Raw genomic sequence first — 56387 nt, 5'->3', positions numbered from 1 at the left:
GAGATCCCCCGCGATGATCGCCTGCCGCACGTAGGCGGTGCAGCGCTGACGGAGAGTCCGCTTGTCGAAGGCGACCGGTGCGGCCATGATGTATCTCCCCACGCGGGACAGACTGAATGTCGACATTCTTTCATGGTCATCACGTCAGACCTCTGAGATCGCGTCGAAGAAGCTGCGCTTGATCTCCGAGCTGATCCCCCAGTTCACCGGCACGGCCTGATAGCCGTCGCGATAGTTGCCCAGCGTGGGCTGGGGCGGGAAGACGGTGATCGAGCCGGGGTCGAAGTATCCCCATGACGCGCCCGCGCGGAGCGCTTCAACCATGTGGTTGTGGGGCTGGTCGAAGTCGAAGTGGTCGTCTTCGTTGAACATGATCGGCTTGGGCGTGAACTCGGGCATCGCCTTGACCTGAGCGACCATCTCCGACAGCCGCTCCGGTCGCTCCGTGCCATTGCCGTGCAGCAGCACCCAGTCCGCCTGGCGGAGCACTTCAGCGGTCATGATCGGCTCGATCGCGGCGAAGCTCGTGCTCACGTACAGTCGCCGGCCATCGCGCTCGACGGATTGGGCGAGGGCGATCAGCTCGTGCACGCGATCCCAGCGCATGTTCCGGCTGTGCGTGTACTCCCAGTCGAAGTTGCACTCGTTCGCGATCTCGACCATGACGTTGCGCCAGCCGCCCTCGAGCAGGAACTCTGTTGCCTCCACAGTCGCGCGACGCACGGCATCCTCATCCACCAGGCGCATCTCCTGCCCCTGATAGAAGTAATCCACGATCACGACGAAGCCGAGGCGGTCGGCCTCGTCGAGGATGCGGCGGAGCCGCTCTGCAAAGGCGGGGCGCAGTGCGCCGTCCGAATCGAACCCGCCGCTGTCCCATGGCTGGGTCTCGCTGTAGCCCTGGGGGCTGCCACCCTGGATGCCGATCGTGAAGGCGTCCAGCCCCTTCGCGCGCCACTCCCCCATGGCCGCGAGGAACTCGGCGACGTTGCGCTCGGCATCCCACACCCCCGAATCGGGATACGCCCACTGGGCACGCGTCTCGGGGTTCACGTCGTCGAAGATGCCGTTGATCATCCGGCTGTTGAGCAGGAGGCCGTCAACCGGGATGCCTCGCACCGTGCGTCCCGCGTTCGCGATGACTCCGTCGACCAGGAACGCCTCGCCCGAGATCTCGACCGTCGTCATCAGGCGAACCCTTCCATCGCGTGCGGCCCATAGTGCTCGGTCAGGCTGCGCAGCTCGTCGTCGCTCAGCTCGAGGTCGACGGCGGCGACGGCATCGTCGAGATGCTTGAGCTTCGTCGCACCGACGATCGGCGAGGCGACGACGGGCTGGTGCATCACCCAGGCGAGCGCGACCTGGGCCGGTGCGACACCTCGCTCCTCGGCGATGGCGAAGACGGTCTCGACGATCTTCCGGTCGCCCGCCTCATTCTGGTGATACAGGCTCGGTGCGAGCGGGTCGCTGTCGAACCGGGCGGACTTCTCATCCCACGGGCGCGTGAGCTTGCCGCGCGCGAGAGGGCTCCACGGCAGCGCACCGACGCCCTGGTCGAGGCAGAACGGATACATCTCGCGCTCGTCCTCGCGGGTGAGCAGGTTGTACTGCGCCTGCATGGAGATGAAGGGCGCCCAGCCGTGCATCTTCGCGGTGAACTGCGCCTTCGCGAACTGCCAGGCCCACATCGACGAGGCGCCGAGGTAGCGCACCTTGCCGGCGCGCACGAGGTCGTTCAGCGTCTCGAGGGTCTCCTCCAGCGGCACCGTGTCGTCCCACCGGTGGATCTGGTACAGGTCGATGTAGTCCGTGCCGAGGCGGCGCAGGCTCGCGTCCACCTGCTCGAGGATGTGCCCACGCGACAGGCCGCCGCCGTTCGGGCCGGGGCGCATCGGGAAGTAGACCTTCGTCGCGAGGACGACTTCCTCACGGCGGCAGAAATCCCTGATCGCCTTGCCGACGATCTCCTCGCTGCGCCCGAGCGAGTAGCTATTCGCCGTGTCGAACGAGGTGATCCCCAGCTCGAGCGCCTGGCGGATGAACGCACGGCTCTCCTCCTCGGGCAGGGTCCACCCGTGCGAACCGACATCCGGGTCGCCGTAACTCATGCACCCGAGCGTGACTTTCGAGACCTGCAGCCCGCTCGAGCCGATCGACGTGTACTTCATCGGACGATCTCCCTCTCCTTCTGTTCGATGGCACCGAGGTACAGGGCCGCGGCCATCACTTCGTCTTCCTTGGATGCGTAGGGGCTGTTCTGCGTCTCCAGCTCGAGCACGACGTCTCCCGAGAAGTCGCTCGCGCGCACCTGGTGCAGAAACGCGGCGAAATCGACGCGGCCCGCGCCGATCACGCGGCGGACGTCGCCCGACGCCGCATCGCGCAGATGCACGATGCCGATGCGGTCGGCGAATCGATCCCAGCCCGCGACGACCGATTCGTCGGCCGCCTCGACATGCGACACGTCGTAAGCGAGCTCGATCGCCGGGTCGAGCGCGGCCAGGAGCTGCTCGGCGCGCTCCAGGCTGTGGATCGGCCGGCCGAAGTACGGCGCCTCGACCGCGAGCCTCACGCCGGCGGCGCGCGCGCTCGCAGCCACGCCGTTCAACGCATCCGCCATCCGCGAGATCTGCGGATCCGCCGGCGGCGCGGCGGTCTTCTCGCCGCACGGCAGCACCAGCAGCGGCAGCTCGGCCTCGCCGAGGAACCCCAGCAGACCGTCGATCCGGCGCCGCACGTCCTCAGCATCATCGAAGCCGTCGAACGAGCCCGGGTCGGCGTTCACACTCGCGCCGCGCAGTCCGGACCGCCGGAAGACCTCCGCCGCCGCGCGGAGGTCAGCGGTGCTCCCGTTCACGGGCACATGCTCGCAGAGCCCCCGCAGGCCAACGAGATCGAGGGAGTCGAATCCGAGCCGCTTCGCGACCTCGAGTGCCTGCGCGAAGTCGTAGCCCCTCAGGCAGACCGACGAGATCGTGTACTCCGAGACCCGGGGACCGGCGACGGAGGACCCCCGGTCGACCAGGTGTGCGTTGTGTGTCATGCGCTTCTTCCGTGAACCGATCCCGCTCGGTCGTCGAGCGGGATATGTCCATGGTACCGGAAGAATGTTGACAAAAAAATACCGACATACGCCGAGTCGACCACACGCGCCGGTGGGACCGGCGCGCATCATCGCGCCCGAGCCGAGTGGCCGTCGGCCTCAGGCGCGCTCGACGGGCAGCCAGAGCTCGCAGGTGGCAGTGCTGAAGTCGGCGGCGCGGTCGAGGATCGCGACGATCGAGGGACCGGGGCGCAGCCGCCACGGGTTGGACGGGAACCAGTCGGTCGCGGTGGCGGCCCAGGTCGACTGCAGCACGGCGGGGTACGCGCCTTCGCTGCGGAACACCGCCCATGCGCCCGCGTGGACCTCGATGAGGTCCAGGTCCTCCGGCACCGGTGTCGTCGGGTTGACGGCGACACCGTGCAAGTAGGTCAGCTCGGTGCCCTCGACATAGTCGGGGTCGACGTCGGCGCTCACCTGGAGGAGCCCGGCCGGCTCCGTGTCGCTGAGCCCTTTGAGCCGCTGATGCTCGGATGCCGGGATGCCGGCGATGTGCGCCTGGATGTGCGGATTGACGCCCTCGTGGATGAGCGGCACGCGCGCGGCGTAGCCGACGAGCCGGAAGGCCGGGCGATCGGTGAGGCGAGTGTCCATCGTGATGTTCCCTTCTACGGTCAGGCGGAACCTGAGCCGTGGCTGCATGCGAAGGGGACCACCGTCTCGGCGTGCATCGCCCAGTGCGATGCCGTGGACCGATCGGAAGGCGCGACCGAACGCTTCGGTCGAGCCGTAGCCGTACCGCACTGCGATCTCGAGCAGCTCCGCCTGCGCGAGCACGTCGGCTGCGGCGACGGTCATCCGCCGCCGTCGGATGTACTCGGACAGGGGCATGCCGGCCAGCGACGAGAACATGCGGCGGAGGTGGTACTCCGTCGTGCCGAGCTCGACCGCGAGCGCGGCGACATCGATCTCGTCGTCGAGGTGGGCGTCGATGTAGTCCGTCAGCCGGTTGAGCGAGGCGATCACGGGTTCTCCCTTCGACACCAAGCCTGCAGGCCGTGACCGATTCGCACCCGACTTTCGCGGTTCGATTCGGTCACGGCCTGCTGGTCATGCGCGGCCGGTCTGATCAGCTGTATCGCAGGCCGTGTCCGAACCGGAACGCCGGGTCCTCGGTGTCGAACGGCGTGTCCTCTCGGCTCGCCTCGACGGCGGCCATTGATGACGGCAGATCGAACGGGAGCTTGCCCAGGGGGCGGGTGCGCCCGGTCAGGACGTCGAGCACGGCCTGGTCGCTCGCACCGTAGTCGGCGACGATCGCGGCCGCACTGTCGACGAGCTCGCCGAGCACCGCGGCTCGGTCGAGCGAGATCACGACGACGGTCGGCACCGCTCGGCAGATGCCGGTGAGCCGCGCCATCGTCTCATCGTCGAACGCGAGCGATCCGGCGTGGAAGAACAGCTCGAAGCCCGGGCCGCGGGGCTCGAACGGCGCCTTGATGCGGAGGATCGCGACCTCCGCCTGCTCGGGCGTCTCGACGGGCGTCCAGCTCTGCTCGCGGGAGACGTCGAGATTCTCGGCGTAGACCTTGAGGTCACCGCCGAGAGGCAGCGTGCCCGCGTTGGTCAGGAGTGTCATCGCCTCGCGCTGCGCCTTGTCGCCGAGTGCCCGGAACTCGGCGTTTCCGGCGACCGCGACCGCCGCATCCTCGTCGATGAGCGGCCGATCGAACAGGCCGAGCTCGAACTTGTGGGCGAGCAGGCGCTCGACGGAGGTGTCGAGGCGATCCTCGTCCACACGACCGTTGCGGACGACGGTGACGAGCTCCTCCGTGCAGAGCTCGCCGCCGAACTGGTCGACGCCCGCTTCGAGCAGGCGCACGATCCGATCGTGGCGCGTCGTGTTCTCGAGACCCCAGGCGCGTGCGGGCATCGGCGCACCGAGGATGTCGGCGTCCGTCAGCAGGCCGAAGTCGGTGCAGACGACGCCGTCGAATCCGAGCTGCTCGCGCAGGAGCGACGTCACGATGGCCTTGTTGAACGCGAAGCCGACCTCGTCGTACTCCGTGCCCACCGGCATCCCGTAGTACGGCATCATCTGCCCGACCCCCGCCTCGATCGCCGCGATGAACGGCTCGAGGTGGTAGCGGAACTGTCCACCGGGGTAGACCTGCTCCTTGCCGTAGGTGAAGTGCGGGTCCTCGCCGTCTTTCTGCGGACCGCCGCCCGGGAAGTGCTTGGCCATCGCGATGACCGAGTCCGGTCCGAGGCGGTCGCCCTGGAGCCCCCGGATGTACGCGGCACCGAGCTTCGCCGTGAGCGTGGCGTCCTCGCCGAAGGTCGCGCCGGCACGCGCCCAGCGGGGCTCGGTCGCGACGTCGATCTGCGGATGCAGCGCCGAGCGGAGCCCCACCGAGACGTACTCCTGCCGCATGACGTCGGCGAAGCGCTCGACGAGCTCCTCCGACCGCAGGGCCGCGAGGCCGATCGCCTCGGGCCACTGCGAGAACATGCTCGACGTCGATGAGGCAGCCGGGTTCTCGACGAACCCGTGGCGCGGATCCGTCGAGAAGGTGATCGGGATGCCGAGCCCCGACCCGAGCGCGAGCGACTGAGCCGCGTTCGCCCACTGCACGAACCCGCGTGCGTCCGCCGCGTCGCCCACGACGTAGAGGTACGTGATGCGGTGGTTGATCACCAGCGACGCGAGCGAGGGCAGTCCGAACAGCGGCTCGGGCTTGTCGACCGGCCCGACCGACACGATGGACTGGAACATCGTCCCGGCCTTGTCCTCGAGCGTCATGCGCGATACGAGGTCCTGGGCCCGCCGGCGCGGGTCGAGGGTCTGGTCCTGGTACGGGAATCGCACGGAAGTCATCTCCTGCATGATCCCTCCTTTCGGTGAAGTGGCGACGACGCTCAGCGGACGCCGCGGATGCGGTACACGAGGATGCCGCCGATGATGGCGACGAGGCCGCCGATGATGAACCACGTCGTGTAGCCGTTGCCGAACAGCGCCTTACCCATCGGGATGACCACGACTCCCGCGAGGAACGGCGCGATCATCGCAGGCAGCGTGTTGGCGATGTTGAGCACGCCGAGGTCCTTCGCAGTGTCGTCCGGGTTGGGCAGCACCTCGACGCACAGCGCCTGGTCGACGGCGAAGAACAGCCCGGCGCCGATGCCCATGATGGCTTCCGCGACGAGGATGATCGTCAGGCCGGCCTCACCGAACGACGACGAGACGCCCAGTATGATGACGCCCACGCCGACGAGGATGCCGCCGAGCGAGACGAAGATGCGGCGACGGCGCAGCTTGTCGGAGAGCTTGCCGCCTACGACGCTCGTGATCACGAGGAAGACGACCGACACGAGCGTCGCGGTCAGGTTGAACTGCAGCTGGTGCGGGATGTCCATGCCGTAGGAGTCGGCGAGGAAGAGCGTGAGGTACGCGGCGGTCGCGCCGTAGCCGAACATGATGAGGCACTTCGTGAGCCACGCCCACCCGAGGTCGGGGTACTTGCGGGGGTTGAAGACGAACGTGAGCAGCAGGCTCAGAACGGTGAAGCGCTCTTCGCGGCGCTCGGTGCGCACCTTGTCCTTGAGCACGAACGCGAAGAGAAGGCCGAAGAGGAGGCCCACGGCGCCCGGGACGACGGCGCGCAGGAAGTCATTGGGGAGGAAGTTGAGCGTGATCGCGCCGACGAGCAGGGCGATCGGCGTACCGGCGCCCGCGAGGCCCGAGACGAATCCGCGACGGTGCTCGGGCACCTGGTCGGCGATCGTCGCGGTCTCGGCGGCCTGCGCGAAGTTGCTCATGAGCTGCGCGATGCACCAGCCGACGAGCAGGAGCGGGATGCTGGGCGCGATGCCGACGATCAGGAGGCCGATGAAGGTGCCCACGACGCCCGCGATGATCCAGGGGCGGCGCATGCCGAGCCTCGACATCGTCGCGTCGGACAGGCGACCGGCGATCGGCTGCGAGACGAGGGCGAAGAGCGAGCCGATGCCCATGACGAGGCCGAGCTGCACCGCGGCGTCCTCGAGGCCGACGAGCCCCTGCACCTTGACGGACAGGCCGCCCATGATCGGGGTCAGGATCGCGAAGAACAGGCCGAACGTCGCGAGCGCGTACGTGGGCGTGTAGCCCCGCGGTTCACGACCCGGTGTGTCGACCGCGAACGGGGCGGGGGTTGCTGTGGGTTGAGACACTCTGACTCCTTCGTCGAGATGGTGCGGCGCGCCCCGGGATCCGGCGTGCGGAAGAGACGCTAACATGAAAACCGGCACCTGTGCCGGTTTTCTTCAGGAGGGGTTGTGGCGGACGGTCATTATCAGAAAGGCATCCTGCGTCGACAGGCGATCGTCGAGGCCGCCGCCGAGGCCTTCGCCCGCGCCGGCTTCGAGGGCACATCCGTGCTCGAGATCGCCGCGGACGTGGGCATCTCGCGCGCGGGCCTGTTCCACCATTTCGAGACCAAGGAAGACCTCCTGATGGCAGTGCTCGATCATCGCGAGCAGCTCGACCGCGAGGTGTTCGTCTCTAGCGGTTCGCGCCGCGCCGGCGGACTCGGGGTGCTGCGGGGCATGGTCCTCCTCGCCCGCCGCAACGAGGAGCGCCCGGGACTGGTGCGGCTCTATGTCGTCCTCGGCGCCGAGGCGACCGCCCCGGATCATCCCGCCCATGCCTACTTCGCGCAGCACTACGCGCGCATCCTCGACGGAACGACGCGGGCGCTCGAGAGCGCGCGCGACCGCGGTGTTCTGCGCGCCGGCGTCGATCCGGCCGGCTTCGCCTCCGATCTGATCGCACTGCAGGACGGACTGCAGCTGCAGTGGCTGCTCCGCCCCGACCAGACCGGGATCGCGACCCGGCTCGAAGCGCAGATCCAGTCCGCCCTCACTCACGACCTGTGGACGGACCCGAGCCCGGCCTGAGGCGGCGGGTCAGTGCATGCGCTGGACGATGTCGCCCGGCAGCCGCACGTCGGTGACCGGCCCAGCGACGGACGAGGCGAACTTCGTGAAGACGACGGGCTCGTCGGGGACCGCGAGCGCATCGCGCACCGCAACGCCGAAGCCCTCCTGCGCCTCTGAGCCGCCGCGCGGTGGAATGCCATCGTCCGTTCCGCCTCCTGGTGCGGCGGACTTCGTCGGGGGCTATCCTGGCGGCGTCGAAGGAGGCGCCGTGGCTGTAGACATCGAAGTCGTGCCGCTCGAGAAGCCTGAGGACGTCAACGTCATCGTCGGCCAATCCCACTTCATCAAGACCGTCGAAGACCTGCACGAGGCGCTCGCCGGGATCGGCGGCACCTTGAAGTTCGGCGTCGCGTTCTGCGAGGCATCCGGTGCCCGGCTGGTCAGACGCACGGGAAACGACGAGGCGCTCGTCGACCTCGCGGTCGCGGCGGCGCTGGCCGTCAGCGCCGGGCACTGCTTCGTGGTGATGCTGCGCGACGGGTTCCCCGTCAACGTGCTCAACCAGATCAAAGCCGTCCCCGAGGTCTGCTCGATCTACTGCGCCACCGCCAACCCGGTGCAGGTGCTCGTCGCGGTCGCAGGCGGCGGCCGGGGCGTCGCGGGGGTCATCGACGGCGAGCCGCCTGTCGGCGTCGAGACCGAACAGGACGTCGCCGACCGCAGGGATCTGCTGCGGGCGATCGGCTACAAGCTCTGACGGCCCTCAGCAGGTCCCAGCGTGCCCATGCCCGTGCGGCCGGTAGCGCGCGTCGACCGGAACCGCCGTCCGCGAGCTAGCGTGTGAGGGTGCGAGAACTGACGCCTGCCGGATTCGAGTTCGTCCGCGAACGCCATCTTGCGACTCTCTCGACCCTCGCGCCGTGGGGTGGGATACACACCGTGCCCGTGGGGTTCACCTTCCACGGCGGCATCCTGCGCATCATCACCTCGGGCGATTCCCAGAAGGTGCGCAACGTCGAGCGGAACGGGACGGCGACGATCAGCCAGCTCGACGGAGCCCACTGGGTCACCTTCCAGGGTGCCGCGACCATCCATCGCGACGCGGAGGCCGTGGCTGAAGCCGTCGCGCTCTACGCCGTGCGCTATCGCCAGCCGCGCGAGAACCCCCGCCGCGTCGCGATCCACCTCACTCCCGAGCGGCTGATGGGCAGCGCGCGCATGGTCGAAGCCGCAACGGATAGCTGACGCCCACCCCAAGGCGCTCGCGACCCGTCGACACCTCAGGGGCAGACGCGGACCCTGCGCCCCTCGAAGCCGACGATGTCGCCGAGCTGCAGCTGCCGTCCGCGGCGGCGATCGACCTCGCCGTTCACGGTCACGTAGCCGTCGATGATGGCCTCTTTCACGTCTCCACCGGAGTCGAGGAGTCCCGCGAACTTCATGAACTGGCCGAGGCGAATTCCCTCGCCCCCGATCGGGACGTCGACGATCGGCGCGGGGTTCGGCATCCCCGAATGCTAACCGATCGGGCGCGGCCCCGAGAGCACCGGTGAGCGGGCAGGCGCTCGCTCAGCCGTCCGCGACGGCGGTCTTCAGCCAGTCCTGGGCGCGGCCGATGAGCGCCTGCGCGACGGGCGTGTCGCCGGCCCAGTTCTCGAATCCATGGGGTGCGCCCGGCACGATGTCGGTCACGACGTCCACGCCGGCCCGCCGCAGTGCGTCGGAATAGGCGAGGTCTTCCGCGGCGAACAGCTCGATGTCACCCCAGCCGAGGAAGGCCGGCGGGAGGCCGGCGAGGTCGGCGCGCCGGCCCGGAGCCGCGTAGTCGGGCACGGACCCGGTGTCGCCTCAGCCCAGGAAGGTGTTCGGGTCGAACTCGTCGATCGGGATGACGCGAACGCGTGACAGAGGAGCGTCGAAGACCCGCGCGTCGTACTCCAGGTCGAATTTCTCGAGGCCGGTGAGCGAATTGAATCCGGCGTTGCGGAACTCGGCGAAGGCGACGACCCCGACGCGCCTCGGCGGGCCGATCAAGCTCGAGATGTCCGGGAGGAAGTCGCCGTCATGGCTCACGAGCATGAGATCGGCCGCGCGGCCGTCGAGCGCGCGCAGCGTCCGCTGGATGGCGATGTCGACCACCTTCTCGTCCGGCGCGCCGGACAGCGGGACGACGACGTACTCCATCGCCTTCAGCGCCTGCACGAACGGCATCGGGATGCCGGTCGACGCATTGAGGTAGAACACGCCCCGCGCAGGCTGCCCCCACACCCTCTCCGCGAACGCGACCAGGCGGTCCCAGCGCGGTCGCTCGTCCGGTTGTGGCCGCCTGTTGAGAATCGAGGTGCCCAGGGTCGCGTCGATGTTCTCGCCATCCACGAGCACCCAGGTCACTCGAGAGCCTGCCTCCGCCAATCGATCTCCTTCGCTCGCGCCTCAGCCGAATCCTATTCAGGATGCTCGTCTGCCGGCGTTGCGTGGCTGCGGAGGCTACGGAGTGGGCGCGATGAGTCCCAGGACGACCGGTGACGAGAAGTCGTCCGACTCGAAGTCCACCCAGACACCGGTTCCGACCGCGGGGAGCTGCAGATCGATGACACCCAGCGGAATCAGGGTCGGCGCCCACATGGACTCCGTGCTCACGTCGGGTACCTCGACGCGCAGACGACCCGACCCAGCCGGGTCTGCGGTGTCGATCACGATCCCGCGGTGCAGCGACATCGGAGGTGCGCTTACTCCGGGGCGTACTTGAACGAGAGCTGGATCCGGGCCCGGAACAGCAGCGTCCCATCCTCGCCGACGACGACGTCCTGCTTCGTCACTTCGGCGACGCGGAGGTCGTGCAACGACCCCGCGGCAGTGGTGATGGCCTCTCGGGCCGCTTCCTCCCAGGACGACGCACTCGTGCCGATGACGTCGATCACTCGGTAAACGCTCATCATGACCCCTAACCGCTCGATGCCGACAAGGCCATATTGATCGCGCCGGCACCGGGATGGAAGAGCATCCGCTTTGAGAAGCCGCGCGAGGATCGGCTTGCCGACGTCGCGATCGACGACCACTGCACCGACTGTCTGCGCTCACGGACGGATGCCCCGACCGAGCCGGCTGGCCGGTCGGGGCATCCCTCACCTTGGATCAGCCGCGCTCCGACCCCATTGCGGTCTTGAGGGCGACGTCGTGGAGGCGTTCGAGTGCATCCGCGCCGTCCAGCCGGCTCCACGCATTCGCCGACGCCTCCAGGGCGACGGCAAGCCCGAGCGCGTAGTCGACGTCGAACTCGTCGTCGGCGGTGCGCCACGGGTACGGGTCGGGCTCGGGCGGCCACGGGAACGGGATCGGCGGCCAGTGGCGCGGCGGCGGGCAGATGTCGTCGCCGGGCTCGTACGCGACCTTCAGCGCGTGAGCCGTCGCGGCGGTCTGCACGACCTGGTGGGCCACGGCCGCACCGTACCGGAACGCTGGCGGGAGCGGCTGGGGGTTGAGTGCCACCGCGTCGATGCGGGTGCGGATGCCGCCGCCAGGGCCGCCGCCGACGATCTCCCAGATCTGCGGGTACCTCCGCGCGATGATCGCGATGAGGCTGGTGTTCAGCGCCATGATTCTTCTCCTTCTCGCCGCTGGTGGAGCGGCCCCTGACCCGCATGCAACAGGCCAATGGGGAAGAGGATCGGAGAGGCGCGCTGATACACGACTTCGACTGTCGCCGCGCTCCGGCTGCGGCGCTACCGCCGGCCAATCACCTCACGTCGTTCCTCGGAGGGGCCGGTACCGCATGGCGGCTGCTCCCGACCGGAACTCCTGACGATCGACCAGCTCGAGCTGGATGCGCTCGCGCAGACCGGCCAGCAGCGTGGGCCCGTGTCCGGCAAGGACCGGCTGCACGACGAACGCGTACTCGTCGATCAGTCCGAGATCGGCCAACGCGAGAGGAAGCGTCACGCCGCCCACGAACAGGCCCTCTCCCGGCTCTTCCTTCAGCCTCTGAACCGCACGTCCGATGTCGCCTCGCACGAGCTCGGCATTCCAATCGACACTGCTGAGCGTGCTCGACACGACGTACTTCTTGGCCTGGTCGATGGCCTCCGCGAACGGGATCTGCCACGCGTCCATCCAGTCCGGCCACCCGCCCGAGGTCGGCCGCCGCCACGCGGACTCCATCATCTCGTAGGTCACGCGGCCGAACAGCAGCGCATCAGCGCGTGCCATCTCCTCAGTCCAGTAGCGCATCGACTCATCGTCGGGCGGAAGCCCCGCCTCGTGATGGCAGCAGCCGTCAAGAGTGACGTTGATCGAGTATCGAAGTGTTCTCATCTGGCTGCTCTCCCTCGATGCGCCAACGTGCTTCGCCGGATGGTGCCCAGGCTACTGACAGGTCACCGCACACCGACGTGCGATCTCACCCGCGCGACGAGATCCTCGATGTCCGAGCGATCAGTGCGCGGCGTCCCGGGCCTCCGGTGCCGACGGCTCATACCCGGTCACAGGTCGGCCGACCTACCAGACGGTGCCGCCGCCGATCGAGATGCCACCCCACGTGAGGGCGATGAAGATGGCGGCGAACACGACGGGAGCGATGCCCTTGCCGCCGCGCGCGAGTCCCTTGAGGAGGCCGATCACTGCGAGAACTGCGGCGACGACGGAAAGGGCGCCACCGAGGATCAGTCCGATGAACAGCGGGATCGGCATGAGCACGAGGCCGGCCAGCCCGAACCAGAACGCGGCCCAGGCCGTCGGGTTCGAGCGGCGCTCAGCGGAGGAGGACATGAGTCCATTATCTTGACCTCCCGAGTCGGCGGCCGGAACGTCATGCTCGAGCGCCCTGTCGTCAGGCGATGCGGATGAACCGTGGGCCCTCGTAGCCGTCGCGGCTGACGGACTCGAGGAACATGTCGAGCGGGCGCACCCAGAAGCTGTAGTCGTCATAGAGCTTGCGGTAGAAGACGAGGTGCTCCTCGGTCTCGCTGTGCCGCCCCGTGCCGATCACTTCGTAACGGGCGCCCTTGAAATGCTCGTAGATGCCGGGCTCGACGACGGCGGGGTTCGGTGACGTCACTCCGCGATCGTATGGCGATCATGACGACTCCGTGGGTGATGCCGACGATCCGCCCCTTGCCAGATTTCGACCATCTCGATGATGATCGGTGTGGCGTTGGTGGAACTGGTGGGAGTGAACATGAGCGGCGAGTGGCATCGTAAGCACCTCGGAGACGACGTACCGGAGCAGGCTGCCGGAGAAGAGACGCTGCTGGGCGCCGCCGGAGACGAGGTCCCCCCGGGGGGAGTCGTCGCGGGCTCCTTCAGTCAGGAGTTCCCCGGCGCCGACCCGTATGCGGGCATTCCGGCTGACGAGGTCGGCCTCCCGCCGCTGAGCGAGGCCGAGCAGGAGGCCGTAGCCCGCGAAGCGGACCGGCTCGCTGACGACCCGGACGCACAGGCCGACCTCTGAGCTGCTGTGTCGTGGACGTCCACGCGGCGTCCGCGACGAGTGCGTCACGTCTGTGTCGGGAGCGCGTCTTGTGTTCTAGGGCGCCGCGTGGGTGGAGGCATCCGCATTCTCCTGCGCCGTCCTGGTGCGGGTGTCGACGGTGACACACGCCACGTCGCCCGAGTAGGCGTTGCGCCAGACCCAACCCGGGAGGCACTCGTCGACGCCGTAGGGGCGGGTCGGGTCGGGCGGGTTGTACTTGCGCTGCGCCTGCGTGAGCGGGTCGTTGTCGTTGATGACCTGCGCCGCCGACGCGGGCAGCACGCACACGAGGTCATCGGGGCGGGCGAGGCGGTAGACGTAGCCGGTCCGGCACTTGTCGGCCGCAGCCGGCGGCGCGGTCACCTGGCTGTTCGAAGTCGGATCGTCGTGCGGGACGACCAAAGCCCAGATCGCCCACGCGCCGCCACCGAGCACGAGCAGGGCTCCCACGATGACCGCGATGATCCACCACCTGAACGGGGGCTTCTTCTTCGGCTCGGAGACGGTGAAGGCGACCGTCGGTCCCGACGCGAGTTGCTCGGGAGCTTCCTCGAGCGCGGCGTCGAGCCGGACTCCGCGCTTGCCTGCAGGCACGGCGGGCGGGACTGCGATGCGCACCTGTGCGGTCAGCGTCGCTGCGACGGTCATCGGTCGGTCTGTCGGCCCGTCGAGCGTGAACCACGCCACGTCGGCGCCGTCCACCGGTTGCACGAGCAGGCGCGCCGTCACGGGTCGCCCCGTCGTGTTGGCGACGACGAATGAGGTGACACCGCGACGGTCGCCGTCGAGCGTGGCCGCCGCCGGTCCGGTCACCGAGAAGGGTGCCGCCGCCGGGGATGCCGCCTCCGCCGGTCCGAATTCTGAAGTCCTCTGGTCGCCCATGCAACGCACCCCCTGGACCCGGCGGGCCCGCTGCGCGGACCATCGGCGCCAGGCCGATCAGTGTCTGAGAGGACGACGGGGTGCGGCTGATACATCGAACTCGGACGCACGGGCGAGAGCCGAGAACGGCAACCTTGTTCGTCTGACAGCGCCCGCGAGGACGACTGTACGCTGTTCAGCCGGCGGCGAGGTGGGTGAGCTCGCTGGTTTGTTCTTCGGTGAGGAGGAAGTAGCCGAGGAAGACGGCGCCGTCTTCGGTCGCGTCGAATTGGGAGACCACGACGCCGGCGGGTTCGTAGAAGATGTCTCCGGCACGGAGTATGGCAGCGGGCTCGTCGCCGATCCGGAAGATCACAGCGCCGCGCTCGATCGAGCCGAAGACAGGCCCGTTGTGGAGATGTGCACCTGCCGCGGTGTTGGGCGCCATCGTGATCCGGCGGATCTCGACATGGGTTGTCGGAAGCGGTGCCGGCAGGAGCTGGTCGACGAGGACTTCACGGATGACGGGCTGCGCGCTCACAGAGTCGAGCTTAGGGTTGCCCGACAGGGTTCGCTCAGTCTGGATCCCGCGTGCGAGGGCGCTCTCACCACGGCGAAGCGTGTCGCGCTCGATGTGAGGTACGCCCTCTTCTAGCCTCGCGCCATGGACGTCTATGTGACAGCCGACCCGACCGACCTCTGGGGTGTTGCGATTCCTGCGTGGATCGGGGCATCCGCTTCACTGGCGGGAGCGCTGATCGCCGTGGGGGCGCTCGTGGTCTCGATCCTCAGCTATCGAGAGTCCAGAAGTGCGGTTCGGGCGAACGCGATCACGAGCGAGGTGGTCGCGGGCACGATCAAAGTCGTCGAGGACCTGGACGCGCCTGTGCAGCCACGTCTGCGGGCGGATGACGCTGAGGCGATACAAGCCCAGAGGGATCTCGCGCGAGCGAGGCAGGAGCGGCTTCGTGAACTCTCCAAGCAGCTGAATCTCACGCTCCGAAAGGATTAGCGCGTAGGAGCCTCAATGATGCTCTCGATCCGGAGGAGGGACCGGGTCGTCGCATTCCTCCTCATCGGCAGCGAGCACCGCGATCGGCGGGACGCCGAGGAACAGGGCCACAAACCTCCCCCACGGGCCCAGCGGACGCGCAGACTCCGCAGGCATCATCGACCCCTTCCGCGCATCTGGCAAGTTCACGGTACTGCGTCAGTACGGCGGCCACTACCGGCCTCGTTCGAGGCGGGGTTCGGCGCCAGGCACGGAATGCGTGCTGACGCTCAGGGCATGTGTTCGTCGACGGCCTTGAGGTAACCGACGGGGTTGTCGGTCCAGATCCGGATGATCTCGGCCTCTTGCGCGCCGCCTTTGGGCGGTCGCCCGGGTAGCCGCACCGTTGTGGGGCGTTCCAGTCGGATCTCGATGTTGACTTCGTCTTGCATCCGCAGGGAGAGCTGGGTCCGCCCGTCGGTGGTGGTGAATCTGGCCGTCTTGGGCGGATCGACCTGGCGGACGCGGGCGACCGAGGCGATGTCGTCCCAGTTGAGGAAGATGTCGATCTCGAGCCCTTCCCGGATATGGAGGCCACGGGGGCTGACGACATGGGGGCGCATGAAGTATGCGCAGAGAAGTCCGATCATCCAGGTCAGTCCCCAGATCCCGATGATGAGCACCACGATCCGAACCACCGGCCATCGGTGCACGATGAGGTCGAGGATCGGGATCTCGAGCGCCGACAGTGCGATGAAGACGATCAGGATCGTCATGACGGGCCGGTGGTAGGAGAATCCGGAACCACCGGGGTCGATCGCGGGGCGGCGTGCGATCGCCCTGCCGATGCTGCTGTAGATCTTGAGTTCCATGAGCACTGCCCGGGCGAGCAGCGACAACGTCGCCGGGCGGGAGGCGGTGACGCCCGTGGGGTCAAGACGCACGCGCCTTGTCCGCCTTGGCGGCCTCCGAGACCAGCTGGGCGAGGCGGTCAGCGATCGCTGCGATCGCCACCTCGACGCGGTCCCGGTCGGCTGCCCGGACCGAGGCAAGAAGGGTGGCGTTCAGCGCGGCGTGCTCTCGGACGGTGCGCTCCATGAGCTCGTGACCCTGCGGGGTCAACCCGACCAGACGCGCCCTGCGGTCGGTCGGATCCGGGATGCGCTCGACGTAGCCCACCGCCTCCAGCGCATCCACCAGACCGGTGATGTTCCGTGGCGTGACGTTCAGGGCCGCCGCGATGGTGTGCTGTTGCACCGGCCCGGAGTGATGAATCGTCCACAGGACCCCCATGCGCGCAGGGGAGAGCGGGGTGCCGTCGTACTCGCGCGCCATATCCCGCTGGAAAAGGTCCGCGATCTGCAGCAACCGGTCGAGCAGAAGCGGGGAATCCATATCAGTACGCTACTACATGATTACCTTACTTCACGTTATTCCGCTCGGATCCCCCTACCCCGTGGCCGTGGTGCTTGCATCGATCACCACGTGCCGCCCTGACGACTCAGTCGCTTCTCACGCGAGGACGCGAGGAGGCTCGCGACGGTCGCGACGGCCATCGAGATCACGATGATGCCCAGAGACATCCAGGTCGAGATCTCGGGTGCCCACTCGATCGGCTCGCCGCCGTTGATGAACGGCAGCTCGTTGACGTGCATGGCGTGGAAGACGAGCTTCAGACCGATGAAGCCGAGGATGAACGCGATGCCGTAGTGCAGATATCGCAGTCGGTCGAGCAGGTCGCCGAGAAGGAAGTAGAGCTGGCGCAGACCCATCAGCGCGAAGATGTTCGCCGCGAAGACGATGAACGCGCTCTGGGTGATGCCGAAGATCGCGGGGATCGAGTCGATCGCGAACAGCAGGTCGGTCACGCCGATCGCCGCGAAGACGATGATCATGGGCGTCCACATCTTCTTGCCGTCCACGACCGTGCGGATCTTCGCGCCGTCGTACTGGTCGCTTATGGCGATCGTCCGGCGGAGCATCCGCACGACGAAGCTCTCCTCCTTGACTTGGGAGTCGTGCTCGCCGCCGGGGAACGCCTGGCGCCACGCCGTCCACACCAGGAACGCACCGAAGATGTAGAACACCCAGCTGAACTCCTCGATGATCGCCGCGCCCAGGAGAATGAAGATGCCGCGCAGCACGAGCGCGATGATGATGCCCACCATCAGCACCTCCTGCTGGTAGCGGCGCGGCACCACGAACTGGCTCATGATCAGAACGAAGACGAACAGGTTGTCGATCGACAGGCTGTACTCGGTGAGCCAGCCCGCGACGAACTGCCCGGCGTACTCCGGACCGGCGATGATCCACATCAGTCCCGCGAAGATGAGGGCGAGGCATACGTAGAACACGACCCACAGCGTCGACTCCCTGGCGGAGGGGATGTGTGGCCGCTTGAGGATGAGCAGCAGATCCGCGAGCAGGATCAGGGAGAGGATCAGCAGGGATCCGATCTCGAACCACAGCGGGAGTTCGAGGTCCATGGAGGGGCCTTTCGCGACGCGGGACGCTTTGGGGGCCGTGCTTCGGGTGCGCTGGGCAGATCAGTCGGCGGCGTCGGCTTTTTCGAACTGGTCCCTCATCTTGTCCAGATCGAGGGCGTCCGTGACGACCTTCTTCTTGCCGTAGTAGACGTCGCGGTCGATCTCGTTGCTGGCGTTGGCGACCAGCATGGCGACGAAGGTGTCGCCGTTGACGTTGAGGAAGGTGCGGAAGATCCCGGCGAACCAGTCGACCGCGATCAGCAGACCCACGGCCTCGAACGGCAGCCCGAGCGAGGTGGCGAGGAACATCGCGACGACGGGGAAGCCGCCGGGAACCGTGATGGTGCCCATGTTCAAGAGGATCGCGAGGGCCATCGCGAGCACGATCGTGCCGAAGTCGAGGGTGATGTCGCCCGACTGGGCGAGGAACATGACGACGATCATGTAGTTGAGCACCGCACCGTACGAGCCCATCGTGAGCCCCACAGACAGGGTGAAGTTCGCCACCCGCTGGCTCACGCCGACCTTTTCGATCGCGGTCCGCAGCACGGTCGGGAAGGTGACTGCCGAGCTTGTCGTCGTGATGGCGATCACCGTCTGGTCGGTGAGCTTGGCGGGCAGCCGCGCAGGATTGAGGTGCGTGCGCAGCCATACGACGAGCACGAACAGTGCGAGGACGATCAGGACCCCGAGCAGGGTCGAGCCGAGGTACTTCAGAGCGCTGGTGACGACGGCGAATCCGACGGTCCCGGCGAGACTGGCCAGCAGGCAGAACACCCCGATCGGGGCGATCAGCATCACGAAGCGGATCATGGTGAGCACGACCTGCTGGATCTGGTCGAAGAAGTCCAGCACCATCCGGTTCCCGGTCCTCGTGATGTAGGCGTTCAACGCGACACCGAACAGCAGCGAGAAGATGATGATCGGCACCATCGTCGCCGTCGACATGGCGGCGAAGATGTTCGTGGAGACGAAGTTCAGCAAAGTGTCCTGCCAGCCGGCGGCCTCGCCGACCGACTCCTCAAGTGCAGGGTCCACACCCGAGGCGAAGTCGATCCCCGCTCCGGGCTGGACGATCACACTGATCCCCCAGGCGATCACCGCGGCGACGATCGAGAAGCCGATCATCCACTTGAAGGTGCGCAACGCCATCTTGCCCATCCCGGAACCGGTCATCGACCCGGTCGCGACGATCACAGATGACATGACGAGGGGAACGATCGCCATCTGGATGAGCCGGATGAACAGATCGCCGATGAACTTGAGGTTCGCGGCCCACTCTCCGACGATCAGACCGAACACGATGCCGAGGATCGCACCGCCGCCGATCTGCACAGCCGGGTTCTTCAGGATCTTCATACCGATCTCCGCTCAGATGCCGCCGTTCACCTAGCCGGCGCGATTGGAACCCAAGCTAGAAGCCGACGCGCACACCACTGGGCCAATTGGTAGGACCGTAATGCAGTATTTACACGCCAGCGGATCGCGAAACAGGCTGGTCACACGGGGTCGCCAGCCGACATTCGGCTGTCATTCGTGAGGCCCATGGGAGACTTGCAGGGATGGGTCGCCAGGCCCGAGCTCTCGACAAGTAGGAGATGACGCCTGCACGTGCCTGTTAGCGCTGACATGGTCCTGGGTCCGCTGAAACGCACCCACTCCCTCATTGCCGACGACATCTTCGGCTACCTCGAACGCCTCATCGTCACGGGCGCTCTCGCTCCCGGGGTGGCCCTTCCGCCTGAACGGACACTCGCCCGCGACCTCGGCGTCTCACGCAACGCACTCAGGGAGGCCCTGACCCGGCTCGACAGCCTCGGGCTCGTGGAACGGCGACAGGGAAGCGCCAACCGCGTCAGCCTGTCGATTCCACTCACGGCCGCGCTCGCAGCCCGCCTCGAAGGCGTTGCAGCGGAATTCGAGCACTCCGCGGAATTCCGTGCCGAAATAGAGCCCCGGATCGCTCGGCTCGCCGCTCTCCGCATCGGTCGTCAGCAGCTGGCCGCGCTGAGCGATCTCCTGGATCGGTCTGCACGCGAGACCGACTCCGATCAGTCCGCGAGCCTGGACATCGGCTTCCACACCGCGATCGCCCAGGCCACCGCCAATCCACTGTTCGCGACCCTCGGTGAGCTCACCGCCTCCTGGACGGTCGAAGCTCGCGTGTACTCGCATCTCGAAGGCGAGGGCCGGCGCCTCTCCCATGCGGGACACACCCGCATTCTGGCCGCTCTCACCGCCCACGACGCCGAAGCCGCCGACTACGCCATGCGCATCCACCTCGCCGAGATCCGGGACGTCATCGACCGCGTTCGATCCACCGAAATCGGACTTCCTGAGGCCACCTCACCGAACTCAACCGCATAGCGTCCAGTTGTCGCCCGCGCATGACGTCGACCGCGCGGACCCCGCCGACCGGATCATGGTCGGACCAATCCAGGTTGGACTCCCATCCAGCTCTACGCCAGGCGGCCCCTCTCCAAGTGGTCCGACTGAGGGAGGAACGAGGTGCGGGTGCGTGTGGCGCCACGTGTCGCGCGCCCTTCCGACAGAAACACGAAAACCCGCGGAAATCCGCGGGTTTTCGATGATTACTGTCTCAACACAGTGCGCGCCCGAAGGGACTCGAACCCCTAACCTTCTGATCCGTAGTCAGATGCTCTATCCATTGAGCTACGGGCGCACGGCCTCCGCACGAGTCGGCGCGGAGGCACTAGATGAGCTTAGCCGATGCCTCGCCGAGGCGCGAATCGAGGCCAGTTCGGCTGCATCCCGGGCGTGGCGCGCGGCATCCATCACCCGACGTAACACGAGAAAAGAAGGTTGATTCCGACGAAGCGAGCAGGTTAGGTTAGGCAACGCTTACCTCGCGACCGACGATGCTCGCGGCCCCCAGTCCACCGAAAGATGGAGCCGAGCCACGTGCACGAACTGCTGAACGGGTCCTCCGCGGCCGACTACGCCGACCTTCTCGAGACCACGACCGGCATGCTCGCCGCCCGGTTCGCCGGCGTGAGCCAGCCCTTCTCGGGCGCGAGCCGTCAGGAGCTGCAGCGGCTCGTCGACGCGACAGACCTCGACGGCGACGGCATCGGCTCCGAGAAGGCCATCCGCGAGCTCGACGGGCTGTTCCTCGAGCACGCGGTGTGGTTCCACGATCCCGCGTACGTCGCGCACCTGAACTGTCCCGTCGCACTTCCGGCGGTCGCGGCCGAGGCCGTGCTCGCTGCCGTCAACACGTCGGTCGACACGTACGATCAGTCGACCGTCGGCACGCTCATCGAGCGCCGCATCGTGGACTGGACCGCCGCGCGCATCGGCTTCGCCCACGGCGACGGCGTCTTCACGTCGGGTGGCACGCAGTCGAACCTGCACGCGATGCTCCTCGCCCGCGAGTGGACGCTCGCCCGTCACGACGGCGAGCGCGCCGATCTGCTCCCCCGCCTCAACATCCTCGCGACGGCGTCGAGCCACTTCAGCGTCGACAAGGCGGCACTCCTGTTCGGTCTGGCCGATGACGCCGTCGTCACCGTGCCCGATGACGGCGAGGGACGCATGGATGCCACAGCGCTGAGGGCGACCCTGGGCGCGATCAGACGAGCAGGCCGCATCCCGATGGCGATCGTCGCGACGGCGGGCACGACCGACCGCGGAGTCATCGACCCGGTCGCCTCGATCGCCGACGCCGCCGACGCGCACGGGGTGTGGCTGCACGTCGATGCGGCGTACGGCTGCGGGCTGCTCGTCTCGCCGACGCGGCGCGACCTCATCGACGGGATCGAGCGCGCCCGCTCGGTGACCGTCGACTTCCACAAGAGCTTCTTCCAGCCCGTCTCGTCCAGCGCGATCATGGTGCGGGATGCCGTCGATCTCGCCGCCGGCGCGTGGCACGCCGACTACCTCAACCCGGTCGCGAACGCCGAACCGAATCAGGTCGACAAGTCGCTGCAGACGACGCGCCGCTTCGACGCGCTGAAGCTCTGGACGACTCTCCGCGCGCTCGGAGCCGTCCGCGTCGGCGAGCTGTTCGACCGCGTGGTCGACCTCACCGCCGCCGTGCACGACGAGATCGCGCGCGACCCGGAGCTCGAGCTCGTCGGCCGGTCGCAGCTGAGCACCGTCCTGTTCCGCGCCATCCCCGAGGGGACGGATGCCGCGACCCACGACGCCCTCGTGCCGCGCGTACGCCGGGTGCTGTTCGACTCCGGGCGCGCGCTCGTCGCGAAGACCGTGATCGACGGCCGACCCTGCCTCAAGCTCACCCTCCTCAACCCCGAGACGACCCTCGACGACATCCGCGCGGTGCTCGCGCTCGTGAAGGACACCGCCCTGACGCTCGCCGGCATCGGCGACGAGCTCACCACGACGGAGGCCCGCGCATGACCCGCCCATACGACCTGGTCGGCATCGGCATCGGGCCGTTCAACCTGGGCCTGGCCTGCCTTGCCGAACCGCTCGCGCTCGATGCCGTGTTCCTCGACCGCGCCGACGACTTCCGCTGGCACCACGGCATGATGCTCGAGGGCGCGACGATCCAGGTGCCGTTCCTCGCCGACCTCGTCACGATGGCCGATCCGACGTCGCGGTTCTCGTTCCTCAACTGGCTCAAGCAGACGGGCCGGCTCTATCCCTTCTACATCCGCGAGAACGTCTACCCGCTGCGCGTCGAGTACGACGCATACTGCCGTTGGGCGAGCGCGCAGCTGTCGACGCTGCGGTGGGGCCGCGAGGTCGTCGCGATCGAGCACGACGCCGTCGACGACACCTACCTCGTGCGTGCGCTGCGCATCGACGACGGACGGGAGGAGATCATCCGCGCCCGCCACGTCGTGCTCGGCGTCGGAACGCAGCCCGTCGTGCCCGACGCTCTGCGCGACCTCGCCGGCCCCGTCATCCACAGTTCCGAGTACCTTCCGAACCGTGACGAGCTTCGGGGTGCGGCATCCCTCACCGTCGTCGGAAGCGGGCAGTCGGCTGCCGAGATCTATCTCGACCTGCTGCAGGGCATCCGCGAGGGCGGCTATCGCCTCGACTGGGTCACGCGGTCGCCGCGGTTCTTCCCGATGGAGTACACGAAACTGACGCTCGAGATGACGTCGCCCGAGTACACCGACCACTTTCACGTCCTGCCGCTCGGGATGCGCCAGCACCTCGGGCGCGAGCAGCGCAGCCTGCACAAGGGCATCTCGGGCGACCTCGTCGATGAGATCTACGACACGCTGTACCGGCTGAGCGCGTCGGGTCCCGTGCCGACGACGCTCCTCACCGACACCTCCGTCGAGGACGCCGAATGGGACGGCGAGCGCTTCCGACTTCGCCTGCGGCACGGGCAGCTCGACCAGACGTACGAGCGCGAGACTCACGCGATGGTGCTCGCGACCGGCTACGCGGCGCAGACGCCCGCGTTCCTCGGCCCGATCGCCCACAGCCTCGACCATGACCTGCTCGGACGCCTCGACGTCGCGCGCGACTACTCGGTCGACGGCGGCCGCGGGCGGGTGTTCGTGCAGAACGGCGAAGAGCACACGCACGGACTCACCGCCCCCGATCTGGGGTTCGGCGCATGGCGCAACTCGACGATCCTCGCCGCGATCACGGGCCGCGAGGTCTACCCGATCGAGCGGCGCATCGCCTTCCAGGAGTTCGGCCTGCCGCACGATGCGCTCATCCCGGCGGGGGTGGGCGCGTGAGCATCGCGACGGCTTTCGACATCGCGATCGTGGGCACGGATCCGAGACGGGATGCCGCGACCGTGCGGTCATGGCTCGCCGACCCGCACTCCGCGTTCTGGGGCATGGGCCGGCTGAGCGAGGAGGACGTGTGCGACTACCTCACGGCGGTCGTCGTCGACCAACGCCAGGACTCCTGGCTCGGACTCGTCGACGGGCACCCCGCCTTCCTCGCCGAGACCTACGACCCGGCGCACGTCGTGCTCACCGGCATCCACGACGCCCGCGAGGGGGACGTCGGCATGCACATCCTCATCGCGCCGCCCGCTGGGCATCCCCGGCACGGGCTCACGGATGCCGTCTTCGCGGCCGTCATGCGCTGGTGCTTCTCCACGCTGGGCGCCGAGCGCGTCGTCGTCGAACCCGACGTGCGCAACGCGCGCATCGCCGCCAAGAACGCCCGCGCCGGCTTCCGCGTGCTCCGCGAGGTCGACGTGCCCGAGGGCGACGGCGTCAAGCGCGCTGCGCTGTCGGTGTGCACGCGCGACGACTTCGCCGCCTCTGCGCTGGGAGGACTCGCATGAACCCCGCGGCCCACCTCACGCCCGAGCATCTCGCGGCGGCGCAGCGGCACCTCGTCGCGAAAGCGATCGCCGAGTTCACGCACGAGCGCCTGCTGACGCCGGTTCGGGATGCCGCGGCCGGCGCCACGGTTCGGGAGGCGGCCGGCGCCACGGTTCGGGACGCGGCCGCCGACGCGGTTCGGGACGCGGCCGCCGCCGCGGTTCGGGAGGCGGCCGGCGTCGCGGTTCGGGAGGCGGCCGCCGTCGACAGCCCGTGCTGTGACCGAGCGCCCACGCAGTGCACGTGCGGAACACGGGCGCTCGGCGAGAGCACGGGCTATGGGCAGCAAGCCGAGGAGGCCTCGGCCTGGCGCCTGGAGACCTCGGGCTCGGAGTACCGGTTCCGTGCGCGCGTCGGCACGCTGGAGCACTGGGTGATCGAGGAGGACACGCTCGAGCGGCTCGTCGACGGTGCACCGGCGCCGCTCGACGCGCAGGAGCTCGTCATCGAGCTGCAGGCCGTGCTCGGCATCCCGGATCCGCTGCTCTCCACCTACCTCGAGGAGATCGCCTCGACGCTCGCGAGCGCGGCCTTCAAGCTCCACCGCGGCGGCCCGCGCGCCGACGAACTCGCGACGGCCGACTTCCAGACGATCGAAGCCGCCATGACCGAGGGGCATCCGGGGTTCGTCGCGAACAACGGGCGCATCGGCTTCGGTGTGTCGGAGCACGCGGCCTACGCGCCCGAATCGGGTCAGCCCTTCCGGCTCGTGTGGCTCGCGGCGCGGCGCGAGCGCTCGCACCTCGCCCTCGGTGCGGGCCTCGACGAGGGCTCCCTCGTGCGCGGTCAGCTCGACATCGAGGAGCGTTCCGCGTTCGCCGCTCGCCTCGACGATCTCGGCCTCGACCCCGCCGACTACCGCCTGCTGCCCGTCCATCCCTGGCAGTGGGAGCACCGCGTGGCCGTCACGTTCGCGCCCGACCTCGCGCGCCGCGACCTCGTGCTGCTCGGCGAAGGGCGCGATGAGTACCTCGCACAGCAGTCGGTGCGCACGATGTTCAACCGCTCGCGCCCCGAGCGCGACTACGTCAAGACGGCGCTCGCCGTGCAGAACATGGGGTTCCTCCGCGGCCTCTCCCCCGCCTACATGCGGGCGACCCCCGCGATCAACGACTGGGTGCACGATCTCGTGGCGGGAGACGCGACCCTGCGCGATGCGGGCTTCCGGGTGCTGCGCGAGCACGCGTCGATCGGCTACACGGGCGACGCCTACCACCGCACGGCGACGCCGTCGGCGCATCGCAAGATGCTCGCGGCGCTGTGGCGCGAGAGCCCGCTCCCCCTCGTCGCCCCTGGCGAGCGCGTCGCGACGATGGCGTCGCTGCTGCACCGGGATGCCGCAGGCGCATCGGTTGCGACGGCGCTCGTGCGCCGGTCGGGACTCGACGCCGCCGACTGGGTACGCGCGTATCTGCGGGTGTACCTGCGGCCGATCGTGCACTGCCTGCTCGCGCACGACCTCGCGTTCATGCCGCACGGCGAGAACCTCATCCTCGTGTTCGACGGGGCCGTGCCGACGGGGTCCTTCATGAAGGACATCGGCGAGGAGGTCGTGCTGCTCCAAGGCCGCACCGTGCCCGCCGACGTGTCGCGCATCGTCTCGCCCGTCGACGACGCCGAGAAGGCCCTCGCGGTGTTCACCGATGTGTTCGACGGCGTGCTGCGGCACCTCTCCGGCATCCTGCACGCCGACGGGACGCTGCCCGAGCACGTGTTCTGGGCGCTCGTCGCGGAGACCGTCGACGAGCACGCGGCGCAGCATCCCGATCTCGACTCCGCCGTCGACCTGCGTGCCGACACCTTCGCGCACTCCTGCCTCAACCGTCTGCAGCTGCGCAATACTCTCCAGATGGTCGATCTTGCCGATCAGTCCGCGTCGCTCATGTACGCGGGCGAGCTCGCGAACCCCATCGCGCGCGTGCCGGCGCTCGCGCGCTGATGGCGGAGCTGTACCGCGACCCGCTCGGCGTGCCGCACGTGCGCGCCGACAGCGTGCTCGCGCTCGCCGACGCCCAGGGCGAGGTGACGGCGCGCGACCGCGCGTGGCAGATCGAGACCGATCGCCTGCGCGCCGAGGGCCGGCTGTCGGAGCTCATCGGCGAGGCGGGCCTCGCGTGGGACGTCTTCGCGCGTCGCGCGCGGCTCGACGACACGGCACGGGAGGCCTTCCAGCAGGTGGATGCCGAGACCTCGGCGTTCGTCTCGGCCTATGTGGAGGGGGTGCGGCGCGGGCTTCGAGCCGTGTCGCCTGCCGAGTACGCGGCCCTCGAAGAGCGCTTCGGCGACGAGGTCGTGCTCGACGAGTGGCCCGATCACGCCCCGCTCGGCATCCTGCACGTCGCGCATGTACTCTTCACGTCGTACCCGACCGTGCTGTGGCGCGCCCATGTCGCCCGCACGCTCGGCGAAGACTGGATCCCGCTCCTCGAACCGGCCGACAGCGCCCCCGGGTCGGGCTCCAACGCCTGGGCCCTGCACGGATCGCTGACAGACACGGGGATGCCGCTCCTCGCCGGCGACCCGCACCGTATGTTCGAGCTGCCCGGCGTCTACCAGCAGGTGCGGCTCGCGTGCGACGAGTTCGACGTCGTCGGGCTCGCCTTCCCGGGTGTGCCGGGTGTGCCGCATTTCGGCCACACCGGCTACGCCGCGTGGGGCATCACGAACGCCATGGCGCACGGGGTCGACGTGTTCCGTGAGACGCTGCGTCGCACCGACGACGCGTACGAGGCGCTCGGGGTCGACGGGTGGCGCCCGGTCGACGTCGTGCGCTCCACGGTGCGGGTGCGCGGCGGCTCCGACATGGTGGTCGAGGCGCTCGAGACCGAGCGCGGGCCGATCGTGACCGACCTCGTCGACGACGGCGGCGGGCTGGTCGGCTGGTCGGCGCGGATGCCTGCTCGCGTCGATCGCGATCTCGGCTTCGCGTCACTGCTCCCGCTGCTGCGAGCCCGCACCGCCGGCGACGTCGTCACCGCCTTCGGCGCGTGGGTCGACCCCGTCAACCGGCTCCTCACGGCCGACCGGTCGGGTGCGGTGCTGTCGGCGACCGTCGGGCGGGCGCTCGACCGGAAGGGCTTGGAGAGGCGGCTGCCGCACGATGCCTCCGTGGTGGCACCCGGCGCGCGTCGGCGCCTGCCGGCGGCGGCCACGGTCGCCGACGTGCGCGTCGATGCGAACGAGCGGCCGGCGCAGGCTGCCCTCGATCTCGGCGGCGGATACGCTCCGCCGTACCGAGCGCAGCGCATCCGCGCGCTCCTCGACGAGTTGCGGCCGAGGTCGGTCGACGACTTCGCGCCGATCTGGGGCGACACACTGCTCGCGACTGCGCCGCTGCTGCTCGCTTTCCTCCCGACTGATGGACTCTCTCCCCACGAGCAGGCCGTTGTCGAGCTGCTCCGGGCGTGGGACGGGCGGATGGATGCCGCATCCCGCGCTGCGGGAGCCTTCGCCGCGTGGCGGGCCGCCCTCGTGCGCCGAGTCGCGGCGCATCCCGCGCTTGCGCGGCTCCATGAGCCGCACGGGTTCGGCGCGGTCTACGACTCGTGGTTCGGCGTCGCGGGGCACGTCGCGGCAGGACTGCCGCGGCTGCTCGCCCATCCGGCGCTGTCCGACGACGCACTCGCGTTCGCACGGGAGGCCCTCGCGGAGGTCGCGGTCGTGGAGTGGGGGGAGAGTCACCGGCTGCTGCCGCTGCACGTGCTCGCCGATGTGGCCGGCGTCGCCGACCCGGGCGCGGAGCTGGGTGTCGAGCTCTCGGGCGACGGCGACACCGTGCGCTGCACGGGATCGACACCCGGCGTCACGGCGCGAGCGTGGCGCGGGTCGGTCGCGCGATGGGCATGGGACCTCGCCGATCGCGAGCAGAGCACGTGGAGCGTGCCGTTCGGCGCGTCGGGCGATCCGGCGTCTCCGCACTTCTCGGACCAGCTCGAGGACTGGCGAACCGTCGCACCGACGAAGGTCGTGACGGAGTGGGCGCGGCTCTCGCCGGCGGGGCTGCTCGGTCGGCGGCTCGTCTCGGGACGCCCCGGCGAGGTCGTGCACGTCGAGCACGACCCGCATCTCGGCGCTCTCGAGTTCGCCGTGCTCGATCCGGTGGCCGACCTGGACACGCTGCACGCCTGGGTGACGGCGCCGCACGCGCGGTTCTGGGGGCTCGGCGAGCTTCCCCGCGACGAGCTCCGCGACCTCTACGCCTTCGTCGACTCGCTGCCGACGCATCACGCCTTCCTCCTGCGCCGCGACGGACTGCCCGTCGCGCTCGTGCAGAGCTACGAGCCCGAGCACGATCCCGTCGGCGCGGCGTACGACATGCAGCCGGGCGACGTCGGCATGCACCTGTTCATCGGCGCGCGCGGCGCGCCGGTCGCGGGGTTCACGACGCTTCTCGGAGATGCGATCGCCCGATTCCTGTTCACGCCGCCCGCAGCCCGCCGGATCGTGATCGAGCCGGATGTCGCCAACGACGCCGCGATCGCCCGCATGGTACGCGCCGGGTTCGAGCTCGGCCCAGGGATCGACCTCCCGGGCAAGCGCGCCCGGCTCGCCTTCCTCACGCGGGAGCGCTCGGCCTCGACCAGGTAGCGTCCCCGATCCCGTCGAGGGATGCCCTGGGCCTGGCCGAGTTCGTACGTGCGCTCCTCGCAGGCCTGGGCACGACCCCTCGACAAGCTCGGGGACCGGGTGAGGGGCCGGCGCCGACCCGTCAGTCGGACTCGGGCTCGGGCACGGTCTGGGTGAGACGGCGGCGGTGGGCTCCGAGGCGCGGGAGGTCGACGAGCCGCAGCGCCTGCATTCGGGCCTCGCGCATCGTGGCGTAGTCGGGGTCGTACTCGGGCCGCATGGCCTCGACGCGCAGGCGGCGCTGCAGGTTCGACTCGACGTCGCCCCACGCCGCCTCGCGCGCCTGGTCGACGAGCTCGCGCACTGCTTCGGGATCGGCGGCGCGACGGCGCAGCTCCTTCGCGACGCCGGTGTACTGCTTCTGCCGCCGGCGCAGGTTGCGGGTGTCGCGGTCGCGATAGTCGTGCGTGCCGTGCGAGTCGCTGTACTTGCCCCACGCGGCCCGGCGCTGCCGGCGCATCAGCGCCGCGGCATCCTGCTGCTCGTCGGCCAGTGCCACGAACGTCGCTCGGGCGAACTCGGCGATCCGCTCGGGGTCGTACGACGAATCGTTGGCGATCGCCTCGACCAGGATGTGGTTGCGCACCGTCAGCCGGGCCGCGGCCTCGGCGATCGCGAGTCCCTCGTCGATCGCGTCTGCGGTTCGGCCCACGATGGCACCTCCTCCCTCATCAAAACTACCGTGCGGCCGTGTCACGACCGACTCCCCGGATCAGCGAGAATCGAGGACGGCCCAGGCGACGATGCGGAAGGAACCACGATGGCGAGGATGCAGCGACTCGACGTGCGAGGACGGACCACCGTCATCACGGGGGCGGCCAGCGGCATGGGTGCCGAGGTCGCGTACCAGCTCGCGAATCGCGGAGCGCACCTCGCCCTTATCGACCGCAACACCGAGGGGCTCGATGCCCTCAGGGCCAAGATCGCCCTCTCTCCGCAGGCGACGCGCGGAGCCGAGCCCGTCGTCACGACGCACGTCGTCGACCTCACCGACGACGCGGCGGTGTTCGCGCTCGCGGGCGAGGTCGAGGCATCCCATCCGCGCGTCCAGGCGCTCATCACATGCGCCGGATCGTCCATGCTCGGCGACATCGACCAGCTCACGATGGAGGAGATGCGCTGGCTCATGGACGTGAATCTGTGGGGCACCGTCAACGTCACCAAGGCGCTGCTGCCGGCGCTGCGGCGCGAGCCGGCCGCGCACATCACGCACCTCGTCTCGATCTACGGGCTCGCCGCACCCGCGGGGCGCATCCCCTACGCCATGAGCAAGTACGCCGTGAGGGGGTTCACCGAGTCGCTGCGGCACGAGCTCGAAGGCTCCACGGTCAGCGTCGGCGCGATCTACCCCGCGGGCGTCAAGACCGGGATCATCCTGCACGGCCGGTTCGCGGCATCCATCGATCCCGCCGTCGCCCAGCGCGCCGCGCAGGCGCAGGCCGGGATGTATCACACGGAACCTCAGGATGCCGCGCACCGGATCGTCGAGGCGACCGTGCGGCGCTCTGCGCGCACGATGGTCGGACGCGAGGCTCGGCTCGTCGACGTGCTCGCGCGCGTCACGCCAAACGGCTACTGGTCGTTCATGCGCCGCCCGCTGCGCGACGCGATCGACACCCGCACCCCGGTCGCCTGACGGGGGGCCGCGGCGGCTCAGGCGGAGAGCTTCGCGACGACGGCGTCGACGCGGCGCGCGCGGGTGTCGGCGGCCTTCGCCGTCTCGACGCTCGTGACGTGCGCCTTCCGGTGGCTCGGAGGCAGCTTGTCGAACGCCTCGCGGAGGCCCGCTGCGGCGAGGGCCTCGCCGAGGTCGTCGGGCACCTCCACGGTGCGCGGCGCGGTGTCGAGCTCGACGTCGACCGTGAGGGCATCGCCGCCCTTGATCCCGGTGGCGGCGCGCTTGTCCGAGCTGAACGGGATGAGCGACTGGCCGCGCATGACCCCGACCGTGCTGCGGTACTGATAGCCGTTGACCATCACCGTCACGGCAGGCCGCTTGCCGTCGCCGAGCGCCTCGATGACCTCGTCGGGCACCGGGATGCCCGTGTTGTTGCCTGTCGCGAGCATCGTCGTCTCGTATCGCACGAGGTCGAGTCTGGCATGTGTAGCAAGCGAGGCGAGCCGATGCAAGCCCTCTGTCGCCGCAAGGTGCGGGGCGTACCGTCTGACCACGGCCCGGGGAGCCGGGGCACCCCTTCAGGAAAGGAGCGCACGATGGGTTTCGCTGAGGATGCGAAGGAGACGGCCGATACGGCCGGCCGCAAGATCCAGGACGCGTGGGAGGACACCACCGACCGGATCGGCGACAAGATCGATGAGATGAAGGCCGAAGCCGACGTGAAGAAGGCGGAAGCCGAACGAGACTCGGTCGTCAAGCGCAACGAGCTCAAGGAGTCGCTGCGCGGCGACGACCGTTGAAAGACCGCCGCGGCCCTTGCGCGCCGCTCGGCCGCGGCGTCTGGAGGGTCCTGGGAGGCATCCCAGGACCCTCCGTCGTATCCAAACCGATGGGCGCGAGGCTCCGAAGAATCTCCAGAGGCGGCATCCCGCCGCACCGGACAGGAGGTCTCTTCATGCGCTCGTCACCGAACCGACTCGTCGCCACGATCTTCGGCATCGTCTACCTGCTCGTCGGGGTGCTCGGATTCTTCGTGACAGGACCCGTCGCATTCCTCGCGACCGAGGGCGGGCTGCTCCTCGGCGTCTTCGAGGTCAACCCGTTCCACAACGTCGCGCACCTGCTCATCGGCGCCGTCCTGCTGACCACAGGCCTCATGTCGGCCAAGGGAGCGAAGATCGCGAACATCTCCGTCGGAGCGGCCTACCTGCTGCTCGGCATCGTGGGCTTCTTCCTCGTCGGCACGCCGCTCAACGTGCTCGCGCTCAACACGCCCGACCACTTCCTGCACCTCGCGAGTGCGATCGTGCTGCTCGGAGTCGGTCTCGCGGCCGATCGCGCGCCTCAGCTGTCGGGCCGCACGGCCTGACGACAGGAGCCGAGATGGTCGCGTCCGCCGCGGATCGCGCGCCGGTGGCATCCCGAGGGGGGATCCGGGATGCCTCGCCGGCAGCTTGGGGCGCGATCGCGGCGTGGGGAGCGGGACTCATCCATCTCGCGCTCGGCGCGGGGGCCGTGACGGCCGGGCACTCCCCGGCCGGCATGCCGCTCGTCGCGCTCGGCGCCGCCGCCCTCGCCTGGGGGGCGGCGGCGCTTGCGCGCGGACGCGTCGTCATTCCGCGGGCAGCGGTGGGCGGAGTGCTCCTCGCCCTGATCGCGGGCGCTGTCGCGCTCGGCCTGGATCCGGCGCGGATCAGTGTCGTGGCGGTCGCGGCGGCCTCAGCGCTGCTCGTCGTCGTGGGGATCGGCTGCGGGCTCGCGCTGCGCGGCCGCGAGGCCGGACGGCCCGGGATTCCGGTCATCATCCTGGCGGCGGTCATCGTCGCGGCGATCGCGACGCCTACCCTCGCGGCGACCGAGGCCGGGCGCTTCGCACCCGACCACGGGTCGCACGGGATCGTGGTGACGGGGCACACGCACTGAGGCTCTCAGGCCGCGCTCACTGGGCACGATGCGCCGCATCCCACCCCCGACGCGACCATCCGCGCCCACCGAGCCCGACCAGGGATCAGAGGGCGGCGATGCGCCAGGAAGCTGTCGACTCGGCGTCGGGCTCGAGGACGATCAGGCCCGTGTCGTAGGGGTAATTCGCGGCGTTGAAGGCGTCGGGGGCGCACGTCATGGGCTCGACGGCGAGGCCCGCGCGGTGGCCGGGGTGTCCGGGCAGGTGGGGAAGATCGGCCGTGTGGATCTGCACCCAGGGGCACGCGGCATCCCACACCATCTGGACGCCCGAGCCCGCGGCATCCCTCAGCCGCACGGTCGCGAAGCCCTCGGCGTCGCGCACGAGGCCCGTGTACGCGTGATCGATCTCGGCAGCCGCGATCGGTCGCGCCGCGCGGTAGTCGAAGCGCTGGGGGTCGTCGGCATCCACGGGGCGCAGGCCGTCGGGGTTGAGACGATCCTCCGTCACGAGGAGCACCTCGTCGGCGGGAAGCTCGAAGGTCCACTCGTCGAGCGCCGAGGCTCCCGCGACGAGGTAGGGGTGCGGACCGGTCCCCCACGGCGCCGGCTCGGCGCTGTCGTTGCGGCCGGTGACGGTCTGCGTGAGCCCGTCGGGTCCGAGCGCGTACGTCGTCGTGACCTCGATGCGCCACGGATAGCCGGCCTGGGGTTCGACGGTCGCCGCGAGCGTGACGAAGTCGGATCCGGCCTTCGTCACCTGGAAGTCGAGCCACGAGGCGAGTCCGTGCAGCGCGTGGCCGCGCTTGGGCTCGGTCAGCGAGAGCTCGTGCTCGACGCCGTCGAAGGTGTACACGCCGTCTACGACGCGATTGGGCCACGGCGCGAGCGTCGTGCCGCGGTAACCGGGACGCAGCTCGTCGGCCTGGAACGGCACGACGAGGTCGCGGCCGTCATGGCGCAGGGCGCGAAGCGATGCGCCGACGCTCGCGACGACGGCCTCGTAAGGTCCGGCGCGGAGCGTGTGCTGGATGCCGGAGACGGGCGTACGGGCCATGGGTCGAGCTCCCTCGGTCGTTGTCGTTGTTCAGAGTACTGGGGTCGCGACCCGGCTTCGGGCCGCATGGCGAAGGGCCCGCGCGCACTGGCGCGGACCCTTCGCACTCATGTCAGTTGCAGCTCGCCGCCGCCACCGTGACGGTGGAGCTGTGGCTGCGTCCGTCGGCCGACTGCGCCGTGATCGAGACCGGGTCGGCCGCGATCGAGGCGAGACGCGTCGTGAACGTCGCCGACGTGCTCTTGCCTGCCGCGAGCGACACGGTCTTGCTGCCGTAGGCGCCGGTGATCGTCACGGTCGCCGTCGCGTCGTCTGCGTTGGTGACCGTGATGACCTCGGTGACCTTGCCGGTGACGCAGCGGGTCGTCGCGCTCGCGGTGATGTCGAGCGCGAGCGAGACCGCCGACGACGTCGACGCGCTCACGAGCCCGTCGGTGTAGCCGTCGTAGTGCGCCGTGACGCCGGTGACGCCCGCGGGAACCTCCACGGTCGCCGTCGCGTCGCTAAGCGTGACCGTCTTGCTCCATGCGCCACCCGAGAAGGTGACGGTGCCGACGACCTGACCGCCGTCTGCGGCATCCACGTTCGCCGTGACGTTGCGCCCCGAAGCCGAGACCGTCGTCGTCGAGGCGACCGCCGCGACGTTCGTCCAGCCCTTCAGCGCGTCGAGCACGGACTTGGTGACGCTCACGAAGGCGCCGTGACGCGGGCTCGTGGGCAAGCCGCCGACGGGGCGGACGTTCCACTCGGCGCGCTGCGACAGGCGGTTCGCCTGCGTGCTCGACGCGATCGACTGGGCGTCGGTGACGAAGGCGCGGTATCCGCCCGCCGAGTAGTTGTCGACGAGGAACACGTAGCCGTCGCCCGCGGCGGTGTTGTTCGGGTCGCCCGCGTTGAGCTTGACGATCTCGGGGCCCTCACCCGACTGGCCGGTCTCGAGGCTCGTCATGCGGGTGTCGAGCAGCTGCCACGTCGAGTTCGGGTCGGCCGACCAGTTCGACTGCGTCGTCGGCGCCGTGAGCACCTTCGAACGCTCGAGGAAGATGTCCTTGCCGGCCTCGAGCACGCTCGCCGCGCCGCTCTCCTCGTTCTTCGTGAAGCGGTAGTAGTAATCGCCGATCTTCGTCACGGTCGAGTCGATCCGCGCGTAGCCGGTGTCCTGCCACGACGCGGGCGGGTACGTGAACGTCTTGAAGTCGCGCGTGAGCACGTAGAAGACACGGGCGTACAGGTTGTCGCTGTTCGTGTGCGCCGAGTCCGCGTACATGCGCGACGAGAAGAACACGACGTACGACTGGAGCGAGTCGTCCCAGTACGCCTCGGGCGCCCATGTCATGCCCGCCTCGGGCTTGTTGATCGTGATGCCCGTGTTGGTGCCGTTCGTCCGCGCCCAGTGCACGAGGTCGGTCGACTCCCACACCTCGATCTTGAGGCTGCCCGCCGACTGCGCGGGGCCCCAGCCGGTGCCGCAACTGATGCAGAGGTCGGTGGCGACCATGTAGTACTTGTCGCCGTCCTTCGAACGGAGGATGTACGGGTCGCGGAGGCCCTTCGTGTCGGCCGTCGAGGTGATCACCGCGTTGCCGCCGTTGACGGGCGAGAACGTGAAGAAGTCGTTGCCCGACGTGGCCGCCTGGTAGATCTTCTCGTCCGAGTCCGACTTGAAGTATGCCGAGGCGTAGCCCGCGTCGGGAGCCCAGCGGCCCTTCTCGGCGACCGTCACCTGGAAGGTGCGCGTCTGCGTCTGGCCGTTGAGCGTCGCGGTCGCCGTCAGGGTGACCTGCTTGTCGCCCGCGCCGTAGGCCGGGCGCGTCACGATGCCGCCGCCCGCGTACGGGTCGGCCGCGCCCACGGCGGGCGCCGTGTAGGCGGCGTTCGTCGGGGTGACCAGCGCAGGGTCGGACGACGTCCACGTGATGGCCGCGCCGTTTGCAGAGCCCTTGACCGCGAGCGGCAGGTTCTCCGTCGTGCGCGTCGCGAGACTGATCGCGTTGAGGTCGGCCGACACGTTCGGCGCCTTCACGACGACATCGAGCGTGATCGTCGTGCCGAGCGAGGTCGTCGCGGTGAGCGTCACGGGGGTGTCGCTCGAGATCGAGCGCGAGACGACGCCCGACGTCGAGACGACGGCCGGGTTCGAGCTCGCCCACGTGAGGGTGATGCCGTTCGACGACGCCGGCAGCGTGAGGTTCGACGACACCTGGTTGAGCGACGGGTTGGACCCCAGGACCGTCGGGGTGATGTCGAGGCGGATGATGCCGTCGGTGGATGCCGCCTTCTCGGCCGCCGTCGGCATGCTCGAGGCGACCTGGTCGGAAGTCAGCGAGACATCCCAGAACTTGACGTCGGTGACATCTGCCTGCAGCAGCGCGTCGCCCGTGTACAGGGAGCGGCCGAGGTAGCCGAGGGTCGTGCCCGACGGGATGATGGAGCTCATCGAGTTGGTGTGCGTGACCGTCGAGATCTGCACGCCGTCACGGTAGAGCGTGAGCGTCTGGCCGCTGCCGACGAGCGTGAGGGTCGAGAAGCCCGGGTTCAGGCCGCCGCCGTTGGGCACACGCGTCTCGCCGTTGGCGGTCGCCGTCTTCACGCGGATGCCGGACAGCACGGCGTTGCTGTACGCCGACTCGCCCGAGCGGGGATTCACGAACACGTGGTTGCCCAGCGCGGTCGTGTTCCACGCGCCGACGCCGTCGCCGATGACCCAGCCGAACTGGTTCGCCGCGGTCTGCGTCGTCACGGTGTACTCGACGGTGAAGTTGTTGTCGGTGGCCGTGACCAGGCCCTTGGGCAGCGACGCGTAGCCGTCGGCCTTGAACCGCAGCACGTCGTCGTTCTGACCGACCTTGACGAACGACGAGTCGGTGAGGGTCGTCAGCGTCGCGTTGCGGCCGTTGCCCGACACGTCGAGCAGCGACGTGCCGGAGTGCGACATGTCGTAGTGCGCGCTCGGCGCGGGAACATCGGCGGCCTGCGCCGCCGTCGGCGCCGCGAGGCCGAACGCCGTGAGGGCGACGGCACCCGCGAGGGTCGAGGCGAGCGCGCGACGACCTCGACGCCTGGTCATCCGACTTTCAGTGGTTGATCCCGATCTCATCCGCGAGACCTTTCTCTCAGTGGTTTTCAGGCGCTGCCGACGACCGGCCGGGACCGGCCTCGCGGTCAGAGCCCTTGGGCGAGGCGGTAGTAGGCCTGGTTCCAGCGCAGTTCGCTCTTGAAGCCGCGGACCGTGGTGTCCTCGTCGATGACGACGAGCTCGGTCTTCGCGATCTCGGCGAAGTCGCGGAACACCTCGATGCCGACCTGGGTCGTCATCACGGTGTGGTGCGCGGCGCCGGCCTCCAGCCAGCATGCGGCGCTGGTGGCGAAGTCGGGGGCGGGCTTCCAGATCGCGCGGCCGACGGGCAGGTTGGGCAGGTCGGGAGCCTCGACGTTCTCCACGACGTTCGCGACCAGGCGGAACCGGTCGCGCATGTCGCTCATGGCGACCACGACGGCAGGTCCCGGGTCGGCGGTGAACACGAGGCGGACCGGGTCGTCCTTGCCGCCGATGCCCAGAGCGTGGATCTCCAGACGCGCCTTCTGCGAGCTCAGGGTCGGGGCGACTTCGAGCATGTGCGCGCCGAGGATCCGCTCCTGCCCGGGGACCAGGTCGTAGGTGTAGTCCTCCATCAGCGACGCCCCGCCGGGCAGCCCCGCGCCCATCACGTTGGCGACGCGGACCAGGATCGCGGTCTTCCAGTCGCCCTCCGCACCGAACCCGTACCCCTCGGCCATCAGCCGCTGCACGGCCAGACCGGGCAGCTGCGTGAGCGCGCCGAGATCCTCGAACGAGGTCGTGAAGGCGCCGAAGCCGCCCTCCTCCAGGAACGAGCGCAGCCCGACCTCGATCGCGGCGCCGTCGCGCAGGGACTGGTGCCGCTCCCCGCCGGGCTGCAGCTCCGGGACGACGTCGTATTCGTCCAGGTACACCTGCACGAGCTGGTCGATCTCGGCATCCGTCGCGGCGGCGACCGCGTCGGCCAGCTCGTTGACGCCCCACGTGTTCACCTGCACGCCGAACCGCAGCTCCGCCTCGGTCTTGTCGCCCTCGGTGACCGCGACGTAGCGCATATTGTCGCCGAATCGGGCCAGCTTCAGGGTGCGCGCCGCCGTCCAGCCCGCGGCGGCACGCTGCCAGTCCTCGACCTGGCCGCGCACGGCCGGGTTGGACACATGCCCGACGACCGTCTTGCGCGCCACACCCAGGCGGGTCTGGATGTACCCGAACTCGCGGTCGCCGTGCGCGGCCTGGTTCAGGTTCATGAAGTCGAAGTCGATGTCCGCCCAGGGCAGCTCGACGTTGGCCTGCGTGTGCAGGTGCAGCAGCGGCTTCTGCAGAGCATCCAGCCCGCTGATCCACATCTTCGCAGGGCTGAACGTGTGCATCCACGCGATCACGCCGATCACGTCGTCCCGCCCGTTGACCTCCAGGGCGAGGCGGCGGATCGCGTCGGAGTCCTTCAGGACGGGCTTCCACACGACCTTGACCGGCAGACCCGACAGGCCCTCCGCGACGGCCTGCGACTGCTCCGCCACCTGGAGCAGCGTCTCCTCTCCGTACAGGTTCTGGCTGCCGGTGACGAACCAGACCTCGTACGAGTCGAGGGACGTGGAAAGGGGCGTGCGGGTCATGCGGATTTGTCCTTTTTGAGGGTTTGCGAGGGATGGGTGTCAGGTCAGAGCGCGGTCACGGCGGCGGCTTCGACCGCCAGGCCGGCACGGTAGTGGGAGAGGTAGGCGGCGTAGCCGGGCACGTCTTCCGGGTCGGGGTCGACGATGGAGATCGCGGCATCCGCGAACACCCGCTCGCGCAGGTAGGTGTCCAGATCGGAATCGGATGCCGCGCCGAGGTAGGCGGCGAGCACCGCGATGCCCCACGCACCGCCCTCCGACGCCGTCTCGCCGACCGCGACGGGAGCGCCGATCGCACCGGCGAGGAACCGCTGCGCAACACCGGCGGTGCGGAACACGCCGCCGTGCGCGAACATCCGGTCCAGCGCCACGCCTTCCTCATCGAGCACGCGCATGCCCAGAGCGAGCGTGCCGAACACGCCGTACAGCTGCGCGCGCATGAAGTTCGCCAGCGTGAACCGGCTCTCCGGCGTGCGGACGACGAGCGGACGGCCCTCCGTGAGGCCCGCGATGGGCTCGCCGGCGAGGTGGTTGTACGCCAGCAGTCCGCCCGCGTCGGGGTCGCCGTCCAGCGCCTCGCGGAACAGCACCTCGAACACCTCGTCGGCATCCAGCGAACCGCCCGCCACGGAGGCGAACCGCTCGAACAGCCCGACCCACGCGGCCAGCTCGCTCGCGCCGTTGTTGCAGTGCACCATCGCGACCGGGTCGCCCGCGGGCGTCGTCACGACGTCCAGCTCGTGGTGCACGCGCTGCAGCGGCCGCTCCAGCACGACCATCGCGAAGATGCTCGTGCCCGCGCTCACATTGCCCGTGCGGGGGGCGACGGAGCACGTCGCGACCATGCCGGTCCCGGCATCCCCCTCGGGAGGACAGAACGGGATGCCGGCACGCAGCGCACCCGACGGGTCCAGCAGCGCCGCGCCCTCGGACGTGAGCTCACCGGCGGCCTGACCGGCCACGAGCACCTCGGGGAGCAGCTCCGTGACCTGCAGCCCGTACGCCCGCTCGGCGACGAGACGGTCGAACTTGCCCAACAGGGTGGCGTCGTAGTCGCGCGTCGCGGGGTCGATCGGGAACATGCCCGACGCGTCGCCCACACCAAGGACCGTGCGGCCCGTGAGCTTCCAGTGCACGTACCCGGCGAGGGTCGTGAAGTGGCGCACGTCGGCGATGTGCGGCTCCTCGTCGAGGACCGCCTGGTACAGGTGCGCGATCGACCAGCGCAGCGGGATGTTCACGCCGAACAGCTCGGACAGCACCGACGCCGACCGGTCGGTGTTGGTGTTGCGCCACGTGCGGAACGCCGTGAGCAGCTTCCCGTCGTCGTCGAACGCGAGGTAGCCGTGCATCATCGCCGACACGCCGATCGCGCCGATCGTGTCCAGCGCGACGCCGTGCCGGGCCTGCACGTCGGCGACCAGGTCGGCGTACGCGGCCTGCAGGCCCGACCACACCGACGTCAGCGAATACGTCCACATCCGGTCGACGAACTCGTTCTCCCACGCGTGCGACCCGACGGCCAGCACCCGCGAAGGGTCGTCCGCGTCGACCAGGCACGCCTTGATCCGCGTCGAGCCCAGCTCGATGCCCAGCGCGGTGCGGCCCTCGACGATCGCCGCCGCGGCGGCCGCGGCATCCAGATCGGTCATCGTCGTTCGTCCCCCGACTGCCCGTACACGTTCTGGTACCGGTCGAAGAGACGGTCGATGGCCTCCTGCGGGATCGGGATGAGCGGTCCCGCCTCACGGGCGTAGTGCACCGTGCGGGCCACGTCCTCGACCATCACGGCCGCCTTCACCGCGTCCTTCGCGGACACGCCGATCGTGAACGGGCCGTGATTCTGCATCAGCACCGCCCGCGACCGGTGACCGGTCAGCGTCTCCACGATGCCGCGGCCGATCGAGTCGTCGCCGATGATCGCGAACGGCCCGATCGGGATCGGCCCGCCGAACTCATCCGCCATCGCCGTGATCACGCACGGGATCTCCTCTCCGCGCGCCGCCCACGCCACCGCGAACGTCGAGTGCGTGTGCACCACCCCGCCCACATCCGGCATGTTCCGGTACACGTACGCGTGCGCCGCCGTGTCGGACGACGGGGCCCGCTCGCTGCCCTGGCTGCCCGGGACGACGTTGCCGTCCAGGTCGCACAGGATCATGTTCGAAGGCTTCAGGTCGTCGTACGAGACGCCCGACGGCTTGATCACGAACAGGTCCGCACCCGGCACCCGGCCCGACACGTTCCCGCCCGTCCAGATCACGAGGCCGTACTTCACGAGCTCGGCGTGCAGCGACGCGACCTCTGCACGGACGGCCGCGATGGCCGCTTCGATCTCAGTGGTCGACATCAACTCGCCCTTCGTCGGGTCAGCGCACGCTGGAGCAGCACGAACACCAGCAGGACACCGCCGGTGATGATGGTCAGGTATTCGGGGTTGATCGTGCCGTCCTTCGTGATGATGAGACGCAGCGCGGCGAGCACGAACACGCCGACGATCGATCCGAGGACGTAGCCGTAGCCGCCCGTGAGGAGCGTGCCGCCGATCACGACCGCGGCGATGGCGTCGAGCTCCCAGCCGATGCCCGTCACGTTCTGCGCCTTGCCGCCGACCTCGGCGGTGTAGACGATCGCGGCAAGGCCCGCGAGGGCGCCCGAGACGACGTAGATCCAGACGCGGGTGCGGGCGACCGGCAGACCCATCAGCTTCGCCGACGACTCGTTGCCGCCGATCGCGTAGACGGTGCGGCCCGAGCGGCTGCGGTGCATGAAGAACATGCCGCCGAGGACCACGAGCACCGCGATGATGAGGCCCGGGGTGACCGTGAAGTCGTTGACCTTCGGTCCGTCGATGATCTTCCAGTCGGTGGCGAGCAGCATGATCGGCGAATCCTCCGGAGCGATGACCGGGGTCGTCGACAGGATCGAGGCGAGGCCGCGTGCAAGGAACATCATCGCGAGCGTCGCGATGAAGGGCTGCACGTTGAAGTACTGGATCATGACGCCCGAGATCAGGCCGAACATCGCGCCGAACACGATCATCAGCAGCATCGCGAGCCAGCCGTTGACGCCGATGTTCATCAGCATGACGCCGGACACCGACGTGAAGGCGACCACGGCGCCGACCGACAGGTCGATGCCGCCCGAGATGATCACGATCGTCATGCCGACCGCGAGGATGATCGTCGGCGCGAAGCTGACGAGAAGGCTCGACATGGTGCCCGCGTGGAAGACGCGGCCGTACGCGATCTCCGCGTAGATCAGCATGGCGAACAGCAGCACCAGGGCGGCGAGCGTGGGGATCAGCGTCTGGCTGCGTTCCCACAGCCCCGAGAAGCGGCTCACCTGCTGAGGCTGCTTGCTCTCAGGCAGATCGGCTGCCGGCGGAACGGATTCGGCGAGTGTGCGCGCGTTGCTCATGCGACGACCTCCTTCTCCTTCGAAACGGGGGCGGTCTGGTCTTCAGGCTTGACCGGCGTGGCGGGCGCTCCCGGCGACTTGCCTCGCCCGAACGCGAACGACCGCACGCGCTCGGACTGGAGCAGCACCAGGACGATGATGACGAGCGCCTTGAACGCGGGCGTCGCCGCGGCGGGGATGCCGAGGAAGAGCACCGTCTTGTTCAGGGTCGCGATGAGCAGGGCGCCGATGGTCGACCCGAGGATCGAGAACTTGCCGCCCGCGAGCGACGTGCCGCCGATGACGACCGCGAGGATCGCATCGAGCTCCATGAGGTTTCCCGTCCCCGAGACGCTCACCGTCATCACCTCGGACACGCTGAACAGACCGCCCACCGAGGCGAGCGCGGCGGACAGGATGTAGACGCCGAACAGGATCGGACGGGGACGGATGCCGGCGAGCCGGCTCGCGTGCGGGTTGATGCCGATCGACTCGATCATGAGGCCCAGCGCCGTGCGGCGCATGAAGAGGGCGATGACGACGACGATCGCGATCGCGATCACGAAGCTGGTCGGAAGACCGAGGATCTGCCCGTTCGCCAGCTGCCGGAACGGCTCGTTGGTGGCGTTGGTGTTCTGCCCGTCGGTGATGACGCGGGCGATGCCGCGCGCGGCCATCATCATGATGAGCGTGCTGATGAACGGCTGCAGGCCTACCACGGCGACCAGGAGTCCGTTGATCGCGCCGAGCACGATCGCGAGCGCCAGCGCGAGGCCGATCGCCGCGAACATCGCGCCCACCGAGGTCGGGTCGTTGATCGTGGACAGCGTCTGCATGGCGACCGCGCCGCCGACGGCCATCATCGAGCCGACCGAGAGGTCGATGCCCTCCGTCGCGATGACGAACGTCATGCCCAGCGCGATCATGATGATCGGCGCCGAGACGCGGAGGATGTCCAGCACGTTGCCGGTCAGCTGGCCGGTGGTGGGATTGACGGAGAGCGCGAGGTAGGCGGGGTTCTTGACCGTGTTGATCAAGAGCAGCACCGCGATGCCCACGAGCGCCCAGAACCACGGGGTTCTGAATGCGGTCTTGACGCGACTCATGACGCGTTCCCTTCGTTTGCGGTGTCGCTTTCGGCGACCTCCTCGGCGAGGGCGTCGGCGTGCGCCTCCGCCTCCGCCCCTGATTCGGTGGCGATGACCGACACGATGCTCTCGGCGGTCACCTCCGGTCCGTTCACGACCTCGCCCACCTTCTGGTGGTCCTTGAGGATGACGATCCGCTCGGACAGGCGCACGACTTCTTCGAGCTCGGACGAGATGAACACGACTCCCATGCCGCCTTCGGCGAGCTCGGCGACGGTCTCCTGGATGTCGGCCTTCGCACCCACGTCGATGCCGCGGGTCGGCTCGTCCAGCAGGAGCAGGTCGGGGTTGGTGGCCAGCCACCGGCCGAGGAGCACCTTCTGCTGGTTGCCGCCGGAGAGCAGCCGGATCGGGCGGTTCGGGTCGTTGGGGCGGACGCTGAAGCGCTCCATGTAGGTCGCGACCATCTGGTCCACCTCGCGGGCGGGCACGCGGCGGAACCAGCCGCGGCGGGCCTGGACGGCCAGCATGATGTTCTCGCGGATGCTGAGGTCGCCGACGATGCCGTCTTCGCGGCGATTCTCGGTCGAGTAGGCGATGCCGTGGGCGAGTCCGGTGACGGGCGAGTTGAGCGCGACCTTCTTGCCGCGCACCTTCACGGTGCCGGAGTCGGCCTTGTCGGCACCGGCGATGAGGCGCGCGAGCTCGGTGCGGCCCGCGCCGAGCAGGCCTGCGAAGCCGACGACCTCGCCCGCGTGGACATCGACGTCGGTGGGCTCGATCGAGCCCTTCCGGCCGAGTCCCTCTGCCGCGAAGATCGGGGTCTGCGTGCGGTCGCGCACCTCGGTCTGCCGGTTGGAGCCGAGGGCGCGGAGGGACTCGAAGTCCTTGCCGATCATCTTCGAGATGAGCTGCGTGCGGTCGAGGTCCCGCGTGAGGTACTCGCCGACGAAGCGGCCGTTGCGCAGCACCGTGATGCGGTCGCTGATCGCATAGACCTGGTCGAGGAAGTGGGAGACGAAGAGGATGGCGACGCCCTGGTCGCGGAGGCGCCGGATGACGCCGAAGAGCACCTCTACCTCATTCGCGTCGAGGCTCGAGGTCGGCTCGTCGAGGATGAGCACCTTCGAGTCGGTGACCATCGCACGGCTGATGGCGACGAGCTGCTGCATTGCGAGAGAGATGGAGGAGAGGGGGGCGCGCGGGTCGAGATCGCCGAGGCCCATCCGGGCGAGCGCCTCACGGGCCTGCGCGTGGGTCTTGCGCCAGTTGACGCCGCCGATGCCGCGCACCTCGTGGCCGAGCATGACGTTCTCGCCGATGCTCAGGTTCGTGCACAGGTTGACTTCCTGGTACACGGTGGAGATCCCCGCGGCCTGTGCGTCCGCCGTGCCGGAGAAGCTGCGCACCTGCCCGTTCACGACGATCTCGCCGGAGTCGATCTGGTAGACCCCGGTCAGGGCCTTGATGAGCGTGGACTTGCCCGCGCCGTTCTCGCCCATGAGGGTGTGGACCTCGCCGGGGAGAAGCCGGAAGCTGACCTCGTCGAGTGCCTTGACGCCCGGGAAGGTTATGGACGCGCCGCGGACCTCGACGATCGCGATCGGTTCAATCATCGCTGGTGACTCCTTGTTGCTGCCTGCGTGAATTCGGGGAGAAGACAGGGACGAGCGGGGGCCGCCGAGAACGGCCACCCCCGCTCGCCACTGATCTTCCTCTAGTCGACGCCGAGTCGGATCAGAAGCCCTTGCCCGCGTCGATCGCGGCCTGACCGGCCTCGGGCGAGTCGAACGTCTCGCCCGGGACGATGATCGTCTTCTCGACGGTCTTGCCCGCGAGGGCGTCGTTGACCGCACCGACCGCGAGGTCGCCGAAGAACGGGTTGTACTGGGCGACGAAGCTCAGGTCGCCCTTCGCGAGGGACTCGAGCGCCGGGGTCGTGCCGTCGATCGTGGCGATCTTGACGTCGGTGCCCGGGACCAGGCCGGCGGCGGTCACGGCCGCGGCGGCGCCGATGCCCATCTCGTCGTTCTGGGCGAAGATGAACTGCAGGCCCGGGTTCTCCTTCAGGACGGTCTCGATGACCGACTTGCCCTCGTCAGCGGTCCAGTTGGCGGTCTGCGCGCCGATCTTGTTCCAGCCGTCGTGGCCCTCGAGCGCGGCTTCGAAGCCCTCGTTGCGCTCGTTGACGACCGACAGGCCGGGGACGCCCTCGAGCGTGTAGTAGCTCGCGCCCTCGGGGAAGGTCTCGACCGCCCAGTCGCCCACCGATCCGGCGACCTTCACGTTGTCGGGGGCGATGCGCGTGACGTACAGGTCGTCGCTGGCGTCGACACCGCGGTCGAGCAGGATGACGGGGATCTCGGCCTCCTGAGCGAGCTTGAGCGAGTCCTCCCAGCCGGACGCCTCGGTCGCGGTGAGGAGGATCACATCGACCTCGTCGTTCACGAACGTCGTGAACGCGTCGATCTGCGACTTCTGGTCGGTCGGGCTCGCGGCGGGCGCGTACTTCAGGTCGAAGCCGGCATCCTCCGTGAACGCGTCCTTGATGGCCTGCTCGTTGGCGTTGCGCCAGCCGCCCTCGGGGCCGACAGCCACGAAGCCGACGGTCGTGAGGTCGCCGCTGTCGCCGCCGTCGGCGCTGTCGCCGCTCGCGGAACCCGAGCAGCCGGCCAGGCCGAGTGCGAGAGCCCCCGCGCCGATGAAGCCGATCAGGCCCAGCATGCGCTTCCGATTTGCCATGTGATCTCCTCCTTGAGACTCTCCGGCGCTCTTCGTCGGAGAGAAGTATGTGTCCCGAGCCGGGACACCCTCGGGTGTGTGTTGACCCATTGTGCGCGCTAACAATCCCCGCGCGCAACTCCATTTCGGAGATTCGTTATTTTTCCGTTACCGCGAACATCCGCATGGGCGCGCGCAAGGCGCCGATGCGCCTCGCGGAGCAGGCGGGCGTCAGGCCCGAGGGGCGCGAGTGGACGAGCGCACGATGAGGCGGGGCTCGATCCGGTCGTGCCGCATGCCGTCCTCCTCGCCGTCGATGGCGGCGATGATCTGGCGGAGGGCGAGCTCGCCGAGGGCGGCGAAGTCCTGTCGCACGGTCGTGAGCGGCGGCAGGAAGTGGCGCGCGTCGGGCAGGTCGTCGAACCCGACGACGCTGATGTCGTCGGGCACACGGATTCCGCGGTCGGAGAGCCCGTGGATGACGCCGAGGGCCATCTGGTCGTTGGCGACGAAGATCGCCGTGACGTCGTCCAGCTCGAACGACGACCCGAACTCGTAGCCGTAGTCGGAGGTCCAGTCCCCCGCGACGGACGGCACGACGGGCAGGCCCGCGGCCGTGAGCGCGTCGCTCCAGCCCTCCTGGCGCTCCCTCGCGTCGTACCAGTCGAGGGGACCGGCGACGTGCAGGATGTGGCGGTGCCCGAGCTCGATGAGATGCGAGACCGCCAGCGTGGCGCCCGCGCGCTGATCGACGGCGACGGTGTGCCACGCGGCATCCGGCTCGGCCTTGATCACGATCGTGGGCAGGCCGGTCGTCTGCTTGCGCAGGATGTCGAGCGACGACGCGCGCGGGGCGATGACGCAGAGGGCGTCCACGCCCTGCGTGACGAGCTCGACGACCCCCGTGTCGATCTGCGACTCCTCGTCATCGGAGATCGTGAAGGCGCTCACGGCGTAGCCGACGTCGCGTGCGGCGCTCTCGAGGGCCCGCAGAGTGCTGTTGGGGCCGTACTGGACAGGCCCGTCGACGAGCACGCCGATGCGCATCGCGCGCCGCGTGGCGAGGGCGCGGGCGATCGAGCTGCGCGTGTAGTTCATCTCGTCGATGGCCTGCAGCACGCGCTCGCGCGTCGATTCGCGGATGTTCGGGTGCCCGTTGAGCACCCGCGACACCGTCATGTGCGACACACCCGCCTGCCGGGCCACGTCGTAGATGCTGGGTCGCTGCCAGCCTCGCGTCACATCGTCCGTCACCACGGATCACCTCGCTCGCTGTCTCGGTCGGTACCGCCTGCGAACGACGCGGGCGGGATCGTCGGGATGCTGAAGTCCACGCCCGTCGGGCGCACCCGACGATCGCTGACCACATAGTAAGCGGTGGGAACGCGCGGGCGGTGCTGATCGGCGTCCCCGCGGGTTCGCGTCCTGCGGCGACGGAGGACGATGAGGAGCCCGGAGAGGACGAGTGCCGCGGCGACCCACACCGCGGCGTTCGGAATCCCTCCGCCGGTGGCGGGAAGTGCATCGACGCACGCCGTCACGCACTGCGCGATCGGCTGGATCATGACGCGGATGACGATGCCGTCGGCGCCGAGATCCTGGTCGTCGGCGAGCGCGGGGCTCGCGATGGCGAGGGAGGACGCTGCGAGCACCGCGGCGCTCGCGACTCGGGTACGGCGTCTCACGGGACGGGTACCGTCGTCGCCGCATCCTGGCGGCCTTCCTCCCGCGCCTGGGCGAGCAGTGTGTCGAGCTTGCGGCGCGAACGGATGCGGCCCCACACGATCGCGAGCACGATGAGCGCGATGCCGGCGAGGACGATCAGCTGCGGCCACGGGACGGCCCAGGCCACTGTTCCGGCCTGCACGGGGTCGATTTCGACACTCGCGCCGTCCATCGTCGCAGACGTCGCATTCAAGGTCACGGTCGTCGGCACGACGAAGGTCGGCCACACGTTCTGCACGACCGTGGTGATGGTGCGCACGTCGCCGGGCAGGAGCTCCTGCGGGTTCTCCCCCTCGGCGGGGAAGGCCACCTGCTGGCCGCCGGCCTCGACGACGCCCTTCGCGAGGAGTCGGGTGTTTCCGTCGTTGCTGACGTCGAAGGTGACGGTGAGCTCCCCCGGACGCAGCGGATTCCAGGAGGTCGTGTAGTCGGTCGCGACGGACGGGAGGGATGCCGCGGGTGCGATCTCGCCCGTGACCCGCGTGAGCACGCGGAAACCGACGCGGCTCTCGACGCCGACGCTCGTGCCGTCTTGCGCGGACTGCACGGAGAGGACGGATGCCGTGATGCCGGCGGCGTGGTCGCCCGGCTCCGCACGGTCGGGCACCGTGACAGTGAACGGCACGATCGCGGTGTCGCCCGCCGGCACGGTCACCGTCTCGGGCATCGAGATCCAGGTGCCGGAGTCTGTGGACTTCTCGTCGGCGGCGAGGATGTCGAAGCGTCCGGCGCGCGTGAAGTAGCCGTCGGCGGCGGTGAGCTTGAAGGTGACTTCGTCGGCACCGACGTTGCGCACGGCGAAGTGGTCGTCGGCACTGGCCCCCGGGTCGAGCTCAGGCTCGACGGCGCGACGCCCATCGGGCGCCGAGGCATCCGACGGCGTGACCGACCAGCGCACCTCGGGCGGGGCTGCGGGTCGTCGGCTGCGACGGCGGGCGCCGCGGGGAGTGCGACGAGCGCTAAGACTGCCGCGAACCCCGCCCACGCACGGGCGCGGAGGGTGGGGTGAGGGCGGCGGTGGTGCACGACCAGATTCCAGACGTCAGGGTCGGGGGTGTGATCCACGGCCCCCACCCGGGTTCAACACAGAACTGACGAGGTCAGCTCAGAGGGTGTCTTCCCACAGCGTCAGCGTCAGCGTCGCCGAGTAGGCGCCGGGCGTGACGTCCTTGGGGGTCTTGAGCGAGAGGCCGGCGTTCGCCTTCCACTCGCCCTGGGCGGTGGACGAGTCCGGAGCGATCGCGAGGAGGTCCTCGCCGCTGCCGATGCCCGTGTTCCAGGGAACCTCGGCGGTCGGGGCGTCCAGGACGGTGCCGATCGGGTCACCCTCGGCGACCTCGCCGTTGCCGTCGGTCAGGAGCTTCGGCGTCCAGCCGAGGTGGCCGGCGGTGATCTTCGCGGTGCCGGGGCCCACGAAGTCCGAAGTCTGGCCCGTGACGTACCAGTACGCACCGGCGGGAACCTCTTCGCGGTCGTCCGAGACGGTGACCGTGGGGAGGGTGCCGTCGAACTGACGCACGTCGGCGTCGGCCGAGGCGACCTCGGCGAGCGTCGTGGAGTCCTGCGCGACGCTCATCGTCAGGGCGCCGACGGGAGGCAGCGCCTCGATGTTGACGTTGACGTCGACGTCGCCGTTGCCCAGCTCGTCGGCGATGGCTGCTCCGGCCGCGCCGAGCAGCAGCAGCCCGCCGAGCGCACCGGCCGTGGTGCGGGCGATGATTGCTCGCTTGTTCATATTTTCTCCAATCCTCGAACCGGACCCTCGTCCAGCTCGAACTCGGCGAGCGACCGGGCCATCCGGTCGTCGGGTCTCGCAGGAGCTTCAGCCCACGCTGAGCGCAACCCGCTGGTGAGTCGGTGACGGCACGGAACGACCCGCACCGACAGTGGGTGATGTGGTGGCGCTGCGAGCCTTGTCAAGCCGTGGTACAGTCACGTCTTCGCACCGCTCGGGGCGGGTGGAGGGTGTGAGCATCATGCACCTTTGCTCTGGATCCGGCAGTGGATCGTGGGGCTCTTCACGCGATGTTAGCGGGAACTGTTAGCGGAAACAACCCCTGGGCTCAGCCGCATGACAACGCCGCGATCGGGGCCGTGACGGTGGCCGAGGCCGCCTTGGCGTCGACGGTCGCCGTGGCCTTCACCGAGGCCTCGCCGGCAGGCAGGGTCGCCAGCTTGGTCGTGAACGCCTGCGACGTGGTCTTGCCCGGTGCGAGCTCGGCGACCTGCTTCGAGCCGTACGGCGTCGTGATCGCGAGCGCGACGGGCACATCCGACGTGTTCGTCGCCTGCACCGTGACGACGGCCTTGCCTGCGGCGCATCGCACCAGCGTCTGGGCGGTCACCGTGAGCGGCGGCGCCGGCTTCTCCCGCACGATCTGCACCGTGTAGGTGGCCGAGGTCGTGTGATCCTGCGCGGTCGCGCGCAGGGTCAGCACGGTCGGCTGGTCGCCCGCCTGCAGGGCCACCGTGCGCGGCTTCGTGTCGTCGATGAGGATGTCGCCGACGTAGACGAGTCCGCTCGGCACGGCCGGGTCGGCATCGAAGGTCGCCGTCGTGGCATCCTGCGGCACCGTCACCGTGTACGCGTACACGCCCTTCGCGAGGGACGGCGTGAGACGGCCGCCGTCGAACGACAGCGCCGAGAGGTCCGCGTCCGTCGCGTACGTCGTCTTCGAGGCCGTGTAGACGCCGTAGACGCCGCCCACATAACTCGTGCCGTTGCCCTGGAACCGCACGGTCACGACGGGGATCTTCTGCCCCTTCGCGTCGAGCACGTAGCTGCCGGTCGAGTCGCGCTTGTAGCTGTCCTTCGCGGCGATGCCGGAGATCACGGATGCCGGGATCTCGTCGTACTGCACGTACCAGGTGCTGGAGCCCGCGGCGTTGGTGATTCGCTCGTGCTTGAGCAGCACGTCATTGACGTAGACGTCGAACGTGCGCCCGTTGTCACCGCCGAAGTAGCGCACGCCGAGGTAGTTCGCAGGCCTCGACGGGTCGACGATCATCTCGTACTGGAAGTACGCATCGGTCGCCATCTGGCCGTCGCGGTAGGGCTGTCCGAGCCACACGCCGACGCCGGACTTGTTGAACTTGTAGTTCTTGCCGGCCTCGCTGTTGTTGTCGTCGAACGACGTCAGCGAGTCGATGGTCGTCTCGGCGATGCGTTGCTGCTGCTTCTCCTTGAGGATCTGCGCCTGCGACTCGGGCGAGTCCGGCTGCACCAGCGTGAGGTACAGCGCGTAGCGCGCGTTGTACAGGCTGTAATACGGCTCGAAGGTGAGCCCGGCCGACTTGGAGTCGACGTTGTGCAGCTTGAACCGCATGGTCGTCATGCCGTTGTTGTTGGCGCCGTTCGAGATGCGCTCGAGGTTCGTCGCGATGTCGGCCTTCCACTGCGCGGCGTCGGCGACCGTGACGTTGCCGTTCAGCGACTTGTCGGCCGTGCTCATCTGCACCAGGACGCCCGCCGTATAGCTCGCGTTGGCGTTGACGCGGCTCAGCTCGCTCGCCAGCAGCACGGGGCCATACTTCAGCGCGACCCAGTTCGGGTTCTCGCTGCCGGCGTCGACCCACACCTTGGCGGGCAGCTTGTAGGTGAGCTTGTCACCCGCAGCGACCACGACGGAGATGTAGCCCGCGTCGGTGAGTGGCGCGACGTCCTTCACGACGCCGTTGACGGTGAGCGTGGGTGTCGCGGCGACCCACGAGGGCACGCGCAGCCGCACGGTCGTCCCCGCCGGGAGGGCTCGCCCGTCGAGCGACGCGACGTCGAACGTGGCCGTGTCGGTGTTGGGGATGTCGGCCGTCTGCGTGAGCTTCAGGTTCTGGTCTGGGGAGCTGTAGACCGACGACCGGAACATGTTGACGTAGACCGAGGTGTCGTCCTGGAAGTAGATCGAGTCGCCGAGCTTCGTGAAGCTCTCGATGCCCGTGCCGTGGTCGCACCAGAACTGGTCGAGGGGCGTTCCGAAGATCTTCGCGTAGCCCGCGGTCTGCGGCTGGAAGTAGGTCACCATGCCGGTCTCGGGGTTCTGCGAGGCGAGGATCGTGTTGATGTACGTCGACTCGTAGTAGTCGGCGAACTTCACGTCCTTGGTCACCTGGAACAGCAGCCGGCTGAGCTTGAGCATGTTGTACTCGTTGCAGCCCTCGACCGTGGAGTTCTCGCCGTAGCCGCTCGTCGTGCCGTTGGTCGCGTCGGCGTAGATGTTGTCGGCCGCGTGGAAGTGCTCGGACTGGCTGTTGCCGCCGCCCGCGTAGGTGTGATCGCGGATGACGATCTCCCAGAACTTCTCGGCCGCCGTGCGGTACATCGGCAGCGCCGCCTTCTCAGCCGACGTGAGCGTCGCGTACAGGTCGGGGTTGTCCATGAAGACCGTGTAGCGCTTGAGGGCGCCGACGAGCTTCGGGATCGTCGTGTTGGCGTGCTTGCCGTCGAGGACGTCCTGGCCGTTGGCGAGCTGCTGGAACAGCGTCGTCTCGTCGAAGTACTCCGCCGCCCGCTTGTGGTTCGGGTCCTTCGTGATGCTGTAGAGCTCGTACAGCGCCTCGTTCATGCCGCCGTACTCGGTCGTGAGGATCGAGGCGGGGTTGGACAGGCTCCCCGCCCAGTTCTTGACCCACGTGCCGAACGCGGCCGCGACGGCACGGGCCTTGGTGGCCACGGGTGCCGGAGCGTACTCGTACGCGTCGAGGAGGCCCGCGAGCACCTTGTGCAGGTTGTAGAACGGCACGAGGAGTCCGCCGCCGCCGTTGGGCAGCACGCTGATGCTGAACGGAGCGACGAAGCCGGCGTTGGCTGGGTTCGCGGCGGCGTACGCATCCTGGGCCTTCTTGATGCCGTCGACGGCCGCGGTGAGCTTCGCGAGCAGCTGCGCCTTGGTCGCGGCATCCGTCGTCGTCGAATACGCCTGCGAGAGCGCCGAGATGTAGTGGCCGAAGAAGTGCCCCTGGAAGCGGGTGCCGCTCGTGGCCTCCCACCCGCCGTAGCCCGAGGTCGTGGTCGGCTGGAGGCCGGCCTGCAGGTACCACGAGTAGAGGAACTTCTCGGGGTCGAGCGAGAGCAGGTAGGCGACCGTCTTGGCGTTCGCGTTCTCGAGGTAGTCGTCCTCCACGAGCACGTTCTCCAGTCCCGCCTCCTCGAGGTAGATCGAGGGCGTCGTCGCGCCGACGGGCGGCACGGTCACCGTGAAGTTCTTCGTGACGGGCGCGCTGCCGCCGTAGCTGACCGATGCCGTGAGGGTGGCGCTGGCGGCCGTCGTGCCGGTGGGACGGGTCACGTGGATGTCGCCGCCCGACGTCGACAGGACGCCGGAGTTCGACGAGGCCCACGTGATCACGCTGCCGCTGTTGCCCTGCACGGGCAGCGTGAAGTCGGCGTCGGCGCTCGCGGGCACCGAGAGCGCGTTCGCGTCGGACTGTGCGACGGTCGCCGGGTCGAACGAGGCGTTGCCCCGCTGCGTGAGGGTGACGACATCGGCGATCGTGGCGACGCCGTTGTACAGCGAATACTCGTCGAGCAGGCCGTTGAGGTGCGAGCCGTTGTAGTTGGGGCCGTTGTAGCCGAGCGTCTTGACCGAGGTGCTCTCCGAGCCGAGCACGCCCGTCGCCGTCGCGCTGACGGGGTACTTCACCGTCGCGACCTGGCGCACGCCGTTGCGGTAGAACGTGACGACCTTGGTGGTCTTGTCGTACGTGACGACGATGTGGGTCCACTGCCCGGCGGGGAAGAACGTGGCGCGGGGCGAGTCGACGGCCACCTTGTAAGGCTGGCCGGTCGAGGGGCCGACCGAGAGCGCGAGCGACGACGTGTCGCTCTCCGAAGTCAGGTACCAGCCGTCGGAGTTGTAGACGGTCTTGCTCCAGGCGAAGACCTGCTCGCCCGTCATCGTGGCGTTCGGCTTGTACCAGAACGACACCGTGAGGTCCTGCGGCTGCAGGTAGGCGGCGGTGCCCAGCTTGAGCGCCGTCGAGCCGTTGAAGTTGAAGGCCTGACCGCTGACGCCGGTCCCGTACGCGGCCGCACCCTTCTGCAGGCTCACGGCGGCGGCGTGGGTGCTCGCGTCGGTGAGGTTGCCGTCGAGCTTGAGGTCGAGGACCTTCTTGCTTTCGATCGAGATGTCGGCGGCGGTCGCGGCCGTCGGTGCGACGAAGGCCAGCCCCGCCGCGGCGACGATCGCCGCCGTGCCGAGGGCGACGGCGCGCCGTACCGAGCGGAGTGGGTGGCGGCGGGATGCCGCGGGCGCAGTGAGCGCGCCGGTGCTGTGAGTCATGATCGAGGGCCCCTTCGTCCCGTGGCACTTCCCCGTGCCGATGGCGACACTCGGATTCGTCGGCGCCGCTGTTAGCGCTCACCAGATCAGTCGCACTCGCATTGTTAGCGCGCACTCAGGCGAAATGTCAAGGAAAGTGCCCGAATCGGAATTTCGTTGCCGTCGCACAGCGTGAGCGCTAACATCGCGCTCACGGCGCATGTTCTCCGCGTGCGACGCATCCACCACCTGATCAGCAAAGGAGCTGGAGTGAGACTCACGCCCTCATCGACGCCGGCAACCGCCTCTCCCCCGTCGTCGCCTCGCACGCTGCGCTCTCTTCTGTCCACGACGGCCGGCGCAGCGCTCGTCGTCGCCGCACTCGTCCCTCTCAGCACTGCCCCCGCCTCGGCCGAGTCGACCGTTCCCGCGAGCGGCCTCCTCGCCGAGTACCTGTTCGACGAGACGACGGGCTCGTCGGTGCCGAACACCGCCGCGAGCGGCATCGGGCCGGCGACCGTCGTCAACGGCAACGACAGCCTCTGGACGGGCTCGTCGCTCGTCTTCACGGGCGGGGCCAAGACCAGCGCGACGGCCAACTGGGTGCGCCTGCCCGACTCGCTGCTCAGCGGCAAGACGTCGGCGACGATCACGGTCGAGACGAAGCTCGACACGTCGATGAAGAACAGCTTCAACTTCCTCTGGAACATCGGCAACGACGCGACGACCCAGTACTACTTCGCGTCGGTGCGCGACAACGCCCGCACGGCGATCACGACGGCATCCAACGGCGGCGAAGTCAACGCGCGGACGGGCACGGCGCTTTCGGCCGACCGCTGGTACAGCCTCACGTCGGTCATCGGCGGCGGGCGCATCACGTTCTACGTCGACGGCGAGCAGGTCGCCACAGCCGCAACGACGCTCACCCCGGCATCCATCACCAACCAGACCCTGAACGCCATCGGACGCTCGCCCTGGCCCGACCCGATGTACAAGGGCGAGGTCTCGACGTTCCGCGTCTACGACCGCGCGCTGACCGCTTCCGAGGTCACGGCGGTGTCCGACGCGGATGCCGCGCTGCACGCCTCGTCGTTCCAGGCGGCCGCGCAGACGATCCTCGACGGCGTCGCGAACGTGACGATCGACGAGGGCACGACGACGCTGCCGAACTACGGCGGACGCGTGTCGTGGGCCTCGAGCGACGCGCGCCTCGCGATCGGCGCCGACGGACTCACCGTCACCGCCGCGCAGCCCGCGACGGGTCAGGCATCCATCACTGCCGCTCTCACCGCGACGGCGACCGTGCGCGGCAAGAGCGTCTCGCGCTCCGTCCCCGTCACGATCCAGCCGGTGCCCGCCGCGGACTCCCCCTACGGGTACGTCATGGTGCACTTCATCGAAGACTCGGCCGGCTACGCCGAGAAGATCTACCTCGACGTCTCGCGCGGCGACAACCCGGAGTACTGGGACCCGCTCAACGGCGGCAAGCCGATCCTCGCGTCGCAGCTCGGCACGACCGGTGTGCGCGACCCGTACCTGACGTACAACCCCGAGACGAAGACCTACTACATCATCGCGACCGACCTCCGGGTGTTCGGCGGCGACGGCGGCTCGGGAAGCTGCACGTCGTGGTGCTACTGGACGAAGAGCGCGAGCACGAAGCTCGACGTGTGGGAGTCCAAGGACCTCGTGAGCTGGAGCGCCCCGCGTCAGTTCGACGTCGCGCTGTCGGGCGGCGTCAAGGCGGCCGAGCTCGGCATGGCCTGGGCGCCTGAGGCGACGTGGGTCCCGGGCTACAACGCCGACGGGAGCGGCGCGTTCGTTCTGTACTGGTCGTCGAACGTCTACACCGACGCTGCCCACTCCGGCTCGACCTACAACAAGGTGCTGTGGGGCTCGACGACGGACTTCTCCCAGGCTACGTACCAGTACGGCGGCGTCTTCATCGACGCGGGCGGCAACACGATCGACACCACGATCACCCAGAACGCCGGCAAGACCTACCGCATCACGAAGGACAACTCCTTCGGCAAGGGCATCTACATGGAATCGACGACCGCCGCCCAGTGGTGGAAGCCGACGACGACGTGGAGCCAGGTGCAGACCACGATCGGCGCCGTGTGGGCCGGCGGCAACGCCGGCGGCGTCGAGGGGCCCGCCGTCTTCCGCCGCCACGGCGAGGACAAGTGGTACCTCTACGTCGACGTCATCCCCTCGACCGGCTACCGGCCGATGCAGACGACGAACCTCGACGCGGGATGGTCGCAGCTCGTGAGCAGCAGCTTCTCCATGGCGCCGAGCACGAAGCACGGCGGCATCGTGGGCCTCACGCGCGCCCAGTACGACACGGTCCGCGCTGCGGACGCGACCGCGGCCGTCTCGAGCGACCTCGGCTCCGTCTCGGTGGCCAAGGGGTCGACGGATGCCTCGATCCGCGCCGCGCTGCCCGCTGCGGCCGGTGTGAAGCTGGCCTACAACCGCGGCACCGGATCGCAGCCGGTCGACTGGAACCTGTCGACCGTCGACTCCGCGACCCCCGGGACGTACGACGTCACCGGCACGGTGCGCACGATCGGCGCCAACCTCAACCAGTGGGTCGGAGCCGGCGGCTCGACGGCGTGGAACGCCGCCGACCGCAAACTGTTCAGCTCGACCGCGATCACGGTGTCGGCGAAGGTCGTCGTGGCGGCGCCCGTGCTGCCCGTGACGGCCACCGCCGAGACGCGCTGCGTCGCGGGCAAGGTCGTGCTGACGGTCAAGGTCACCAACGACGGCACGACGCCGGTCGCTGTCGACCTCAGCACGGCGTACGGCTCGAAGTCGATCGCGACGCTTGCTGCGGGCAAGTCGACGTCGGCCGCGTTCTCGACGCGCCTCGGCACGACCCCCGCGGGAACGGCCGACGTGACGGTGACGGCGGGTGCCGACACGGCCCACGCCACGGCGTCGTACGCGGCGGCCACCTGCGGCTGAGCATTCCTTCGGACGGCCCGCGGATCTTCGGACCGCGGGCCGTTCGGCATTTCGGAGGGGGTTCCTCGGGCGATGGCACCTCGAGAACCCTGTTCAACTTCGGGCTCACACAGCCACCCGGGTGGGTTGAACGAGGATCCTCAGGGCGCGACCCCGCGGCATCCACTCGTCCGCGGCAGCGCCCGCGCGTCGAGAGCAGGGTGAGTCCCATAGCGTGGTGTCAATTCCTGCGGGGCTCTCGTCGTCGCTGACGATGAAGGGCCACCGTGGGATGACCAGTTGTTTCCGG

The 56387-nt window shown here is 69.0% G+C and carries 54 protein-coding genes and 1 tRNA gene (1 of these 55 running past the window's edge); 16 read left to right on the top strand and 39 right to left on the bottom strand.

What is annotated here, in order from left to right; all coding sequences use genetic code 11:
- From ACH3VR_RS00275 to ACH3VR_RS00245, 7 genes are all read right to left on the bottom strand, one after another.
- Positions 1-87: the beginning of a GntR family transcriptional regulator gene (locus ACH3VR_RS00275; RefSeq protein ID WP_396638745.1), read on the bottom strand. 576 nt of this gene lie to the left of the window's left edge; the window shows 87 of its 663 coding nt (coding positions 1-87); the start codon lies at positions 85-87; its stop codon lies beyond the left edge, outside the window.
- Between the two features lie 57 nt (positions 88-144).
- Entirely contained in the window at positions 145-1188 is a 1044-nt protein-coding gene (locus ACH3VR_RS00270) for a hypothetical protein (RefSeq protein WP_396638744.1), read from the bottom strand.
- Entirely contained in the window at positions 1188-2168 is a 981-nt protein-coding gene (locus ACH3VR_RS00265) for an aldo/keto reductase (protein ID WP_396638743.1), read from the bottom strand. Before ACH3VR_RS00265 ends, ACH3VR_RS00270 begins: the two co-directional genes overlap by 1 nt.
- Positions 2165-3043 carry a sugar phosphate isomerase/epimerase family protein gene (locus ACH3VR_RS00260; RefSeq protein ID WP_396638742.1) on the bottom strand — a complete coding sequence of 293 codons (879 nt, stop codon included), beginning with the start codon at positions 3041-3043 and terminating at the stop codon, positions 2165-2167. The genes ACH3VR_RS00265 and ACH3VR_RS00260 overlap by 4 nt, the downstream gene beginning before the upstream one ends.
- A gap of 159 nt (positions 3044-3202) precedes the next feature.
- Complete coding sequence (locus tag ACH3VR_RS00255) at positions 3203-4069, bottom strand: AraC family transcriptional regulator (protein ID WP_396638741.1); 867 nt, start codon at positions 4067-4069, stop codon at positions 3203-3205.
- Positions 4070-4172: 103 nt separating this feature from the next.
- Positions 4173-5930, bottom strand: coding sequence for a glycoside hydrolase family 3 protein (locus tag ACH3VR_RS00250; RefSeq protein ID WP_396638740.1), 1758 nt, complete (start codon positions 5928-5930; stop codon positions 4173-4175).
- Between the two features lie 32 nt (positions 5931-5962).
- Positions 5963-7255: an MFS transporter gene (locus tag ACH3VR_RS00245; protein WP_396638739.1), complete on the bottom strand. Its 1293-nt coding sequence runs from the start codon at positions 7253-7255 to the stop codon at positions 5963-5965.
- A gap of 105 nt (positions 7256-7360) precedes the next feature.
- Between ACH3VR_RS00245 and ACH3VR_RS00240 the strand changes: the two genes are divergently transcribed.
- The 3 genes from ACH3VR_RS00240 (at position 7361) to ACH3VR_RS00230 (ending at position 9208) form a co-directional block, all read left to right on the top strand.
- The gene (locus ACH3VR_RS00240; protein ID WP_396638738.1) at positions 7361-7981 is read left to right on the top strand and encodes a TetR/AcrR family transcriptional regulator; all 621 of its coding nucleotides are present in this window, start codon (positions 7361-7363) and stop codon (positions 7979-7981) included.
- A 250-nt stretch (positions 7982-8231) separates the two neighbouring features.
- On the top strand, positions 8232-8720 hold the full coding sequence (locus tag ACH3VR_RS00235) for an adenosine-specific kinase (protein WP_396638737.1): 489 nt from the start codon (positions 8232-8234) through the stop codon (positions 8718-8720).
- 89 nt (positions 8721-8809) lie between these two features.
- Positions 8810-9208: a TIGR03618 family F420-dependent PPOX class oxidoreductase gene (locus ACH3VR_RS00230; protein WP_396638736.1), complete on the top strand. Its 399-nt coding sequence runs from the start codon at positions 8810-8812 to the stop codon at positions 9206-9208.
- A 35-nt stretch (positions 9209-9243) separates the two neighbouring features.
- Here the strand turns inward: ACH3VR_RS00230 and ACH3VR_RS00225 are convergent, their stop codons facing one another.
- The 9 genes from ACH3VR_RS00225 to ACH3VR_RS00185 form a co-directional block, all read right to left on the bottom strand.
- Complete coding sequence (locus tag ACH3VR_RS00225) at positions 9244-9471, bottom strand: RNA-binding S4 domain-containing protein (RefSeq protein ID WP_396638735.1); 228 nt, start codon at positions 9469-9471, stop codon at positions 9244-9246.
- A gap of 61 nt (positions 9472-9532) precedes the next feature.
- Positions 9533-9796 (bottom strand): alpha/beta hydrolase, encoded by a 264-nt coding sequence (locus ACH3VR_RS00220; protein WP_396638734.1) that lies wholly within the window; start codon positions 9794-9796, stop codon positions 9533-9535.
- A gap of 15 nt (positions 9797-9811) precedes the next feature.
- On the bottom strand, positions 9812-10354 hold the full coding sequence (locus ACH3VR_RS00215) for an NYN domain-containing protein (protein ID WP_396638733.1): 543 nt from the start codon (positions 10352-10354) through the stop codon (positions 9812-9814).
- Positions 10355-10450: 96 nt separating this feature from the next.
- Positions 10451-10681, bottom strand: coding sequence for a phage baseplate assembly protein V (locus ACH3VR_RS00210; RefSeq protein ID WP_396638732.1), 231 nt, complete (start codon positions 10679-10681; stop codon positions 10451-10453).
- Between the two features lie 11 nt (positions 10682-10692).
- Positions 10693-11022, bottom strand: a complete 330-nt coding sequence (locus tag ACH3VR_RS00205; protein ID WP_396638731.1) for a dodecin family protein — start codon at positions 11020-11022, stop codon at positions 10693-10695.
- A 76-nt stretch (positions 11023-11098) separates the two neighbouring features.
- On the bottom strand, positions 11099-11560 hold the full coding sequence (locus ACH3VR_RS00200) for a hypothetical protein (protein WP_396638730.1): 462 nt from the start codon (positions 11558-11560) through the stop codon (positions 11099-11101).
- Between the two features lie 144 nt (positions 11561-11704).
- The gene (locus ACH3VR_RS00195) at positions 11705-12274 is read right to left on the bottom strand and encodes a dihydrofolate reductase family protein (RefSeq protein WP_396638729.1); all 570 of its coding nucleotides are present in this window, start codon (positions 12272-12274) and stop codon (positions 11705-11707) included.
- Between the two features lie 183 nt (positions 12275-12457).
- Positions 12458-12727, bottom strand: a complete 270-nt coding sequence (locus ACH3VR_RS00190) for a hypothetical protein (RefSeq protein ID WP_396638728.1) — start codon at positions 12725-12727, stop codon at positions 12458-12460.
- 61 nt (positions 12728-12788) lie between these two features.
- Complete coding sequence (locus ACH3VR_RS00185) at positions 12789-13016, bottom strand: DUF1653 domain-containing protein (protein WP_396638727.1); 228 nt, start codon at positions 13014-13016, stop codon at positions 12789-12791.
- A 120-nt stretch (positions 13017-13136) separates the two neighbouring features.
- Here ACH3VR_RS00185 and ACH3VR_RS00180 point away from each other — a divergent pair, with 120 nt between their 5' ends.
- Entirely contained in the window at positions 13137-13409 is a 273-nt protein-coding gene (locus tag ACH3VR_RS00180; RefSeq protein ID WP_396638726.1) for a hypothetical protein, read from the top strand.
- Positions 13410-13484: 75 nt separating this feature from the next.
- Here the strand turns inward: ACH3VR_RS00180 and ACH3VR_RS00175 are convergent, their stop codons facing one another.
- Together ACH3VR_RS00175 and ACH3VR_RS00170 are read right to left on the bottom strand one after the other, a co-directional pair.
- Positions 13485-14312, bottom strand: a complete 828-nt coding sequence (locus ACH3VR_RS00175; RefSeq protein ID WP_396638725.1) for a hypothetical protein — start codon at positions 14310-14312, stop codon at positions 13485-13487.
- A gap of 175 nt (positions 14313-14487) precedes the next feature.
- Positions 14488-14832 carry a cupin domain-containing protein gene (locus ACH3VR_RS00170; protein WP_396638724.1) on the bottom strand — a complete coding sequence of 115 codons (345 nt, stop codon included), beginning with the start codon at positions 14830-14832 and terminating at the stop codon, positions 14488-14490.
- Positions 14833-14955: 123 nt separating this feature from the next.
- On the opposite strand from ACH3VR_RS00170, the gene ACH3VR_RS00165 reads away from it, so the two are divergent.
- Positions 14956-15303 carry a hypothetical protein gene (locus tag ACH3VR_RS00165; protein ID WP_396638723.1) on the top strand — a complete coding sequence of 116 codons (348 nt, stop codon included), beginning with the start codon at positions 14956-14958 and terminating at the stop codon, positions 15301-15303.
- A 269-nt stretch (positions 15304-15572) separates the two neighbouring features.
- Here ACH3VR_RS00165 and ACH3VR_RS00160 read toward each other — a convergent pair whose 3' ends face one another.
- The 4 genes from ACH3VR_RS00160 to ACH3VR_RS00145 all read right to left on the bottom strand — a co-directional run bounded on the left by ACH3VR_RS00160 (position 15573) and on the right by ACH3VR_RS00145 (position 19127).
- On the bottom strand, positions 15573-16226 hold the full coding sequence (locus tag ACH3VR_RS00160) for a hypothetical protein (protein ID WP_396638722.1): 654 nt from the start codon (positions 16224-16226) through the stop codon (positions 15573-15575).
- Complete coding sequence (locus ACH3VR_RS00155; RefSeq protein ID WP_396638721.1) at positions 16216-16677, bottom strand: MarR family winged helix-turn-helix transcriptional regulator; 462 nt, start codon at positions 16675-16677, stop codon at positions 16216-16218. Before ACH3VR_RS00155 ends, ACH3VR_RS00160 begins: the two co-directional genes overlap by 11 nt.
- Positions 16678-16760: 83 nt before the next feature.
- Positions 16761-17768, bottom strand: coding sequence for a TerC/Alx family metal homeostasis membrane protein (locus ACH3VR_RS00150; RefSeq protein ID WP_396638720.1), 1008 nt, complete (start codon positions 17766-17768; stop codon positions 16761-16763).
- Positions 17769-17828: 60 nt separating this feature from the next.
- Positions 17829-19127 (bottom strand): dicarboxylate/amino acid:cation symporter, encoded by a 1299-nt coding sequence (locus tag ACH3VR_RS00145; protein ID WP_396638719.1) that lies wholly within the window; start codon positions 19125-19127, stop codon positions 17829-17831.
- 252 nt (positions 19128-19379) lie between these two features.
- Between ACH3VR_RS00145 and ACH3VR_RS00140 the strand changes: the two genes are divergently transcribed.
- A complete protein-coding gene (locus tag ACH3VR_RS00140) occupies positions 19380-20135 on the top strand; it encodes a FadR/GntR family transcriptional regulator (protein ID WP_396638718.1) in 756 nt (251 codons plus the stop codon).
- A 243-nt stretch (positions 20136-20378) separates the two neighbouring features.
- Here ACH3VR_RS00140 and ACH3VR_RS00135 read toward each other — a convergent pair.
- A tRNA-Arg gene (locus tag ACH3VR_RS00135) sits at positions 20379-20451 on the bottom strand.
- A 224-nt stretch (positions 20452-20675) separates the two neighbouring features.
- Here ACH3VR_RS00135 and ACH3VR_RS00130 point away from each other — a divergent pair.
- From ACH3VR_RS00130 to ACH3VR_RS00110, 5 genes are read left to right on the top strand one after another with little or no spacing between them, the layout of a single operon-like run.
- The gene (locus ACH3VR_RS00130; protein ID WP_396638717.1) at positions 20676-22151 is read left to right on the top strand and encodes a pyridoxal phosphate-dependent decarboxylase family protein; all 1476 of its coding nucleotides are present in this window, start codon (positions 20676-20678) and stop codon (positions 22149-22151) included.
- Positions 22148-23458: a lysine N(6)-hydroxylase/L-ornithine N(5)-oxygenase family protein gene (locus tag ACH3VR_RS00125; protein ID WP_396638716.1), complete on the top strand. Its 1311-nt coding sequence runs from the start codon at positions 22148-22150 to the stop codon at positions 23456-23458. Before ACH3VR_RS00130 ends, ACH3VR_RS00125 begins: the two co-directional genes overlap by 4 nt.
- The gene (locus ACH3VR_RS00120; protein ID WP_396638715.1) at positions 23455-24021 is read left to right on the top strand and encodes a GNAT family N-acetyltransferase; all 567 of its coding nucleotides are present in this window, start codon (positions 23455-23457) and stop codon (positions 24019-24021) included. The genes ACH3VR_RS00125 and ACH3VR_RS00120 overlap by 4 nt, the downstream gene beginning before the upstream one ends.
- Positions 24018-26000 (top strand): IucA/IucC family protein, encoded by a 1983-nt coding sequence (locus tag ACH3VR_RS00115; RefSeq protein WP_396638714.1) that lies wholly within the window; start codon positions 24018-24020, stop codon positions 25998-26000. Before ACH3VR_RS00120 ends, ACH3VR_RS00115 begins: the two co-directional genes overlap by 4 nt.
- Positions 26000-28648, top strand: coding sequence for a GNAT family N-acetyltransferase (locus tag ACH3VR_RS00110; RefSeq protein ID WP_396638713.1), 2649 nt, complete (start codon positions 26000-26002; stop codon positions 28646-28648). The genes ACH3VR_RS00115 and ACH3VR_RS00110 overlap by 1 nt, the downstream gene beginning before the upstream one ends.
- 121 nt (positions 28649-28769) lie before the next feature.
- On the opposite strand, the gene ACH3VR_RS00105 is transcribed toward ACH3VR_RS00110, so the two are convergent.
- Complete coding sequence (locus ACH3VR_RS00105) at positions 28770-29339, bottom strand: asparagine synthase (RefSeq protein WP_396638712.1); 570 nt, start codon at positions 29337-29339, stop codon at positions 28770-28772.
- Between the two features lie 108 nt (positions 29340-29447).
- Between ACH3VR_RS00105 and ACH3VR_RS00100 the strand changes: the two genes are divergently transcribed.
- Entirely contained in the window at positions 29448-30323 is an 876-nt protein-coding gene (locus ACH3VR_RS00100) for an SDR family NAD(P)-dependent oxidoreductase (protein ID WP_396638711.1), read from the top strand.
- A gap of 17 nt (positions 30324-30340) precedes the next feature.
- On the opposite strand, the gene ACH3VR_RS00095 is transcribed toward ACH3VR_RS00100, so the two are convergent.
- Entirely contained in the window at positions 30341-30772 is a 432-nt protein-coding gene (locus tag ACH3VR_RS00095; RefSeq protein ID WP_396638710.1) for a YdeI/OmpD-associated family protein, read from the bottom strand.
- Between the two features lie 129 nt (positions 30773-30901).
- Between ACH3VR_RS00095 and ACH3VR_RS00090 the strand changes: the two genes are divergently transcribed.
- The 3 genes from ACH3VR_RS00090 to ACH3VR_RS00080 all read left to right on the top strand — a co-directional run bounded on the left by ACH3VR_RS00090 (position 30902) and on the right by ACH3VR_RS00080 (position 32228).
- A complete protein-coding gene (locus tag ACH3VR_RS00090; protein WP_396638709.1) occupies positions 30902-31105 on the top strand; it encodes a hypothetical protein in 204 nt (67 codons plus the stop codon).
- 155 nt (positions 31106-31260) lie between these two features.
- Positions 31261-31674, top strand: a complete 414-nt coding sequence (locus tag ACH3VR_RS00085) for a DUF4383 domain-containing protein (protein ID WP_396638708.1) — start codon at positions 31261-31263, stop codon at positions 31672-31674.
- 14 nt (positions 31675-31688) lie between these two features.
- On the top strand, positions 31689-32228 hold the full coding sequence (locus tag ACH3VR_RS00080; protein ID WP_396638707.1) for a hypothetical protein: 540 nt from the start codon (positions 31689-31691) through the stop codon (positions 32226-32228).
- 85 nt (positions 32229-32313) lie between these two features.
- Here ACH3VR_RS00080 and ACH3VR_RS00075 read toward each other — a convergent pair whose 3' ends face one another.
- The 14 genes from ACH3VR_RS00075 to ACH3VR_RS00010 form a co-directional block, all read right to left on the bottom strand.
- Positions 32314-33264 carry an aldose 1-epimerase family protein gene (locus ACH3VR_RS00075; protein ID WP_396638706.1) on the bottom strand — a complete coding sequence of 317 codons (951 nt, stop codon included), beginning with the start codon at positions 33262-33264 and terminating at the stop codon, positions 32314-32316.
- A 112-nt stretch (positions 33265-33376) separates the two neighbouring features.
- Positions 33377-36331 (bottom strand): immunoglobulin-like domain-containing protein, encoded by a 2955-nt coding sequence (locus ACH3VR_RS00070; protein ID WP_396638705.1) that lies wholly within the window; start codon positions 36329-36331, stop codon positions 33377-33379.
- A 95-nt stretch (positions 36332-36426) separates the two neighbouring features.
- Positions 36427-37938 carry an L-arabinose isomerase gene (gene araA / locus ACH3VR_RS00065; RefSeq protein ID WP_396638704.1) on the bottom strand — a complete coding sequence of 504 codons (1512 nt, stop codon included), beginning with the start codon at positions 37936-37938 and terminating at the stop codon, positions 36427-36429.
- Positions 37939-37982: 44 nt separating this feature from the next.
- The gene (locus tag ACH3VR_RS00060) at positions 37983-39590 is read right to left on the bottom strand and encodes a xylulokinase (RefSeq protein WP_396638703.1); all 1608 of its coding nucleotides are present in this window, start codon (positions 39588-39590) and stop codon (positions 37983-37985) included.
- Positions 39587-40288, bottom strand: coding sequence for an L-ribulose-5-phosphate 4-epimerase (locus ACH3VR_RS00055; protein ID WP_396638702.1), 702 nt, complete (start codon positions 40286-40288; stop codon positions 39587-39589). The genes ACH3VR_RS00060 and ACH3VR_RS00055 overlap by 4 nt, the downstream gene beginning before the upstream one ends.
- On the bottom strand, positions 40288-41358 hold the full coding sequence (locus tag ACH3VR_RS00050; RefSeq protein ID WP_396638701.1) for an ABC transporter permease: 1071 nt from the start codon (positions 41356-41358) through the stop codon (positions 40288-40290). Before ACH3VR_RS00050 ends, ACH3VR_RS00055 begins: the two co-directional genes overlap by 1 nt.
- Positions 41355-42443, bottom strand: coding sequence for an ABC transporter permease (locus tag ACH3VR_RS00045; protein WP_396638700.1), 1089 nt, complete (start codon positions 42441-42443; stop codon positions 41355-41357). Before ACH3VR_RS00045 ends, ACH3VR_RS00050 begins: the two co-directional genes overlap by 4 nt.
- The gene (locus tag ACH3VR_RS00040) at positions 42440-44041 is read right to left on the bottom strand and encodes a sugar ABC transporter ATP-binding protein (protein ID WP_396638699.1); all 1602 of its coding nucleotides are present in this window, start codon (positions 44039-44041) and stop codon (positions 42440-42442) included. The genes ACH3VR_RS00045 and ACH3VR_RS00040 overlap by 4 nt, the downstream gene beginning before the upstream one ends.
- Before the next feature lie 121 nt (positions 44042-44162).
- A complete protein-coding gene (locus ACH3VR_RS00035; RefSeq protein WP_396638698.1) occupies positions 44163-45167 on the bottom strand; it encodes a substrate-binding domain-containing protein in 1005 nt (334 codons plus the stop codon).
- A gap of 210 nt (positions 45168-45377) precedes the next feature.
- Positions 45378-46400 (bottom strand): LacI family DNA-binding transcriptional regulator, encoded by a 1023-nt coding sequence (locus tag ACH3VR_RS00030; RefSeq protein WP_396638697.1) that lies wholly within the window; start codon positions 46398-46400, stop codon positions 45378-45380.
- The gene (locus ACH3VR_RS00025) at positions 46397-46831 is read right to left on the bottom strand and encodes an LPXTG cell wall anchor domain-containing protein (protein WP_396638696.1); all 435 of its coding nucleotides are present in this window, start codon (positions 46829-46831) and stop codon (positions 46397-46399) included. Before ACH3VR_RS00025 ends, ACH3VR_RS00030 begins: the two co-directional genes overlap by 4 nt.
- The gene (locus ACH3VR_RS00020; protein WP_396638695.1) at positions 46828-47769 is read right to left on the bottom strand and encodes a hypothetical protein; all 942 of its coding nucleotides are present in this window, start codon (positions 47767-47769) and stop codon (positions 46828-46830) included. Before ACH3VR_RS00020 ends, ACH3VR_RS00025 begins: the two co-directional genes overlap by 4 nt.
- Before the next feature lie 207 nt (positions 47770-47976).
- Positions 47977-48606 carry a hypothetical protein gene (locus tag ACH3VR_RS00015; RefSeq protein WP_396638694.1) on the bottom strand — a complete coding sequence of 210 codons (630 nt, stop codon included), beginning with the start codon at positions 48604-48606 and terminating at the stop codon, positions 47977-47979.
- Between the two features lie 328 nt (positions 48607-48934).
- On the bottom strand, positions 48935-53146 hold the full coding sequence (locus ACH3VR_RS00010; protein ID WP_396638693.1) for a beta-L-arabinofuranosidase domain-containing protein: 4212 nt from the start codon (positions 53144-53146) through the stop codon (positions 48935-48937).
- 249 nt (positions 53147-53395) lie between these two features.
- On the opposite strand from ACH3VR_RS00010, the gene ACH3VR_RS00005 reads away from it, so the two are divergent.
- Positions 53396-56098, top strand: a complete 2703-nt coding sequence (locus ACH3VR_RS00005) for a LamG-like jellyroll fold domain-containing protein (RefSeq protein WP_396638692.1) — start codon at positions 53396-53398, stop codon at positions 56096-56098.
- Positions 56099-56387 lie beyond the last annotated feature (289 nt).

This window comes from Microbacterium alkaliflavum (genome assembly GCF_044325405.1).
GTDB lineage: Bacteria > Actinomycetota > Actinomycetes > Actinomycetales > Microbacteriaceae > Microbacterium > Microbacterium alkaliflavum.
Note: the sequence above shows the minus strand (reverse complement) of the source record. Positions and strands in the feature narration are given on the sequence as shown.

Bases quoted from the DNA above. Each gene is read 5' to 3' on its own strand.
- ACH3VR_RS00090 (WP_396638709.1), top strand. From the start codon at position 30,902: ATGGGTTTCGCTGAGGATGCGAAGGAGACGGCCGATACGGCCGGCCGC.
- ACH3VR_RS00010 (WP_396638693.1), bottom strand. From the start codon at position 53,146: ATGACTCACAGCACCGGCGCGCTCACTGCGCCCGCGGCATCCCGCCGC.
- ACH3VR_RS00260 (WP_396638742.1), bottom strand. From the start codon at position 3,043: ATGACACACAACGCACACCTGGTCGACCGGGGGTCCTCCGTCGCCGGT.
- ACH3VR_RS00110 (WP_396638713.1), top strand. From the start codon at position 26,000: ATGGCGGAGCTGTACCGCGACCCGCTCGGCGTGCCGCACGTGCGCGCC.
- ACH3VR_RS00125 (WP_396638716.1), top strand. From the start codon at position 22,148: ATGACCCGCCCATACGACCTGGTCGGCATCGGCATCGGGCCGTTCAAC.
- ACH3VR_RS00075 (WP_396638706.1), bottom strand. From the start codon at position 33,264: ATGGCCCGTACGCCCGTCTCCGGCATCCAGCACACGCTCCGCGCCGGA.
- ACH3VR_RS00155 (WP_396638721.1), bottom strand. From the start codon at position 16,677: ATGGATTCCCCGCTTCTGCTCGACCGGTTGCTGCAGATCGCGGACCTT.
- araA (WP_396638704.1), bottom strand. From the start codon at position 37,938: ATGACCCGCACGCCCCTTTCCACGTCCCTCGACTCGTACGAGGTCTGG.
- ACH3VR_RS00060 (WP_396638703.1), bottom strand. From the start codon at position 39,590: ATGACCGATCTGGATGCCGCGGCCGCCGCGGCGGCGATCGTCGAGGGC.
- ACH3VR_RS00195 (WP_396638729.1), bottom strand. From the start codon at position 12,274: ATGAGAACACTTCGATACTCGATCAACGTCACTCTTGACGGCTGCTGC.
- ACH3VR_RS00150 (WP_396638720.1), bottom strand. From the start codon at position 17,768: ATGGACCTCGAACTCCCGCTGTGGTTCGAGATCGGATCCCTGCTGATC.
- ACH3VR_RS00055 (WP_396638702.1), bottom strand. From the start codon at position 40,288: ATGTCGACCACTGAGATCGAAGCGGCCATCGCGGCCGTCCGTGCAGAG.
- ACH3VR_RS00015 (WP_396638694.1), bottom strand. From the start codon at position 48,606: ATGAACAAGCGAGCAATCATCGCCCGCACCACGGCCGGTGCGCTCGGC.
- ACH3VR_RS00190 (WP_396638728.1), bottom strand. From the start codon at position 12,727: ATGTCCTCCTCCGCTGAGCGCCGCTCGAACCCGACGGCCTGGGCCGCG.
- ACH3VR_RS00070 (WP_396638705.1), bottom strand. From the start codon at position 36,331: ATGACCAGGCGTCGAGGTCGTCGCGCGCTCGCCTCGACCCTCGCGGGT.
- ACH3VR_RS00115 (WP_396638714.1), top strand. From the start codon at position 24,018: ATGAACCCCGCGGCCCACCTCACGCCCGAGCATCTCGCGGCGGCGCAG.
- ACH3VR_RS00265 (WP_396638743.1), bottom strand. From the start codon at position 2,168: ATGAAGTACACGTCGATCGGCTCGAGCGGGCTGCAGGTCTCGAAAGTC.
- ACH3VR_RS00210 (WP_396638732.1), bottom strand. From the start codon at position 10,681: ATGTCGCTGCACCGCGGGATCGTGATCGACACCGCAGACCCGGCTGGG.
- ACH3VR_RS00130 (WP_396638717.1), top strand. From the start codon at position 20,676: ATGGAGCCGAGCCACGTGCACGAACTGCTGAACGGGTCCTCCGCGGCC.
- ACH3VR_RS00100 (WP_396638711.1), top strand. From the start codon at position 29,448: ATGGCGAGGATGCAGCGACTCGACGTGCGAGGACGGACCACCGTCATC.
- ACH3VR_RS00270 (WP_396638744.1), bottom strand. From the start codon at position 1,188: ATGACGACGGTCGAGATCTCGGGCGAGGCGTTCCTGGTCGACGGAGTC.
- ACH3VR_RS00200 (WP_396638730.1), bottom strand. From the start codon at position 11,560: ATGGCGCTGAACACCAGCCTCATCGCGATCATCGCGCGGAGGTACCCG.
- ACH3VR_RS00225 (WP_396638735.1), bottom strand. From the start codon at position 9,471: ATGCCGAACCCCGCGCCGATCGTCGACGTCCCGATCGGGGGCGAGGGA.
- ACH3VR_RS00050 (WP_396638701.1), bottom strand. From the start codon at position 41,358: ATGAGCAACGCGCGCACACTCGCCGAATCCGTTCCGCCGGCAGCCGAT.
- ACH3VR_RS00180 (WP_396638726.1), top strand. From the start codon at position 13,137: ATGAGCGGCGAGTGGCATCGTAAGCACCTCGGAGACGACGTACCGGAG.
- ACH3VR_RS00040 (WP_396638699.1), bottom strand. From the start codon at position 44,041: ATGATTGAACCGATCGCGATCGTCGAGGTCCGCGGCGCGTCCATAACC.
- ACH3VR_RS00035 (WP_396638698.1), bottom strand. From the start codon at position 45,167: ATGGCAAATCGGAAGCGCATGCTGGGCCTGATCGGCTTCATCGGCGCG.
- ACH3VR_RS00080 (WP_396638707.1), top strand. From the start codon at position 31,689: ATGGTCGCGTCCGCCGCGGATCGCGCGCCGGTGGCATCCCGAGGGGGG.
- ACH3VR_RS00045 (WP_396638700.1), bottom strand. From the start codon at position 42,443: ATGAGTCGCGTCAAGACCGCATTCAGAACCCCGTGGTTCTGGGCGCTC.
- ACH3VR_RS00250 (WP_396638740.1), bottom strand. From the start codon at position 5,930: ATGCAGGAGATGACTTCCGTGCGATTCCCGTACCAGGACCAGACCCTC.
- ACH3VR_RS00085 (WP_396638708.1), top strand. From the start codon at position 31,261: ATGCGCTCGTCACCGAACCGACTCGTCGCCACGATCTTCGGCATCGTC.
- ACH3VR_RS00175 (WP_396638725.1), bottom strand. From the start codon at position 14,312: ATGGGCGACCAGAGGACTTCAGAATTCGGACCGGCGGAGGCGGCATCC.
- ACH3VR_RS00145 (WP_396638719.1), bottom strand. From the start codon at position 19,127: ATGAAGATCCTGAAGAACCCGGCTGTGCAGATCGGCGGCGGTGCGATC.
- ACH3VR_RS00165 (WP_396638723.1), top strand. From the start codon at position 14,956: ATGGACGTCTATGTGACAGCCGACCCGACCGACCTCTGGGGTGTTGCG.